Annotated in this window: 60 protein-coding genes, 1 tRNA gene and 10 pseudogenes (1 of these 71 only partly in view); 36 read left to right on the top strand and 35 right to left on the bottom strand. The window is 66.0% G+C overall.

What is annotated here, in order from left to right; all coding sequences use genetic code 11:
- From GNX96_RS05760 to GNX96_RS05755, 3 genes and pseudogenes are all read left to right on the top strand, one after another.
- A protein-coding gene (locus tag GNX96_RS05760) for an MFS transporter (RefSeq protein WP_279579582.1) crosses the window boundary here: on the top strand, positions 1 to 84 show its end. The gene continues 963 nt to the left of window position 1, outside the view; 84 of the gene's 1047 nt are visible here — the last part of the coding sequence; its start codon lies off the left edge, out of view; the stop codon is at positions 82 to 84.
- 164 nt (positions 85 to 248) lie between these two features.
- Positions 249 to 449 (top strand): annotated as a pseudogene (locus GNX96_RS49155) (amidohydrolase family protein); the annotation flags it as partial.
- A 187-nt stretch (positions 450 to 636) separates the two neighbouring features.
- Positions 637 to 1302, top strand: a complete 666-nt coding sequence (locus GNX96_RS05755) for an amidohydrolase family protein (RefSeq protein WP_390623932.1) — start codon at positions 637 to 639, stop codon at positions 1300 to 1302.
- A gap of 22 nt (positions 1303 to 1324) precedes the next feature.
- On the opposite strand, the gene GNX96_RS05750 is transcribed toward GNX96_RS05755, so the two are convergent.
- Entirely contained in the window at positions 1325 to 1852 is a 528-nt protein-coding gene (locus GNX96_RS05750) for a TetR/AcrR family transcriptional regulator (RefSeq protein WP_279579481.1), read from the bottom strand.
- Positions 1853 to 2012: 160 nt separating this feature from the next.
- On the opposite strand from GNX96_RS05750, the gene GNX96_RS49150 reads away from it, so the two are divergent.
- From GNX96_RS49150 to GNX96_RS05740, 3 genes are all read left to right on the top strand, one after another.
- Positions 2013 to 2573: a hypothetical protein gene (locus GNX96_RS49150; protein ID WP_279579480.1), complete on the top strand. Its 561-nt coding sequence runs from the start codon at positions 2013 to 2015 to the stop codon at positions 2571 to 2573.
- The gene (locus tag GNX96_RS49145; RefSeq protein WP_279579479.1) at positions 2527 to 3222 is read left to right on the top strand and encodes an alpha/beta fold hydrolase; all 696 of its coding nucleotides are present in this window, start codon (positions 2527 to 2529) and stop codon (positions 3220 to 3222) included. The genes GNX96_RS49150 and GNX96_RS49145 overlap by 47 nt, the downstream gene beginning before the upstream one ends.
- 299 nt (positions 3223 to 3521) lie before the next feature.
- Positions 3522 to 3830 carry a peptidase inhibitor family I36 protein gene (locus tag GNX96_RS05740; protein WP_163567303.1) on the top strand — a complete coding sequence of 103 codons (309 nt, stop codon included), beginning with the start codon at positions 3522 to 3524 and terminating at the stop codon, positions 3828 to 3830.
- A 6-nt stretch (positions 3831 to 3836) separates the two neighbouring features.
- On the opposite strand, the pseudogene GNX96_RS05735 reads toward GNX96_RS05740, so the two are convergent.
- Positions 3837 to 4216 (bottom strand): annotated as a pseudogene (locus GNX96_RS05735) (DUF5997 family protein).
- 99 nt (positions 4217 to 4315) lie between these two features.
- Between GNX96_RS05735 and GNX96_RS05730 the strand changes: the two are divergent.
- Positions 4316 to 5061 (top strand): annotated as a pseudogene (locus GNX96_RS05730) (LysR family transcriptional regulator substrate-binding protein).
- 128 nt (positions 5062 to 5189) lie between these two features.
- Here GNX96_RS05730 and GNX96_RS49140 read toward each other — a convergent pair.
- The 6 genes and pseudogenes from GNX96_RS49140 to GNX96_RS05700 all read right to left on the bottom strand — a co-directional run.
- Positions 5190 to 5765, bottom strand: a pseudogene (locus GNX96_RS49140) (polysaccharide deacetylase family protein); the annotation flags it as partial.
- Positions 5766 to 5965: 200 nt separating this feature from the next.
- Positions 5966 to 7468, bottom strand: coding sequence for an AMP-binding protein (locus GNX96_RS05720; RefSeq protein ID WP_279579478.1), 1503 nt, complete (start codon positions 7466 to 7468; stop codon positions 5966 to 5968).
- 49 nt (positions 7469 to 7517) lie between these two features.
- Positions 7518 to 8234: a restriction endonuclease gene (locus GNX96_RS05715; RefSeq protein WP_163567301.1), complete on the bottom strand. Its 717-nt coding sequence runs from the start codon at positions 8232 to 8234 to the stop codon at positions 7518 to 7520.
- A gap of 290 nt (positions 8235 to 8524) precedes the next feature.
- The gene (locus GNX96_RS05710; RefSeq protein WP_163567300.1) at positions 8525 to 8980 is read right to left on the bottom strand and encodes a hypothetical protein; all 456 of its coding nucleotides are present in this window, start codon (positions 8978 to 8980) and stop codon (positions 8525 to 8527) included.
- Positions 8981 to 8992: 12 nt separating this feature from the next.
- On the bottom strand, positions 8993 to 9706 hold the full coding sequence (locus tag GNX96_RS05705; protein ID WP_279579477.1) for an FUSC family protein: 714 nt from the start codon (positions 9704 to 9706) through the stop codon (positions 8993 to 8995).
- A complete protein-coding gene (locus GNX96_RS05700; RefSeq protein WP_163567298.1) occupies positions 9594 to 10529 on the bottom strand; it encodes a hypothetical protein in 936 nt (311 codons plus the stop codon). The genes GNX96_RS05705 and GNX96_RS05700 overlap by 113 nt, the downstream gene beginning before the upstream one ends.
- A 26-nt stretch (positions 10530 to 10555) precedes the next feature.
- Here GNX96_RS05700 and GNX96_RS49135 point away from each other — a divergent pair, with 26 nt between their 5' ends.
- Entirely contained in the window at positions 10556 to 10735 is a 180-nt protein-coding gene (locus tag GNX96_RS49135) for a hypothetical protein (protein WP_279579476.1), read from the top strand.
- On the opposite strand, the gene GNX96_RS49130 is transcribed toward GNX96_RS49135, so the two are convergent.
- The 7 genes from GNX96_RS49130 to GNX96_RS67075 form a co-directional block, all read right to left on the bottom strand.
- On the bottom strand, positions 10732 to 11085 hold the full coding sequence (locus tag GNX96_RS49130) for a hypothetical protein (protein ID WP_279579475.1): 354 nt from the start codon (positions 11083 to 11085) through the stop codon (positions 10732 to 10734). The genes GNX96_RS49135 and GNX96_RS49130 overlap by 4 nt on opposite strands.
- 68 nt (positions 11086 to 11153) lie before the next feature.
- Positions 11154 to 11774: a glycoside hydrolase family 2 TIM barrel-domain containing protein gene (locus GNX96_RS49125; RefSeq protein WP_279579474.1), complete on the bottom strand. Its 621-nt coding sequence runs from the start codon at positions 11772 to 11774 to the stop codon at positions 11154 to 11156.
- A 119-nt stretch (positions 11775 to 11893) separates the two neighbouring features.
- Positions 11894 to 12556 carry a sugar-binding domain-containing protein gene (locus GNX96_RS49120; RefSeq protein WP_279579473.1) on the bottom strand — a complete coding sequence of 221 codons (663 nt, stop codon included), beginning with the start codon at positions 12554 to 12556 and terminating at the stop codon, positions 11894 to 11896.
- A gap of 572 nt (positions 12557 to 13128) precedes the next feature.
- Positions 13129 to 14349, bottom strand: coding sequence for a hypothetical protein (locus GNX96_RS05690; RefSeq protein ID WP_163567297.1), 1221 nt, complete (start codon positions 14347 to 14349; stop codon positions 13129 to 13131).
- Positions 14350 to 14609: 260 nt separating this feature from the next.
- The gene (locus GNX96_RS05685) at positions 14610 to 15002 is read right to left on the bottom strand and encodes a hypothetical protein (protein WP_163567296.1); all 393 of its coding nucleotides are present in this window, start codon (positions 15000 to 15002) and stop codon (positions 14610 to 14612) included.
- Positions 14987 to 15655, bottom strand: a complete 669-nt coding sequence (locus tag GNX96_RS05680; protein WP_163567295.1) for a hypothetical protein — start codon at positions 15653 to 15655, stop codon at positions 14987 to 14989. Before GNX96_RS05680 ends, GNX96_RS05685 begins: the two co-directional genes overlap by 16 nt.
- A gap of 44 nt (positions 15656 to 15699) precedes the next feature.
- Positions 15700 to 16611 (bottom strand): dihydrodipicolinate synthase family protein, encoded by a 912-nt coding sequence (locus tag GNX96_RS67075; protein ID WP_452124463.1) that lies wholly within the window; start codon positions 16609 to 16611, stop codon positions 15700 to 15702.
- A 72-nt stretch (positions 16612 to 16683) separates the two neighbouring features.
- Here GNX96_RS67075 and GNX96_RS05670 point away from each other — a divergent pair, with 72 nt between their 5' ends.
- From GNX96_RS05670 to GNX96_RS05625, 11 genes and pseudogenes are all read left to right on the top strand, one after another.
- Positions 16684 to 17565 (top strand): LysR family transcriptional regulator, encoded by an 882-nt coding sequence (locus GNX96_RS05670; RefSeq protein WP_163567294.1) that lies wholly within the window; start codon positions 16684 to 16686, stop codon positions 17563 to 17565.
- A gap of 202 nt (positions 17566 to 17767) precedes the next feature.
- Positions 17768 to 18247, top strand: a complete 480-nt coding sequence (locus tag GNX96_RS05665) for a hypothetical protein (protein WP_163567293.1) — start codon at positions 17768 to 17770, stop codon at positions 18245 to 18247.
- On the top strand, positions 18187 to 18645 hold the full coding sequence (locus GNX96_RS49115) for a hypothetical protein (RefSeq protein WP_279579472.1): 459 nt from the start codon (positions 18187 to 18189) through the stop codon (positions 18643 to 18645). Before GNX96_RS05665 ends, GNX96_RS49115 begins: the two co-directional genes overlap by 61 nt.
- Entirely contained in the window at positions 18603 to 18941 is a 339-nt protein-coding gene (locus tag GNX96_RS05660) for a hypothetical protein (RefSeq protein WP_279579471.1), read from the top strand. Before GNX96_RS49115 ends, GNX96_RS05660 begins: the two co-directional genes overlap by 43 nt.
- A gap of 234 nt (positions 18942 to 19175) precedes the next feature.
- Positions 19176 to 20057, top strand: a complete 882-nt coding sequence (locus GNX96_RS05655; protein ID WP_313885591.1) for a zinc-binding dehydrogenase — start codon at positions 19176 to 19178, stop codon at positions 20055 to 20057.
- 122 nt (positions 20058 to 20179) lie between these two features.
- The gene (locus GNX96_RS05650) at positions 20180 to 20641 is read left to right on the top strand and encodes a MauE/DoxX family redox-associated membrane protein (protein ID WP_279579470.1); all 462 of its coding nucleotides are present in this window, start codon (positions 20180 to 20182) and stop codon (positions 20639 to 20641) included.
- Positions 20642 to 20747: 106 nt separating this feature from the next.
- Positions 20748 to 21506, top strand: a complete 759-nt coding sequence (locus GNX96_RS05645) for a DsbA family protein (RefSeq protein WP_163567290.1) — start codon at positions 20748 to 20750, stop codon at positions 21504 to 21506.
- A gap of 76 nt (positions 21507 to 21582) precedes the next feature.
- Positions 21583 to 22057 (top strand): annotated as a pseudogene (gene bcp / locus GNX96_RS05640) (thioredoxin-dependent thiol peroxidase).
- A gap of 131 nt (positions 22058 to 22188) precedes the next feature.
- Positions 22189 to 22923: a YcnI family copper-binding membrane protein gene (locus tag GNX96_RS05635; protein WP_163567289.1), complete on the top strand. Its 735-nt coding sequence runs from the start codon at positions 22189 to 22191 to the stop codon at positions 22921 to 22923.
- 61 nt (positions 22924 to 22984) lie between these two features.
- Positions 22985 to 23608 (top strand): copper resistance CopC family protein, encoded by a 624-nt coding sequence (locus tag GNX96_RS05630; RefSeq protein ID WP_163567288.1) that lies wholly within the window; start codon positions 22985 to 22987, stop codon positions 23606 to 23608.
- Positions 23609 to 23639: 31 nt separating this feature from the next.
- Positions 23640 to 23712: transfer RNA gene (locus GNX96_RS05625), tRNA-Leu, on the top strand.
- A 48-nt stretch (positions 23713 to 23760) separates the two neighbouring features.
- On the opposite strand, the gene GNX96_RS05620 is transcribed toward GNX96_RS05625, so the two are convergent.
- Positions 23761 to 24102 (bottom strand): hypothetical protein, encoded by a 342-nt coding sequence (locus GNX96_RS05620; RefSeq protein ID WP_279579469.1) that lies wholly within the window; start codon positions 24100 to 24102, stop codon positions 23761 to 23763.
- A 159-nt stretch (positions 24103 to 24261) separates the two neighbouring features.
- Positions 24262 to 25055: pseudogene (locus GNX96_RS62635) on the bottom strand (crotonase/enoyl-CoA hydratase family protein).
- A gap of 56 nt (positions 25056 to 25111) precedes the next feature.
- On the opposite strand from GNX96_RS62635, the gene GNX96_RS05610 reads away from it, so the two are divergent.
- The 3 genes from GNX96_RS05610 (at position 25112) to GNX96_RS05600 (ending at position 27053) form a co-directional block, all read left to right on the top strand.
- Positions 25112 to 25606 (top strand): TetR/AcrR family transcriptional regulator, encoded by a 495-nt coding sequence (locus tag GNX96_RS05610; protein WP_279579468.1) that lies wholly within the window; start codon positions 25112 to 25114, stop codon positions 25604 to 25606.
- A 121-nt stretch (positions 25607 to 25727) separates the two neighbouring features.
- Positions 25728 to 26684, top strand: coding sequence for an aminotransferase class IV (locus GNX96_RS05605; protein ID WP_163567286.1), 957 nt, complete (start codon positions 25728 to 25730; stop codon positions 26682 to 26684).
- A 3-nt stretch (positions 26685 to 26687) separates the two neighbouring features.
- Positions 26688 to 27053 carry a cupin domain-containing protein gene (locus tag GNX96_RS05600; protein ID WP_163567285.1) on the top strand — a complete coding sequence of 122 codons (366 nt, stop codon included), beginning with the start codon at positions 26688 to 26690 and terminating at the stop codon, positions 27051 to 27053.
- A gap of 6 nt (positions 27054 to 27059) precedes the next feature.
- On the opposite strand, the gene GNX96_RS05595 is transcribed toward GNX96_RS05600, so the two are convergent.
- On the bottom strand, positions 27060 to 29048 hold the full coding sequence (locus GNX96_RS05595; RefSeq protein WP_163567284.1) for a hypothetical protein: 1989 nt from the start codon (positions 29046 to 29048) through the stop codon (positions 27060 to 27062).
- A 366-nt stretch (positions 29049 to 29414) separates the two neighbouring features.
- On the opposite strand from GNX96_RS05595, the gene GNX96_RS05590 reads away from it, so the two are divergent.
- The 5 genes and pseudogenes from GNX96_RS05590 (at position 29415) to GNX96_RS05575 (ending at position 32818) form a co-directional block, all read left to right on the top strand.
- Positions 29415 to 30038 carry a TetR/AcrR family transcriptional regulator gene (locus GNX96_RS05590; RefSeq protein WP_163567283.1) on the top strand — a complete coding sequence of 208 codons (624 nt, stop codon included), beginning with the start codon at positions 29415 to 29417 and terminating at the stop codon, positions 30036 to 30038.
- Positions 30039 to 30049: 11 nt separating this feature from the next.
- Positions 30050 to 30730, top strand: coding sequence for a VC0807 family protein (locus tag GNX96_RS05585; RefSeq protein WP_163567282.1), 681 nt, complete (start codon positions 30050 to 30052; stop codon positions 30728 to 30730).
- Positions 30723 to 30848: pseudogene (locus GNX96_RS62630) on the top strand (FAD-dependent monooxygenase); the annotation flags it as partial. The gene GNX96_RS05585 and the pseudogene GNX96_RS62630, both read left to right, overlap by 8 nt.
- A gap of 91 nt (positions 30849 to 30939) precedes the next feature.
- Positions 30940 to 32157, top strand: a complete 1218-nt coding sequence (locus tag GNX96_RS05580) for an FAD-dependent monooxygenase (RefSeq protein ID WP_390623936.1) — start codon at positions 30940 to 30942, stop codon at positions 32155 to 32157.
- A 4-nt stretch (positions 32158 to 32161) separates the two neighbouring features.
- Positions 32162 to 32818, top strand: a complete 657-nt coding sequence (locus GNX96_RS05575) for an endonuclease V (protein ID WP_163567281.1) — start codon at positions 32162 to 32164, stop codon at positions 32816 to 32818.
- On the opposite strand, the gene GNX96_RS05570 is transcribed toward GNX96_RS05575, so the two are convergent.
- From GNX96_RS05570 to GNX96_RS05555, 4 genes are all read right to left on the bottom strand, one after another.
- Positions 32812 to 33993, bottom strand: coding sequence for an NAD(P)/FAD-dependent oxidoreductase (locus tag GNX96_RS05570; RefSeq protein ID WP_163567280.1), 1182 nt, complete (start codon positions 33991 to 33993; stop codon positions 32812 to 32814). The genes GNX96_RS05575 and GNX96_RS05570 overlap by 7 nt on opposite strands.
- Before the next feature lie 343 nt (positions 33994 to 34336).
- Complete coding sequence (locus GNX96_RS05565; protein ID WP_279579466.1) at positions 34337 to 35971, bottom strand: PucR family transcriptional regulator; 1635 nt, start codon at positions 35969 to 35971, stop codon at positions 34337 to 34339.
- 270 nt (positions 35972 to 36241) lie between these two features.
- A complete protein-coding gene (locus tag GNX96_RS05560) occupies positions 36242 to 36745 on the bottom strand; it encodes a LysE family translocator (RefSeq protein ID WP_279579465.1) in 504 nt (167 codons plus the stop codon).
- Positions 36746 to 36755: 10 nt separating this feature from the next.
- Positions 36756 to 37310, bottom strand: coding sequence for a GNAT family N-acetyltransferase (locus GNX96_RS05555; protein WP_279579464.1), 555 nt, complete (start codon positions 37308 to 37310; stop codon positions 36756 to 36758).
- Between the two features lie 9 nt (positions 37311 to 37319).
- On the opposite strand from GNX96_RS05555, the gene GNX96_RS05550 reads away from it, so the two are divergent.
- From GNX96_RS05550 to GNX96_RS05540, 3 genes are read left to right on the top strand one after another with little or no spacing between them, the layout of a single operon-like run.
- Positions 37320 to 38321 (top strand): esterase/lipase family protein, encoded by a 1002-nt coding sequence (locus GNX96_RS05550; RefSeq protein ID WP_279579463.1) that lies wholly within the window; start codon positions 37320 to 37322, stop codon positions 38319 to 38321.
- Positions 38322 to 38363: 42 nt separating this feature from the next.
- On the top strand, positions 38364 to 38576 hold the full coding sequence (locus GNX96_RS05545) for a hypothetical protein (protein WP_163567276.1): 213 nt from the start codon (positions 38364 to 38366) through the stop codon (positions 38574 to 38576).
- Positions 38515 to 39606, top strand: coding sequence for an MFS transporter (locus GNX96_RS05540; RefSeq protein ID WP_163567275.1), 1092 nt, complete (start codon positions 38515 to 38517; stop codon positions 39604 to 39606). Before GNX96_RS05545 ends, GNX96_RS05540 begins: the two co-directional genes overlap by 62 nt.
- Here the strand turns inward: GNX96_RS05540 and GNX96_RS05535 are convergent.
- The 3 genes and pseudogenes from GNX96_RS05535 to GNX96_RS05525 all read right to left on the bottom strand — a co-directional run bounded on the left by GNX96_RS05535 (position 39566) and on the right by GNX96_RS05525 (position 41631).
- Positions 39566 to 40388, bottom strand: a pseudogene (locus GNX96_RS05535) (ABC transporter permease). The gene GNX96_RS05540 and the pseudogene GNX96_RS05535 overlap by 41 nt on opposite strands.
- Positions 40348 to 41095, bottom strand: a pseudogene (locus tag GNX96_RS05530) (ABC transporter ATP-binding protein). The pseudogenes GNX96_RS05535 and GNX96_RS05530 overlap by 41 nt, the downstream one beginning before the upstream one ends.
- A 59-nt stretch (positions 41096 to 41154) precedes the next feature.
- On the bottom strand, positions 41155 to 41631 hold the full coding sequence (locus GNX96_RS05525; RefSeq protein ID WP_279579462.1) for a MarR family winged helix-turn-helix transcriptional regulator: 477 nt from the start codon (positions 41629 to 41631) through the stop codon (positions 41155 to 41157).
- Positions 41632 to 41760: 129 nt separating this feature from the next.
- Between GNX96_RS05525 and dhaK the strand changes: the two are divergent.
- Positions 41761 to 42769: pseudogene (dhaK, locus tag GNX96_RS05520) on the top strand (dihydroxyacetone kinase subunit DhaK).
- 46 nt (positions 42770 to 42815) lie between these two features.
- Here dhaK and GNX96_RS49110 read toward each other — a convergent pair.
- The 5 genes from GNX96_RS49110 to GNX96_RS49090 form a co-directional block, all read right to left on the bottom strand.
- A complete protein-coding gene (locus tag GNX96_RS49110) occupies positions 42816 to 43307 on the bottom strand; it encodes a DHHA1 domain-containing protein (RefSeq protein WP_279579461.1) in 492 nt (163 codons plus the stop codon).
- A 62-nt stretch (positions 43308 to 43369) separates the two neighbouring features.
- Complete coding sequence (locus tag GNX96_RS49105; protein ID WP_279579460.1) at positions 43370 to 43825, bottom strand: hypothetical protein; 456 nt, start codon at positions 43823 to 43825, stop codon at positions 43370 to 43372.
- Positions 43826 to 43928: 103 nt separating this feature from the next.
- Entirely contained in the window at positions 43929 to 44477 is a 549-nt protein-coding gene (locus GNX96_RS49100; protein ID WP_279579459.1) for an alanine--tRNA ligase-related protein, read from the bottom strand.
- Positions 44422 to 45489, bottom strand: coding sequence for an alanine--tRNA ligase-related protein (locus GNX96_RS49095; RefSeq protein ID WP_279579458.1), 1068 nt, complete (start codon positions 45487 to 45489; stop codon positions 44422 to 44424). Before GNX96_RS49095 ends, GNX96_RS49100 begins: the two co-directional genes overlap by 56 nt.
- 341 nt (positions 45490 to 45830) lie before the next feature.
- Positions 45831 to 46097, bottom strand: a complete 267-nt coding sequence (locus GNX96_RS49090) for a hypothetical protein (protein ID WP_279579457.1) — start codon at positions 46095 to 46097, stop codon at positions 45831 to 45833.
- A 13-nt stretch (positions 46098 to 46110) separates the two neighbouring features.
- Between GNX96_RS49090 and GNX96_RS05510 the strand changes: the two genes are divergently transcribed.
- Complete coding sequence (locus GNX96_RS05510) at positions 46111 to 47385, top strand: ankyrin repeat domain-containing protein (RefSeq protein WP_279579456.1); 1275 nt, start codon at positions 46111 to 46113, stop codon at positions 47383 to 47385.
- Here the strand turns inward: GNX96_RS05510 and GNX96_RS05505 are convergent.
- Entirely contained in the window at positions 47307 to 47774 is a 468-nt protein-coding gene (locus GNX96_RS05505; RefSeq protein ID WP_163567273.1) for a DUF3592 domain-containing protein, read from the bottom strand. The two genes, GNX96_RS05510 and GNX96_RS05505, sit on opposite strands and share 79 nt — an antisense overlap.
- 29 nt (positions 47775 to 47803) lie before the next feature.
- Complete coding sequence (locus tag GNX96_RS05500; RefSeq protein ID WP_279579455.1) at positions 47804 to 49588, bottom strand: flavin-containing monooxygenase; 1785 nt, start codon at positions 49586 to 49588, stop codon at positions 47804 to 47806.
- A gap of 82 nt (positions 49589 to 49670) precedes the next feature.
- On the opposite strand from GNX96_RS05500, the gene GNX96_RS05495 reads away from it, so the two are divergent.
- Together GNX96_RS05495 and GNX96_RS05490 are read left to right on the top strand one after the other, a co-directional pair.
- On the top strand, positions 49671 to 50321 hold the full coding sequence (locus GNX96_RS05495) for a TetR/AcrR family transcriptional regulator (protein WP_163567271.1): 651 nt from the start codon (positions 49671 to 49673) through the stop codon (positions 50319 to 50321).
- Positions 50318 to 51265 carry an alpha/beta hydrolase gene (locus tag GNX96_RS05490; protein ID WP_163567270.1) on the top strand — a complete coding sequence of 316 codons (948 nt, stop codon included), beginning with the start codon at positions 50318 to 50320 and terminating at the stop codon, positions 51263 to 51265. The genes GNX96_RS05495 and GNX96_RS05490 overlap by 4 nt, the downstream gene beginning before the upstream one ends.
- A 211-nt stretch (positions 51266 to 51476) precedes the next feature.
- Here the strand turns inward: GNX96_RS05490 and GNX96_RS05485 are convergent, their stop codons facing one another.
- From GNX96_RS05485 to GNX96_RS05475, 3 genes are all read right to left on the bottom strand, one after another.
- Positions 51477 to 51749 carry a hypothetical protein gene (locus tag GNX96_RS05485; RefSeq protein WP_163567269.1) on the bottom strand — a complete coding sequence of 91 codons (273 nt, stop codon included), beginning with the start codon at positions 51747 to 51749 and terminating at the stop codon, positions 51477 to 51479.
- Between the two features lie 1551 nt (positions 51750 to 53300).
- Positions 53301 to 53432: a DUF397 domain-containing protein gene (locus GNX96_RS05480; RefSeq protein ID WP_279579454.1), complete on the bottom strand. Its 132-nt coding sequence runs from the start codon at positions 53430 to 53432 to the stop codon at positions 53301 to 53303.
- A 13-nt stretch (positions 53433 to 53445) separates the two neighbouring features.
- A complete protein-coding gene (locus tag GNX96_RS05475; protein ID WP_279579453.1) occupies positions 53446 to 54297 on the bottom strand; it encodes a helix-turn-helix domain-containing protein in 852 nt (283 codons plus the stop codon).
- 405 nt (positions 54298 to 54702) lie between these two features.
- On the opposite strand from GNX96_RS05475, the gene GNX96_RS05470 reads away from it, so the two are divergent.
- Both GNX96_RS05470 and GNX96_RS49085 read left to right on the top strand, forming a co-directional pair.
- A complete protein-coding gene (locus GNX96_RS05470) occupies positions 54703 to 54963 on the top strand; it encodes a hypothetical protein (protein ID WP_163567267.1) in 261 nt (86 codons plus the stop codon).
- 339 nt (positions 54964 to 55302) lie between these two features.
- Positions 55303 to 55488 (top strand): hypothetical protein, encoded by a 186-nt coding sequence (locus GNX96_RS49085; protein ID WP_279579452.1) that lies wholly within the window; start codon positions 55303 to 55305, stop codon positions 55486 to 55488.
- Positions 55489 to 55809: the final 321 nt, after the last annotated feature.

Below are 55809 nucleotides of genomic sequence, written 5' to 3'. Positions count from 1 at the left end.
CATCGGGGGCAGGCAGGTACGGTGATTTTCGGACTGTCCACCGCCGGTCGCTCACTGGAGGACCTGAGCGCTCGAGCTCAATAAGGGAGACGGTTTTGCTGCTGCGTAATGCTTTGCTTCTGGACGTACGAACCGGTGACCTGACCGAGAGCGACCTGCGCTGCGCCGACGGCCGGATCGCCGAGACCGGCACCGCTTTGGCAGCTCCCGATCACGTACCGGTGCTGGACTTGGCGGGCGCGGTGGTGATGCCCGGCCTGATCGACGCGCATGTCCACGTCACCGCCGCGACCGCCGATCTCGGCTCCCTTTCCACCTGGTCCCCGTCCTATTTGGCGGCGCACAGCGCCCGCATCATGGGCGAGATGCTGGACCGCGGTTTCACCACCGTCCGCGATGTCGCTGGCGCCGATTTCGGTCTGGCCGACGCACAATCAGAAGGACTCATTCGCGGCCCAAGGCTGATTTTCGGCGGCCGTGCGCTCAGCCAGACCGGCGGCCACGGCGACGGCCGCACCCGCGGCGACAACGCGCTTCCCTGCGGCGCCGGCCTCAGCCGGATCGCCGACGGCGTCGACGCGATCCGGGGCGGCCGCCCGCGACGAGCTCCGCAAAGGCGCCCACCACTTGAAAGTCATGGGCTCCGGCGGCGTCGCCTCCCCCACCGATCGGATCGACTCGACCCAATACTCGATGGACGAACTCCATGCGGTCGTCGCCGAAGCCGAGGCCGCCAACCGCTATGTCACCGCGCACGCGTACACGGCCCGCGCGGTCAATCGCGCCCTGGAAGCCGGACTTCGCTGTGTCGAACACGGAAACCTGATGGACGCACGGAGTGTTTCACTCTTTACTGAGAAAGATGCCTTTCTGGTGCCAACCCTGGTCACATACTGGGCACTGAAGGAAGAAGGCATGACCTACGGCCTGCCAGAGTCCAGCTGGCGCAAAGTCGACGAAGTCCTCGACGCCGGCCTCGCCGCCCTGGAACTCGCGTCTCGCGGTGGGGTGAAGATGGCGTACGGGACGGATCTCCTGGGTGGCATGCATCGGCACCAAAACCACGAATTCCGGATCCGCTCGCAGGTGCAGACTCCCATCGACATCATTCGCTCCGCCACCACCATCGGCGCCGACCTCATCGGCATGACCGGCGAAATCGGAACCCTGGAGGTCGGCGCATACGCGGATCTCCTTGTGCTGGACGGGAATCCTCTCAACGACATCGCCACCCTCGCCGATCCCACCCGCATCCGTACGGTCATCCAGGGCGGCACAGTCGTACGCGACAGCGAGCGATAAAACGGCGACCGTACTCACGATGTCAGCAGGTCGTTGCTCCGAGGGCCCGGAGAATCATTTCGGTAACGCGGTCGAGATAATCGTCCTCAACCGGGCCACGGCGCACGATCATCCGCCAGTACATCGGGGCGGCGAACAGGTCGGCGGCTAGTTCCAGGTCGACGTCGGCGGGCAGTTCGCCGCGGTCGATGGCGCGGCGAAGGGTGGCGAACGCGTGCTCGCGGCGCGGGCCGCCAATGGCGTCGACGACCGCGGCGGCTCGTTCGGGATGCCGCTCGCCCTCGGCTATCAGGTCCGCGAGGACGCGGCGGAACTTCGGGTGGGTGATCCAGCCGGTGACCGCTTCCACAGTTGCCCGGACATCGCCACGCAGCGAGCCGGTGTCGGTGATCTCGGCCAGCGGGACACTGAGGTCGGCGAGGACGGCCATCACCATTTTGTCCTTGGACGGCCAGCGCCGATAAAGAGCGCTCTTGCCGACGCCGGCGCGGGCCGCGACACCTTCCATCGACAGCCGACCGACGCCTTTGTCGACCAGCTCGTCGAACACGGCGTCGACGATGGCTGTGGTGACTTCGGGGGCTGCAGGACAGCTGCTCCCGACGGTGTGCGACGCGTCATAACCCCACCCTAGCGTCTGGACGAGACGGTACCGTCCGTCGTACGGTTGGCCGGGACGATACCGTATCGTCCAGATGGAGGGACTCCTCATGAAGCAGCTTCTCTTCCCCCATGACCAGCAGTTCTGGTACGAGACGCTTCGGGTCTTCGGTCACGCGGCGTACGGCGGCGCCGACTTCGGCGAGGTGGTGGCGACTGCCGACCGGATCGTGGCGGGCGACTACGACAGCTGGCACGACGCGTGGCTGGCCACCGCGGAACGGCTCGCCAGCGAGGCGGCGAAGGCACATCCGGTCACCGCGCGGGAGCTGAACCTGCGCGCGTCGACGTACTATCGCTCGGCGGAATTTTTCCTGCACGGCAAGCCAGAAGACCCCCGCATCGCATATGCGTACGAGCGCAGTGTCGAATGTTTCCAGGCGGCACTCAGCGAAAACATCGTGCCGGTGGAGATCCCGTACGAGGGAACCGTGCTGCACGGGTATTTCTACCGCGCTCCCGGAGACGGACCGAAGCCTCTCCTGGTGATGCACAACGGTTTCGATGGTGCGGCCGAGAGAAATGCACTTCTTCGGCGCTCTCGGCGCCGAACGCGGCTACCATGTGCTCACGTTCGACGGGCCGGGGCAGCCGGCCGCCATTCACGGTAGTGGACTGGTTTTCCGTCCCGACTGGGAAAACGTGGTCGGTCCGGTGCTGGACTATGCGATCACGCGACCAGAGGTGGATCCGGCCAGGATCGCGTTGCTGGGACTGAGTCTCGGCGGCGCCTTGGCGCCACGGGCGGCCGCGTACGAACCACGGATCGCCGCGGTAATCGCTGTCGACGGTGTGTACGACGTACGACGCAGCCACCGCCGTCACGTCCGCATTGCCTTTCAGCCGGGAAGAACTGGCCAACAGGGCGAACGCCGCAACCGATCCCGAACTCGACGCCATCTTCGCGGTGGCCCGGAAGCAAAACCCGACCATCCGGTGGGCACTGGACCACGGCCGGTATGTGATGGGCGCCAGCAGCGATCGCGCTTTCGTGGCGAGTTACCTGGACTATCACGTACGCGCAACGGCATCGCCGAGCGGATTACCTGCCCGGTCCTGGTCTGCGACGCGGCCGATGACCTGTTCTTCTCCGGTGATGGGAAAACCAAGCCGGAACCACAGCAGCTGTTCGACCACCTCACCGGCCCAAAGACCATGCTGCGATTCACCGCCGAGGAAGGTGCCGACGCGCACTGCCATGTCGGCGCGCAACGACTGGCCACTGGTCGGATCTATGACTGGCTCGACGCCACTCTCTGACAAACTGCCAGTTTTTCCTATGATAACTGTCATATTCGGAAACCCCGGCGGTTTCGATGACAACCACAAATTTCCGATGTGGGGGGAGAATTGTCGCCAATTGGCTTTAGGGGTTGACCAATACCTATTCGCCACAATATTGATAAGTAGTCCGGGTTCTACTTATCGAGGAGGCCAATAGAAATGCGAAAAGGCATCTACGCATTGCTCGCCGCCAGTATGGCGATGGCGTTGTACGCGCCGGCACTGCCCGCCGCGGCGCGGCACCTCAGCCGACGAGGCCGCAGACAGTGCGGCCGATGGATCCCGACGGCTTGCTCTGGGCCTATTCCGATGCCAACTTCAGCGGCCGGAGCTGCTCGTGGGGCGGCGACTCCGCCGGGTGGTCCAGCTGCGGGTTCAACGATGTCGCCTCATCGGTGCGAAACAACGGCTACACCGGCCAGTACGACGCCGTACGGTTCTTCAAGGACGGGAACTACAGCGGACCCTCGATGTGCCTGAGCCGCGGCGACTCGTGGTCAAACCTCGCGAACCAGCGGTGGAGCGACGGCTCGAATGCCAACGATTCGATCAGCTCGCATTTCTGGACCCACCTGTGCAGCTGACCGGGTTCAGGAGTCGGCCTTCTTTTCCTTGATCCGCAAGGCTTGTTTCTGCACGTCGGCCTGGGTGGCGCGCTCTCGCAGCAGCCACTCAGGCTGGTCCGCCTTTACTGCTTCGATTTGTTCGGTGGTCAGCGTATCGGTGATTCCACCGCGCGCCAGGCCCGCGATCGAGACACCCAGCTTCGACGCGACCACCGGCCGCGGGTGCGGGCCGTCGCGGCGCAGGTCTCGCAGCCACTCCGGCGGATCGGCCTGCAGCGCGTTCAGCTCCTCGCGCGAGACGACCCCCCCTCCTGGAACTCGGCGGGAGTGGCTTGGAGATACACGCCCAGCTTCTTGGCGGCGGTCGCCGGCTTCATGGTCTGGGTAGTCATGCGGGACGTCATACCGTCAAGGCTACCGAGCGCGTATGCGCCCATGACCACGCCCGGTAGCCTGGCGCCGTGACAGCTCCCGCTTTCCGACTCGCGTACGTGCCCGGAGTGATGCCCGGCAAGTGGGTGCGGACGTGGCAGGAGCGGCTGCCCGAGGTGCCGTTGACGCTGGTCACGGTGTCCGCGGCCGAAGCCGCCGACCTGCTTCGCCAGCGGGACGCCGAGGCTGGGCTGGTACGCCTGCCGATCGATCGTACGAGCCTGTCCGTGATCCCGCTCTACACCGAGACGCCGGTCGTGGTGGCCCCGAAGGACCACCTGGTGGCCGCGGCCGAGCAGGTCTCGGCAGCCGACCTGGCCGACGAGACCCTGCTGCATCCGCTCGACGACTTCCTCACCTGGGAGCGCCCGCCGGGCCAGCCGGCGCTGCAGCGCCCAGCCACCACGGCGGACGCGATCGAGCTGGTCGCGGCCGGCGTCGGGCTGCTGGTCGTGCCGCAGTCGCTCGCCCGGCTGCATCACACCGTACGGACCTCATCTACCGCCCGGTGTCGGACGCGCCGGCCTCGGACGTGGGGCTGTCCTGGCTGGAAGACGAAACCACCGACCTGATGGAACAGTTCATCGGCATTGTCCGCGGCCGTACGGTCAACAGCACTCGCGGCCGCCCGCCCACACCTCCGCAGCCCAAAGCAGCCCCGCAAACAAGCCGCCAACAAAGCCAAAGCCCGCCGCCGGTCGTAGAACTACCCAGTGGCGCGGCTGGTGCCGAACATGGGTCCAGCGTGACCGGCTCGAGTTTGCGTTCCTTGATCAGGTCTTCGATTTTGTCGAACATGTGCGTGATCGTCGGGTGATTCGCATGCCCCAGTACGATCCGCCCGCCGGTCATGTATTCGTTCGCGAAATAGAGCAGCTTGTCCGGAGTCAGCAGTTTCGAATCACCGAGAGTGCCGTCCCACAACAGGATCTTGGTGAATCCAATACCCGCGACAATTTGGTCTGTTTCCTTGTTGTGCGTACCAAAAGGCGGCCGGAAATACGGCCGGGAAGTGATCCCGAACTTCTTGTTGATCCATTCTTCGTTGCGTTCGATATCACCGCGAATGGCGGCCTCGGACCGGCCGACGATGCTCTGGTGGGTGAAGGTGTGGTTGCCGATCTGCACCTGGCCCTTTTCGATCAGCGGAGCGAGCTTGTCCGCGTGCGGGTTCCAGATCTTCTGGTACGTGCCGTTCGGGTTGAAGGTCAGCGGGATGCCCGTCCGGGCGGCGCGAAGTCGGCATAGGCGGCGACCGTGGCGGCGTCGTAGCCGTCGTCGACGGTCAGGATGATCCGCTTGGTGTTCTTTGGCGGCTCCCACTCCTTGCCGGCCGTGGAGTTCACCAATTCCGCGACCCCCGGCCGCGGCTTGGGGATCGGCGGCAACGAGTCCGGCGCGGCCGGCGACGGGTTGTCGGTGTGGCTCGGACCGGCCGCGACCGGCGAACCCGACGTCGGGGGACGAGGCCGCCTGCTGGCCGCCGCAGCCGGCGGCCAGCCCCAGCACCCCGAGCGCCATCACCCCGAGGAAGCGGCGGCGGTCCTGGGCCAGATCAGCGGTGATCCTTCTGTCAGCACTCACGGGAATGGCAAACGTACGCGGACGCACCGGAGTTCCGAAAGACACAGGAAACACACAAGATGACCGGATGCCTGTTCTTTACCCGCTATTGACCAAACGTCTTGCGAAGGTCGTTCTTGAGAACCTTTCCAGACGGGTTACGCGGCAGTTTCGGTGACCACGATCGACTTCGGGCATTTGTAATGCGCCAGCCGGCCACGGCAGAATTCGATGATCTCGGCCGCGTCGATTCGCTGTCCGGGCACCGGAACGACCACCGCTCTCACCGCCTCGCCCCATTTCTCGTCGGCAATGCCGATCACCGAAACGTCCGCGACGCTCGGATGTGCGGCCACCGCGTTTTCCACCTCTGACGAGTAAATGTTCTCGCCGCCAGAAATGATCATGTCCTTCAGCCGGTCGTGAATAAAGAGATAACCGTCCTCGTCGAGGTAGCCGATGTCGCCGGTGTGGAACCACCCGTCGCTGTCGATCGCCTCGGCGGTGGCCTGCGCCCGATTCCAATAGCCGGTCATCACCTGCTCGGTACGCAGCTGCACTTCACCAGACACGCCCTGCTCGGCCGGGGCGCTGGTGCCGGGGATCCAGGATCCGCACCTCGACACCCGGATTCGCCTTGCCGGCGGACAGCAGCCGGTGCCGGACCGGGGGTCGCGGTGGTCACCGTCGGCCAGGCTGGTCGCCACTCCGCTGACCTCGGTCAGACCGTAGACCTGCATCAGGCTGACCGTGGTGGGCAGCAGCTGCACACAGCGTTCCAGCAGCGGCAACGGCATCGGCGAGGCGCCGTAGGCGAGCGCTTCCAGCTTGCCCAGCGCGTGGATCGCCGGCTCGCCGGCGGCCAGCAGCATGCCGATCAGCGCTGGTACGAGGAAAGCCTGATTGGCGCCGTTTTCCTCGATGGCCGGCAGCAGATAAGTCGGATGCGCCTCGCGTACGAGCACCGTCGGCACGCCCGCGTAGAGCGCGATCAGCGAGTACGACGACCCGCCGACGTGAAACAGTGGCATCGCGACCAGGCTGACGCGGCCCTCACAGGTCTGGAAGAGCTCGGTGCACGCGCGCGTGTGCGCCAGCAGCGCGCGATGGCTGAGCACCGCGCCCTTCGGGAATCCGGTGGTGCCGGACGTGTAGAGCTGATTGACAGCGTCGTCGGGCTGGACGTCAACGACGCCTTCGTACGCGGGCGCCGAGGCCAGCAGTTCCTCGTACTCGTCCGGCGAACCGCCGACCACGACGACCTTGCGAACGGTGTTTATCCGGTCCGCGATCTGCTTCCACACCTCGACGAACTCGTGGCCGACAAACAGCACGGTCGCACCGGCGTCTTCCAGGACGTACGCGACTTCGTCAGGCGCCAGCCGGAAGTTCACGACAGTGTTCACCGCGCCGACGCGGCTGGCCGCCTGGGTCAGCTCCAGGCAGGCGACGTGGTTCTTGTCGTACGAGGCAACGCGATCACCCGGTCGTACGCCCGCCGCCACCAGCGCCGCGGCCAGTTTTTCGCCGCGCTGCTGGAACTGGCGCCAGGTCCACTTCTGGTCACCGAAAACCAGCGCGAGCGCGTCCGGCTTGCGGTCAGCCCAGTGATCGACCATGGCGTCCAGCCGGCGAATGTCTGCAAGGGCGTCAGCGTCCACGCGAGGACCTCCAGGTCATCGAGACAAGATGACCTGTGTCGTACCACAGCTATGCAGTTTCCGGCGACCGTTTCCGGTCACCCAAAGCGCGGCGGCGGGTAATGTCCGGCTTCTGGGTGGAAATCGACGACCACGGCGAAGTCGTCGGCTGCTTGCGCAGATCGATGACGTCTTCGTCGTACGTGTGCGCATAAGGATCGGCGTCCAGCGCGACGATCCGGCGCTCGTCCCCACCGAAGGCGGTGAGCTCCACGTCGTAAGGCATCACGCCGGTGACGAGCCACTCGCCGAGCGCGGTCCGGTCGACGGTGACCATTTCCAGGTCCTCCGCCAAAATAGCCGCTGACGGCAGCACCTTGCGATTCGTCACCAGAACCGCCACATCAGCGCCATAAACATCCATGGCGTCGTGATCCAGCGCTTTCACATGCTTGGGGCCAATGTTCTCCACCACGTATTGCTCACACCGCAGCAGCACCCGCGGGCCCAGCCGGTCAATCGCACGCACATCCGGCACGTCCCGGTCAACCTCGTCGGCAGTGCGGATTTCCACGTCGGTGAAACCGGCCGGCGCCAGCCTGCGGGCCATCTCGGCGACGAAAATCTGCGGGTCGAGGTCGTCGAATTCGTCCAGCGCGGCATTGAGCAGCCCGCGTTTGCGGCGGGTCGGCGAGGTTTTGAGCATAAAGAGCATCAGCACCACACTGCCCACCGCCAGCACGGCGAAGGACACCTGCCAATGCGCGACCGCCCATCGAACCAGCACGAAAAGGGCGATAACGGCGACAGCTCCTGCCGCCAAGACAACAATGGGGGCGTAACCGCCCCCCAGCCTTTCTTCTGCCCTGCCACGACCGGCCTCCCGGTGCACACCACGTCGACAGTCCGTGAAAATGACAGAACTGCTGCGCTGCAGCCTGACACCAGATGACCCAAATGTACCTTATCTACCCCAAAACGGATAGTCATGGAGTGAGATATGGTTCACGGTCAGTGATCCGTGATGAGTTTTATCTTGCACAGGCGGCAATCGATAGTCCTTGCCGTTAAAGGATCTTACTCGATCCTGATGCCCAACGGCGTTGCCAGACCGGTCACAGTCCGGTCCAGCCGGTCGAGGTGATCGACCAGCACGGTGGTCCGCTCATCCATCGGGGCAGGCTCGGATTCCCCAGCGCGCTCCCGCCGGTGCGCACCGATCAGCTCGGACGGGCTGGCGCCCTTGCGCACCGGCTGATCCGGCTGGCCGTAGTCGGCGCGCAGGCCGTCCGCGATCAGCCGCAGGTTGTCCCGCATGCGTACGTTCGCGAGCGCGAGGCCGTCGTCGCCGGCCAGCGCGGCTGTCTCGGCGTTCGCGGCGATGCTGCGTACGTGGTACGCGGCGGCGTCCAGCAGCGCGAGGGGGTGAAGCGGGCATCGCTGCGCCGGGACCGCAACAGGGTGGCTCGGTGCACGATCGGCTCGGCGATCTTGTGCAGCTCGGACAGCCCCGTGTCGATGTCCCGGGCACACCGTCCACCAGGTTCAGGGCCTCTGCGTCAACGAGCACCCCGGCGAGGTCGGAAAGGAAGTCACGGATGCCCTCCAGGAGCTTCGCGGTGGCCTCCCGGGAGGCCGCGGTGGCCGTCGTAGGCAACACGAGGACGGCCGGCCGCGGCCATCCCCGACACAGCCCCGATCGCCGTCTCTTCGAGGCGCAGCAGCAACAACTCCGGCGTGAAACGTCCCCAACAGGCTGTAGAGCATGCCCAACATGACGGTGATGAAGAAGACCATCAGCCCGTACGAAAGTGTCAGCGCGTAGAAGCCGGCGAAGATGCAGACGAAGGCGAGCACCACGGCCAGTTCCAGATGGCCGCCCAGCAGGCTCGCCACCACGGTGCCGGCGACCACGCCAATCAGCGTGCCGGCCACTCGCCGGAAGCCCTTGACCAGCGTCTGGCCGGCCGAGCCAGTGCCGACGAAGACCATGAACGCGGTGATCACCGCCCAGTACCAGCGCTGTTCGGACAGCAGCTCGCCGGACAGGATCGCCAGCCCGCAGCCGACGGTGGCCTGGATGGCTCGTCGTACGGTCGGCGTCAGCCGGTCGCTCAGCGTACGTTTGGCCGGCGTCGCCGCTGGTTCAGCCGCGGGTCGAGCGGGACTGACCGGCGGCTGCTCGGCCGGCGCTGCCGCGGCGTCGAAGGGCTCGCGGGCCCGCTCGATCGCCTCCACCACCTCGGCGATCGCCCACATGGTGCTGCGCGCCGGGCCGGCCGTACCGACGTCCAGCCAGACCGAAGCGCGCGGCCAGCCGGTCCGGCGCGTTCGGGTCGCCGGAGTCGATCCACACTCGCAGCTCATGCAGCTGCGCGGCCAGCGGCCTCCGGTCCTCGACCGGAATCCGCTGCTTGTAGACCTGACCAACCTCGGCGGCCAGCCGCTCGACGGCCAGCTCGGAGTCCAGGATCCGGCGTTGCAGGCCCGCCAGCTCGCCCTCACCGGTGGCGTCCAGCTCGGCCTCGATGACTAGCGCCGCCTCATGCAGCCGCGCCACCCGGCGCAGCACCCGGCGGGCGTCTCGTACGTCCGGACGCGGTTGCTCCACCAATCGCAGGGCCGCGTCCAGGACTTGTGAGAGTCGTGCGCGGTAGGAGCGGCGGCGAACGTGCTGGATCATCGGCGCGGTGGACGTACGGGTGGCGAGGACCGTCACCACCGCGGTGGTCCCGAGCGCGATCACCAGCGCCAGATAGAGGACCGGCAGCTCCGGTGGTTTTGCCCGGATGAACAGCGCGAAGAAGAACATCATGAAGGCGACCGTGCCGGCCGGCTGCCCGTACACCGGACGGCCGAATGCCAGCAGGGCGGCGAAAATCACCGCCAGGAACGCCAGGTCGGCGACAATCGCGAAGCCGGACAGCAGGGTCGCCACCGTCAGCGAAAAAGCCGCCGGCACGAACAGCGACGCGATGATGCCCAGGCGTTTGAGACGGGTCGCCGCGAACCGCTGGGAAGCCGAGATCATCGCCGCGCTGGCGCCGAGCAGCACCACCTGCGGCGCCGGCCGCAGCAGCACCCAGGATCAGCCCGATCGCGATCGCCGTGCTGGCCGCGACACCGATCGCGTACCGCAACCTGTTCAGGCCCGGATCGGAGGCGAGCAGCCGCCGGCCGGAGGTCGCGCCGAGGAACTCCCGAACCCGCGGCACGGGCCCGTACGCGTTCCCGGCGATGCTCACGCTTCGCCATTCTGCCAGTCAGGCGATCATGTGGTCTGGCTAGGGACGTGGCAGTTCAGTGATCTCCCTCAACCGGTGAGTGTCCACTTTGGGCACTCGTTCGAAGGTCGTCAGGCCGTTGATTTCCTGTTCCACATCGGTCAACTGGGTGTAGCAAAAACCCTGCACTGCGGGCGTACCCACGATCGCCTCGATGAGCTGGCGATAGCTGGCAAGGAACTCCTCCGGCTCTTCGGCGGTCGTGTAACCCCAACCGCCGCCGTCCACCGCGAACGCTATACCGCCGCATTCGGTGAGCAGGATCGGCTGGCCGGAGTACGAGCTGCCGGGTACGAAGGCCGGCATGCTGGCCGACTCGGCGGCCACTGCCTCGGCCGGACTGCGGTAGTTCACCGCGACGACCCTCGCCGGTCCGATAGTCGTGCAAGGTCAACAGATCGGTGTCCGCGTGCTGCCAGCCGTCATTGGACACGACCAGCCGGGAAACGTCCAACGAGCGGGTCAGATGATACATCGCCCGCAGGTGCGCGCGCGCGCTGGCGTTCGTCGGTGTCCAGCTGCGGCACCGCCCAGCTCTCGTTCATCGGCACCCACGCCACGATGCAGGGATGATTGTGGTCCCGACGAACAACTTCCTGCCATTCGGACGTGATTCTGCCGACGTAGTCACGCGAATACGCGTACGCGTTCGCCATTTCGCCCCACACCAGGAAACCCAGCCGGTCCGCCCAGTAGAGCCAGCGCGGATCCTCGACCTTCTGGTGCTTGCGAGCTCCATTGAACCCGAGTTCCTTGGCCAGCTCGATGTCCCGGCGCAGGTCGTCGTCGCTGGGCGCGGTCAGCACTCCGCCCGGGAAATATCCCTGGTCCAGCACCAGACGCTGGAAATAGGGCCGGCCGTTGAGCAGGACTTTGCCGTCCTTGGCCTCGATACTACGCATGCCGAAATAGCTTTCGACCTCATCGGCGAGAATGCCGTCCGGCGAATAAACCCGGATTCTGAGGTCGTACAAGTCAGGCTGTTCCGGGCTCCACACCGCGAAGCCGTTCCACCCGCCGACATTCCCGCCCGGCGCGGCCACGTCGAGCCGGCGGACGGTCAGCGTGTGCTGGGTCCGCGGCCCGTCCGCGCGTCAGCGTCTCCACTCGTACCGGCTCGCCATGCAGCGACAGGTGCAGCTCGACCCGCGCCTCGCTGGTGTCACCGGCCAGCGCGATCTCCAGCGCGGCGGCGCCGGTGTCCAGGTCCGGCGTCAGGTGCAGCTCGGTCAGGTGCAGCGGGGGCCACCGGCTCCAGCCACACGCTCTGCCAGATGCCGGTGGTTGGCGTGTAGAAGATGCCTTCGGACTGGGGCAGCCAATATTGCTTCCCGCGCGGCAGGTCGAGCGCGGTCATCTGGTCCGCGACCCTCACGACCAGTGTCGATGTCGCTCCCTCAGCATCCAGAGCGTCGGTGATGTCCGCGCTGAAAGGCGTGTGCCCGCCCTGGTGGTCGGCGACCTGGATGCCGTTGACCCACACGGTCGCGTGGTAGTCGGCCGCGCCGAAGTGCAGGAAAATCCGGTCGCCAGGGCGCGCGTCCCCCGGCCGAGTCACCGTCCGCGCGTACCAGACCAGGTCATGCTGACCATCCGACGCGATCCCCGACAGCTTCGACTGCGGCGCGTACGGGACGAGAATCCGCTGGTCAAGCTGAGTGCCGGCGAGTTCCTGCGCGGTCAGCGCGAACCACTGCTCGCGGAGCCCCACCCCATCGTCGTCGAAGCCGAAGGCCCACTCGCCGTTCAGGCTGGACCACCGATCGCGGCGCAGCTGGGGCCGCGGATACTCCGGTCGGGGCCGGTGTGAAGGAGGATTACTCACCACTGGGGCACCTTGCCTGCCGTTCTCTGGGTGACTGCTGGCCAGAGGATCATTCCAACGTTGTACATCTCTGACAATCGTAACCCGCCCACTGTCCGGATGCGGCTCCCGCCAAACGTGACCTTTCCGGCCCGCCTGCGGTCTCGCGCCCAAGGTCAAAGGCGAAGGTCAAGGTCTGCCCTGCGGGCGGCGCCTCTAGGAAGAACTGGTTTGGGTTTGGTCGTTGCGTTGGTGGGTGGTTGGGCCGCTGCCCACACTCGCGGGAAAAGCACATCCCCTCGCGATATCCGTTGTTGATCTTGGTTAGTTTGCCTACCCAAACCAGGCATTTCAGGCCGATGTCCGTTTTGGGTAGACCAACTAACCAAGATCAACAACTATCGTCCCGGAGAGTGGGACGAGCGCGCCGCAGGGGCCCCACCAGTCCCCAGCTGTCACAGGTCGGGGGTCGAGTGCGGTACAAAAGCCCGCACTCGACGTCGAGCGGTGCACAAGGTCCCGCACTCGGCGAGCGATACCCGGGAAACGGCTCGGGAAACGCGACAAACAGGGCACAGAACTAAGCAACGTCATCACCAACAGCGCGAGGTGTCCGGTCTCCCCGTCGGCGGGCGCAGCCCTGCACATTTCCTGGCCCGGCGGCGGGGCACCCAGGCCGGGGCACGGCACCCAAGCTCCGCCGCCGGGCCAGGAAATGTGCTGCCCTTGGGCGCCGACGGGGAGAACGGACCACCGCAACCCCCCGTACCCAAGCCCCCACGTTGCAACTCAACCGGCAATACCCGGGATCCACCCTCCCCCGAGGCAACCGCCGCTTTTGACCTTGACCTTCGCCCTTGACCCTGACCGTCGACCTTCGCCCTCGGCTTGCCTTCGCCCTTGACCTTGGAGTTTTGGCCTAGCCGCGGGCCTGCGCCGCCAACACGTCCCGTGTGTGGACTACCGGCGCCGGTGTACTGCCGCATGAAGCTCACCCATCCGTCGGCACATGCCACGCTGGTCGTTGCCGACAGTTCTTCGCCTGGGCTGCGATAAATAACCTCGATGGGGTGGCCCGGCCGCCACCGACGAATCTCCACCGTCGACGGATCCGCGCGGTGGTCGTAATAAACCCAGTCTCCGCACGTACGCAGCGAACCGACCACGCCGACATCCACCCGGAACGGCGAGGCCCGGCCAACAGCGGCCAGCACTGGCGCATGCTCGACATCGGCGTCCGCGTCCGACGCGTCGGACCAGGCCGACCAGTTCCCCACCCCAGCGCCGGCATACTGTCGGCAGGCGGCTAACGCCGGCACGTCCGTCGCGGCGCCACCACTGGGCAGTCGTACGAGCCGCCGACAGCCCGCCGGCTGACGACTTTGCGAAGCGTTCTCCGAATTCTCCGCGAAAGTCACCGAGGAATCCCCGGTGCGCAGAAATCCCGGCAGCCAGCCGACGGGAGCGCAGTACCGTACCGAGGCGGCCACCTGTCGTACGTCCGCCACCGCCACACACCCGCGGCCACCCTGATCAGTGACGTATGCGTAGCGGCCGTCGCCGGCGACCACCTCCGGGTCCACAGTGGACACCGGCGGCTGGTCTGCGACCGAGGTGGCGGTGCCGGTGGAGAGTTGGTAGCGGGTCACCGCGTACCAGGGTTTGGGGCGGTAAGGCGGTTCCGCATCCGCGTCGACCACGATCGCGTAGCCATCAGTCAGAAAAACGTCCTCGACCTGCCATCCGTCCGCGCGATGCGGCACCTGATGGCGTACGACGACCTTGTTCGTCCTGGTGTCCAGGATGGTGGCCACCGCCGGGTTCGCGGGATCCGGCCGAACGTAATAGCGGCCGTCGTAGAGCAGCGGGCCAGCGTCACCTGAGACGACTGGTTCCGAGCGCTGAAAGGGAAAAGTCCACAGCGCCTGCTTGACCGCCGGCGCGGACAGCGCGGCCGCGCCGACGGGGTCGAGGACGGAGTCGAAGACGGGGTGGACGCGGATGGCGGCGCGGCGGTGCAGCCGGCCAGCAGTACCACCAGGGCCGCCGCCACAACAGCTCCGCGCCGACGCACTTAAATCACCAACCGCCCGAAAACTCCCGGCATCGCGTTGTAACTTGCCTGGTTGGCCGCGAAAACCAGGGTGACGGGCAGCTCTTTTGGCCCACCAGTGTGCGCGCCGCCGGAGGTGTAGGTCGCCTCGTCGTAGACCTCGGTGAAAATCACCGTCCGGGCGACCGTGTCATATCCGTTCACCGGCTGGAAGTGGCCGCCGTGGTTTACCCGTACGTACGGGAAAAAAAACGCTTTGTAGAGTTTGACCTGCTGGATCGCCGGATGGTTGTTCGTGTAGATGGCTTCCCGCACATAGGCCAAATAGTCGTTGGCGCTGCTGGCGCCGGTGGAGATATCAGTGTAGGGCGTGCTGTCGCCCCTGCTGGTGTAGTAATTCAGGACCGCCGGCATCTGGGACACGTCGGTGCCGCCGTCCTGGGTGGTGCCCCCAGCCGAAACGCCCAGGTGCTCTGATCGACGGTCGTGCTGTGCCCGTACGCGACAGCGGCGACGCTCGCCGGCCCGCAGTACCAGTTGGTGTCCTGCTCCGGGAGCCCCATCGGCAGCACCAGCCGGGTCGGCATGCTCGAGCTGGTAGCCGCCGACATGACGTGCCGGGTCGTCTTCGCGACCCCGTTGGCCTGCTTGACCGCGGCGGCGATCTCCGCCTTCTCGTCGACGGCCCGCTGGTCGTACGGCCGGGTCGCGACCCGATGAGCGACGCCGAGCAGCGTCGCGACCCCGTCGTCGCTGTCCGGCCCGGTCGACGCTTTCCGCAGCATCGCGTCCACCTGCTCGGGCGTCTGGCGCGGCGACATGAAGCCGATATGCAGGCAGTACTGCTGGTCCGCTCCGACATCTTCACAACGGATGACGGCCTTGAGCAGCTCCAGCGGCGTCGCGCTGGCCAGCTGAGCGTCGGACGGCACACTCGCGTCCACCGAAGCGACGGCCCGCTGCCCGATCACCGCGTCCGAGGCACTGACCGGCACGACGCCACCCACCACCAGCGCGGCCGCGGCCACCACGGACCCGGCCCGTACGTACTGACGAGACGTTCCCATAAGACACTCCCTACCGACATAACAGCCGATAGGGAGCATAAGCCTCAGTAGCTGATTTTCACCACACGTGACTCAGCAGTCACTCTGTTCGTACGCCTGCAGCGCCGCTTTGGTGGCCTCGGCACTGGCCGGCAGCAGTGGCAGGCGTACGCCTGGGCTCGGGATCTGCCCTTTGGCGTGCAGCACCGCCTTGACCACCACCGGGTTCGGCTCGGCGAACATCGCCGCCGACAGCGCCGCCAGCCGATGGCCGAGCAGCCGGGCGCGGGCCACGTCACCGGCCCGCCAGGCGCCGACCAGCGCGGCGAAGCGGTCGGTGGCGACGTGCGCGGAGAGGCCAGAATCCCGCCGGCGGCGCCCAACGCGAGCAGCGGCGACACATACAGGTCGTCGCCGGCGAAGACCGCGAACGACTCAGGCTTGTCGGCCATCAACCGGACGGTGTCCTCGTCGACCGCCCCGACCGCCTGCTTCATCCCGACAATGCCGGGCACCGCCGCGAGCTGCCGGAGCGCCTGCCAGCCGAGCACCTGGCCGGTCCGGTACGGGATGTTGTAGAGCATCAGCGGCACCGGACTTTCGGCCGCCAGCCTGGTGAAATGCGCGACCACACCAGCCTCGCCGGGACGCGTGTAATACGGCACGACGGTCAGCGCGGCGGTCACCTCCGGCCACTTCGCCAACGCCTTTACTGCCTCGACGGACCCGGCAGTGTCGTTAGAGCCGGCGCCGGCGATCAGGAGCGCGCCACGGTCGCGGCAGACCGCGGCGACGGTGTCCATGACGGCGTTCTTCTCCGCCGCGGTCAGGGTCGCCGGTTCCCCGGTCGTACCGAGCGGCACCAGCCCGGCGGCGCCGTCATCCAGCACCCGGTGGGCGAGCTCTTCGAGCGCGTCCAGCGCGACGCTGCCGTCCTTGGCGAACGGGGTGATCAGCGGAATCAAGAGGCCTTCCATGCGCACCAGGCTGCCGCTCCACCGCTCGGTAGGTCCAGTTCACATTTGTGCCGACGACCGTAAGCTGAACTGATGCTCGACGTACGCAAGCTGCGCCTCCTGCGAGAGCTCTCCCACCGCGGCACCATCGCCGCCGTCGCCCAGGCACTCGCGTACACACCGTCCGCGGTGTCCCAGCAGCTCGCCGCCCTGGAGCGGGAGGCCGGCGTGCCGCTTCTGCACCGCACCGGCCGCCGCGTCGCCCTCACGCCAGCGGGCACCCAGCTCGCCGTCCACACCGAAGCCGTCCTCGCCGACCTGGAACGCGCCACCGCCGCCCTCGCCGCCAGCCGGGAAGTCCTGACCGGCCACCTCCGCATCGGCGCCTTCTCCACCGCGATGCGTACGATCCTGCCCGCCGCCCTGGTCACCCTCGGCCGCGATCACCCCGGCCTCGACCTCACCGTCCGCGAACTCGACCCCGCAAACGTCGCCGACGCCCTGCGTACGGACCAGCTCGACCTGGGTTTGATCAGCGCGTACGACTATGTGCCGGTCGAGCCGGACCCAGCACTGGAGACGACTCCTTTGCTGGTGGAAACCATGTATCTGGCCTCCACGCGCTCCACCACCATCGTCGACTGCCGTGCGGCTTCCTGGATCCTGGCCAGCCCGGAAACCCTGTGCCACACTATGACGGTCCGCGCCTGTCAGGCCCACGACTTCACCCCTCGCGCCCGACACCACGCCGACGACTTCGCGACGGTGTTGGCGCTGGTCGCGGCTGGGCAGGGGGTTGCTTTCGTCCCCGAGTTGGGCGCTGCCGACCCGCCCGCCGGGGTGGTGTTGACCGCCCTGGAAAGTCGGCGCCGAACGTTCGTGGCGTACCGCCGTGGGACTGGTGAGCACCCCGCTGTCGTTGCCGGAGTGTCTGCTCTCCGGCAAGTTTGCTCTGGATTGGTGCCCGGCTTTTAGAGAGTCGCGCCAGCCCCGCGGACAACGGGTCCAGCGTCGAGTGCGGGACAAAACCCCACACTCGACGTCGAGTGTGGGGTTTTTGTCCCGCACTCGACGAAAATCCCGCCCGACCGCACCACCCGGCCGTACCCCAAAAATTGATCAACTCTGGGTAGTGGAATGGATGCGCGGCCACGCCGCCGCCGACTACCCTTGAAACATGACAACCCGGGCCGCGCCGTTCAAGACCGCGGCGTCGGAGGGCGTCCAGCCGGCGAGCATTACCGCCTTCGTCGGTGCGATCGTTTTCTCGGTCGTGCTGGTGGTGGTGGTGTTGGGGCTCGGGGCGGCCCAGGTGGGGCTTTACTCCTGGGACAGCGTGGGCGGCGCGAAGCCGTCGCCGAACCAGTTGACGACGATGGCGTGGCTGGTGATGTTGTCCGCGAGTGTCGGTGGGCTGGCGGCGAATCGGCTGGCCAGAAGGGTTTTCCGGCTGTCCGCGCCAGGGCCGATCTGGTTCAGTACGGTCGGGGTAGCGGTGGGGGCGGTGCCGGCGGCGATTTGGCTGGTGGTGCACGCGGCGCAAACGCGTCCGGGATGGCTTCGACGCCGTCGGCCACCGCTGGGCGGATTCTGGCGGTGCTGTCGGCGGCCGTGGTCGGAGTGTTGGTGGTCGCGGTCCGGCCGTATTTGCGGTTGATCGGCGGCAGCCTCGCCGGGAGCACGGCGCTGGCGGTGGCCTTCGCGATCGTGTCGCTGTTCGCCCGCAACGGGAACCCGCGGCTCGGATTGCTGCAGTTCGGGTTGGTCGACTCCGAAAGTGCGCCGAGCTATTTCAGTGCGCTGTTCATCGAAGCGGCGGTCGCCGCGATGGTGCCGGCCGCGATCGTCGCGTGGGTCGGGCGGCGGCGGGGCGGGACCAGCCGTGGGGTGAGGCGGCGCTGGCCGGCGCCGCTGGACCGTTTCTGCTCGGGGTGTCCTACCTGCTCGCCGGCAACGGGACCATTGACGCGGTCGACCAGACCCGGCCGTGGCTCTATGTGCAGGCGGCGGCGGTGCTGGCTTTCTTTCTGGTGGCGGCGCTGGTGGCCCGGCTGACGGCCCGCGACGACCACGTGGCCGTACGAACGCTGCCCAACCGCTACGCGCTCTGGGCGTGCGGTGCCGTTGTGGGCGCCGTGCTCGGCATGATCGCCTCGATCGTATTCTTCAACCTGGGACCGATCCCGTTCAGCTTCGGGCAGGCCGGCCAGCAGGTCAGCGGCAGCCTCCGGACCACGGACAACTCGGTGCTGATCAGCGCCACGGCGACCCTGATCGGGCTCGCGGTGGCGATCGTCGTGGTGATCGAAGCGGTCTGGTGCGTCGTCGCCAGCCGAAGACGGCAAGGGTGAACCGCGAGTGAAGACAGTGCCGACCATGGTCGGATCCGGTCAGTCTGCTCGCGGCACGGTGGTACGGCCGTAAGGACATCCGGGTCGTTGAGGTACCAGTCCCGACCGATCCCCCACCTGGCTGGCTGATCGCCCGAGTGGACGCGTGCGGGCTCTGCGGCACGGACATCGAGGAATACCTGCACGGCCCGCTGCTCACCCCCCGTCGACCAGCCGTTCCCGCTCACCGGTGCGATCGCGCCGCTGACCCTCGGACACGAGCTGGTCGGCACGGTCACCGAGGTGGTCGGCGACGGCGTCAAGCTGCGGCCCGGCACCCGGGTGGCGATCGAGGGCAACCTGTTCTGCGGCGAGTGCGAGTGGTGCAAGGCCGGCCGGCACAACATCTGCCCGTTCTCCGGCCAGCTCGGCCAGCGTACGGACGGCGGCCTCGCGCAGTTTGTGGCCGCGCCCGAATACTGCTGCATCCCGTACGCGGACGAGCTGCCGGTCGAGCAGGCCGCGCTGGCCGAGCCGCTGTCGGTGGCGGTAAGGGCCGTCCGGCGCGGCGGCATCGGCCTCGGCTCCCGCGTCGGAGTGGTCGGCGGCGGCACGATTGGCCTGCTCACCGCCCAGGTGGCCCGGATCGCCGGCGCGGACACCGTGCTGCTGGTTGAGCCGCATCCCGGCCGGCGGGCGCTGGCTTCCTCCTTCGGCGCGGCGGTGGCCGTCACCCCCGATGAGGCCGAGGCCGCGGCGGGACCAGCGACCGGCGGCCACGGCCTGGACGTAGTGCTCGACTGTGCGGGCGCGAGGGCCGCCACCCCGCTGGCGATCCGGCTGACCCGGCGCGGCGGCCGGACCGTGCTGGTCGCGATCTATCCCGGCGACCTCACCTTCGACCCGCTGGACTTCCTCGGCAGCGAGAAGGAGCTGGTGGCCTCGATGTCCCACTCGTACACCAGCGACTACCCGGACGCCGTGCGGCTGTTGGAGACGGGCCGGGTGGACGTACGCCCGCTCATCACCGACCGGGTCGCACTGCCGGACGTGGTCAAGGCCGGCTTCGAGGCGCTGGTCGCGGAGCCGCAGAACCACCTCAAAGTGGTCGTAGACCCTCGGCAGCCGGACGCGTGACGTCCTCGCCGCGTACCCTCTGGCAAGGAGTGGGCCGGACCGAGAACCAATCGGCACCTTCGCGCGTCTAACCGTCTAAGGTGCCCTTTCGGGCCCACGAGCGAGACGATAGGACCAGATTGATGACGCAGGTGAGCGTTCAGCGACCCGCCGGTCGGACGGCTTGGTGGCCAGCGACCCAGCCGTGGCTGTCCACCGTGCTGCGGCTCGCGCTCGCGGTGATCTGGATCCTGGCCGCCTGGCCCAAGGTCACTGACCTGGACAACAACATCCGCAGCGTGCGCGCGTACGAGCTGGGCATCCCGGACACGTTGGTGCAGGTCATCGGCATTGGCCAGCCGTTCCTGGAGCTGGTGCTGGGGCTGCTGTTGATCGTCGGCCTCGGCGTACGGCTGATGTCCGCCGCGTCCGCGCTGCTGTTCGTCATCTCATCGTCGGCATCATCTCGGTCTGGGTCCGGGGCCTGCGGATCGACTGCGGCTGCTTCTCCTCCGGCGGGCAGTTGGCCGCCGGCGTCGACCCGCAGTACGCGATCGAGATCGCCCGGGACCTCGGTTTCGTCGCGATCGCTGTCGTGCTGGTGATCTGGCCGCTGTCGAAACTGTCGGTGGACGGGCTGATCCGCCACCTGAGCACATCCGGTTTGACCGCCGCCGATCTTGCGGACGGCGACGAGGACGAGGAGAACGAGTGAGCAAGAACAGCGGCCGACCCAACCGGGCCCGCCAGGTCGCCGCCCAGCGGCTGGCCGCCCAGCGCCGCAGGCAGCGGATCGTCACCACGTCGATCGTCGGTGTCGTGGTGATCGCGGTGCTCGCGATCGCCGCCATCGTCGGGGTCACGGTGTACAACTCCACGCACAAGCCGACCCTGCCGCTGGCCGCCCCGAAGGGCGGCACGGTCACCGGTGTGTATGTCGGCAAGTCCACCGCCAAGGTGACGGTCGATCTCTACATCGACTTCATGTGCCCGATCTGCCACCAGTTCGAGACGACCACGGGTCCGACGATCCAGAAGATGGTGGACGCCGGCACGGTACGGATCTATTACCACCCGCTGGCGTATTTGGACCGGTTCTCGTCGGGTACGAACTACTCGTCGCGCGCTTCAGCCGCCTCGGCCTGCGCCGCGGATGCTGGCCTGTTCGACCAGTATCGCGGGGTCCTTTACGACAACCAGCCCGAAGAGAACAGCACCGGCTTGACCAACACTCAGCTGATCCAGTTCGGCCAACAGGCCGGTGCGCCAGCCGCGGCGTTCGAGAAGTGCGTGAACGACGGGAAATACGCGGCCTGGACGGCGCACCTGACCGACAGCGCGTCCAAGGGCAAGATCACCGGCACTCCGACCGTCAAGGTCAACGGGACCGTGGTGAACGGCGGCACCGCCGACAGCGTGCCGACCACCCAGCAGGTCACCGACGCGATCAACGCGGCCCTGAAGAAGTAGTCCTCCGCGCGTACCCGGCGTTGGCCAATGTCGGGTACGCGGACGGAGTGTCAGGGTGGGGTCGTACTGTGGCGCCATGACGGATACGAACCGGCTGGCGGCCGGTGCCGCGGCGCCCGACTTCGACCTGACCCACCGACACCGGCGAGCGGCTGCACCTCAAGGACCTGCGCGGCAAGCACGTCATTCTGTATGTCTATCCAGCCGCGCTCACCCCCGGCTGCACCACCCAGGCCTGCGACTTTCGGGACAGCCTGGACGCGCTGCACGTGGCCGGCTACCAGGTCGTCGGGCTTTCCAAGGACAGTCCGGAAAAACTCGCCAAGTTCCGGGACAAGGAGCACCTCACCTTCCCGCTCGCGTCCAACGAGGATCTCGACGTGCTGAAGGCCTATGGGGCGTACGGCGAGCGCAAGCTCTACGGGAAGGTCGTCACCGGCCCGATCCGGTCCACCTTCGTGATCGACCCCGAGGGCAAGATCGAGCACGCCATGTACAACGTGAAGGCAACCGGCCACGTGGCGAAACTTCGCCGCGATCTGGGGATATAACGCACGTCACTGGAACTCCGGGAAAGTCGGCGACGACTTGCACTGCGAGGCCGGCGGCACGAAAGCGTCGGCGCCCGCGGACTTTTCTCGAGGAGTTGGGACCAGTGACGCTCCCCCGTACGACCCCCAGGATGTGGCCCCGTCGGCTGGCCGCGGTCGCGTTGGCCGCCGGCATCGGTGTCGGCAGCGCGCTCGCCTTCGCCGGGCCGGCGTCCGCGCACGTCCACGTGATCCCGGACTCGACGGCCGCCGGCAGCTACCCCAAACTCACCTTCCGGGTGCCCAATGAGGAAGAAAACGCGGACACCAACAAGCTGGTGATCACCGTCCCGACCGACCATCCGCTCCGCTCGGTGTCGATCAAGCCGCACCCCGGCTGGACGGCCGAGACCACCCTGGTGACGCTGCCCAAACCGGTCAACATCGGCGACGCCACCATTACCAAGGCGGTCAGCACGATCACCTGGACGGCGACCGCCGGGCAGGGCATAAAGCCTGGTCAGTTCGATGAGTTCGACGTGTCGGCGGGGCCGCTGCCCAGCGGTACGAAGGAGCTGTCGTTCCCCACCGCGCAGTACTACTCGAACAACACGATCGTGAACTGGAACCAGCCCACCCCGGCCGGTGGGCAGGAGCCCGAACACCCCGCGCCGGCCTTCGCGGTGACCCCGGCGGCGGCGGGTGCCGATGCTGACGGCGACGCACCGGCCGGTCACAATATGGGCGTGTCAGCTTCTGATTCCACCGCCTCCGCGAGCGGCTCCGACGGCCTGGCCCGCGGCCTCGGCACGGCCGGCCTGGTGTTTGGGCTAGCCGGCGTCGGCGTGGCCGCCTGGGCCTTGTTGCGCAAGCCCGCGAACTCGTGAGAGGTCGGCTGGTACGCCGGATCGGCGTTCTCACCGCGGCCGTCACGCTCGGCCTGTCGGGGTGCTGGCCACCGCGGCACCCGCCGCGGCTCACGACGTACTCATCTCGTCGAGCCCCGCCAACGGCGCCTCGGTGGCGGCGCCGACCCGGGTCACCTTCACCTTCAACGACGTGGTGCTGAACAACTTCGCCGCGGTCGTGGTGACCGGCCCGGACGGCAAGCAGTATCAGGACGGCGCGCCGCGGATCATCGACACGTCGGTGTCGGTCAACGTGAAGGCGCTCCCGGTGACCGGCGCCTACACCGCGTCGTACCGGATCGTCTCGGCGGACGGCCACCCGGTTTCCGGGGACATCAAGTTCACCGTGACGACCACCAAACCCGGCCCGGAGGACCCGAACGCGCCCGGCGTACCGGTGACACCGTCGACCTACACGTCCGGCGGCGGCAGCGTCACCCCGTACGTCATCGGCGGTGGCATCGCCATCCTGCTGTTGGCCCTCGGGGCGGTCATCCTCGCGTCCCGCCGCCGTCCAACGCCTCCCGCCGAGCCTCCTGCCGCCGAGCCTTCTCCCGCCGAGCCTGAGGTGGTGGAAGAACCGGCCGGTCGGCACCGCGACGAAGCGGCCGGCAGCGACAACCCGTCCGGTGGATCAGCCGACGCGGGGCGTACGGCAGAATGAACCAGCCGCCGGTTTCTCGAGCCGGCGACTGGGGGCCGTAGCCCAATGGCAGAGGCACACGGTTTAGGTCCGTGACAGTGTGAGTTCGACTCTCATCGGCCCCACGTAGGTCACCGGCGCGCTCCGCGCAGGGTCTGAGGAGCCTGCCCGGCTCATGCGGACGCGGGATTCGGCAGATCAGTCTCCGGGTCGAAGACAAAGACCGTGGCCCGATCGGGTACGCGGTCATCCCATTCACGGACGCTGAAACCAGATTCCGCTGGCTCGATGGCGACGTCGAAGGTGCTGTCATCGGGAAACCGGAGAGTGAACAGCGGACTTATCCAGTAGGCGAGCTGCAGGTTTTCGCGTTCGCTGGCGTCCACGAGCGCGCCGTGCACATCCCAACCGCCACCGTCAAGCGCATCGGCCCTGACCGTTGCGGGAAAGTGGCCGAAGCACGTTGAGCGGTTGACCCACCATTCAAGCTGAGCGGTTCCCTCGTACGTCTCCATGCCGCCGATAGTCGCACGCGTAGGGCTGCAACCGCACTGGCCTTTTGCCGGTCCAGACGCTCGAAGGAAACGGTGAAGCGCTCGGAGACAAGAACTCTAAGCGAACTAGCGGTTTTAGCGCTCATTCGACAGAAGGCTGTAGACCAGTGCACGCTGCGGCTATTGACCCGTGAAAGTCGCCGTTCGTCGCTCAACGAAACTGTTCAACCCCTCAGCGGCATCCTCGCTGGCGAGGATCTCCGGCACCACCTGACGCAGGTGTTCGACCGCCGCTTGCTCCGCACTTTTGCGAGCGATCCGTGCGTTGGCCAAGGTGGCCTGCACCCCCAGCGGTGCCTGCGCAGCGATGATCTGGGCGATCTCGACGGCCCGCTGAAGCTGCTGGCCAGCTGGTACGACCTCCTGCACCAGACCGATGCGGAGAGCTTCGGCAGCCCCGAACTCCTCAGCTGTCAACAGGAATCGCATGGCGTTTCCCCAGCCGAGCTGCGCCGGCGCACGGAAAGTGGCACCACCAAACGGCATTATCCCGCGGCCAATCTCCAACTGTCGGAAGCGCACGTCGTCGGCGGCCACCACAATGTCGGCGGCGAGCGCGAGTTCTATCGACAGGGTAAAGGAAACACCCTGGACAGCGAGCACCACGGGTTTCGGAATAGGCTCACCCCCCACAGCCCGAAAGGGTCGTGCAGACCGGGTCCTTTCAGCGCCTGAGGACCGGACTTCGCCACCGCCGGGCCGACCTCGGCGAGGTCAAGTCCGGCGGAGAAATGCTCGCCGTGGCCATACAGAACGCCGACCCGCATCTGTGGATCCGCGGCGAATCGCTCGTACGCGGCGGAAAGTTCGGCGATCGTCGCGAGGTCGAACGCATTGCGTTGCGTTTTGGCTGGCCGGTTAATGCCAATCAGCAACACCTGACCGTCGCTGTCGACGCTGACTCGATCGCTCATCCACCACGCTCCACTATGTCCCTCGGCGCCAGTCGTTTCGGTGGGACCATAGCGCGGTGACCCAACAGACGCGACCCCCTTCAGTGCGGCAGCGAGAACTGCTGGAACGCGCCTACGAGTACGCGCTGGAAAACGGCCTGAGCGACCTCTCGCTGCGGCCGCTCGCGGCTGCGATCGGATCCAGCCCGCGGGTGCTGCTCTACCTTTTCGAGTCCAAGGAAGGGCTGGTCCGCGCGCTGCTGGACCGCGCCCGTACGGACGAGCTCGAGCTTCTTCGCCGCACCTCGCAGGACGATGGGTTCGCGGCCGTCGTACGCACCACCTGGGCCTGGCTGTCGGCCGAATCACACCGGCCGCTGCTCGCCCTCTGGCTCCAGGCCTACGCCCGATCCCTGACCGAACCAACGGGGCCATGGGCCGATTTCGCACAGCAGCAACTGTCCAGGACTGGCTCGCCGTCCTCGCGGCCGCACAACCTCGCGCCCGCCGCGCCACCGCGGCCGGTCGGGCCGAGCGGACTCTCGCCCTTTCGGTGTTGCGCGGCGCTTTGATGGACCTGTTGGCGACCGGCGACACCGCGCGTACAACCGCTGCCGTGGAGGCCTATCTGAACGCCTAGACCTCTGCTAACCTCACTGAAACGAGTGTTTCAGTGAGGTGCGAGAGGTGGCCATGACCAACGTTCACAACCCTTTTGGCGCACCCTGCCCCCAGGTCGCCGTCGAAGGCGAGATTGTGCCGGCCGACGAGGCGCGGATCAGCGTGCACGCCAACGCTTTGTCGTACGGAACTGGCACTTTTGAGGGCATCCGGGCATTCTGGAACGCCGAGCACGAACAGCTGTATCTATTCGAAGGCGCCGCGCACTACCAGCGTCTGCACCGCTCGGCGCGGATTCTTGGACTGCCGCTGAGATTCAGCGTCGACGAACTGGTCGCGATGACGCACGACTTGCTTCGCGCAAACGACGTTCGCACCGATGCGTACGTACGCCCTCTCCTGTTGCTTTCGGGGGAAGTCCTGCCGGTACGCATGCACGACATCGACTCCCGCTTGTCCATCGCGGTAACCCCAGTTGTCGGTGACTATGCCAACCCGTCGGGCCTCCGTTGCATGGTCAGCACTTGGCGGCGGGCCAGCGACGCCAGCACACCGATTCGCGCCAAGGTGATCGGCAGCTATGTCGGACCGGCGCTGGCCAAGACAGAAGCCGTCCGAGCCGGCTACGACGAAGCGCTAATGCTCACCGGCGACGGGTTCGTCGCCGAAGCGACCACTGCCAACATTATGGTGCGTTTTGGGAAAACTTGGAGCACTCCGATCGGGACTGATGACATTCTGGCGGGCATCACTCGCCAGCAACTCCTGGAGCTCATTCCCGAGATCACCACCGCCAAAGTCGATGAACGGCGCGTTCACCGCTCCGAACTCTACTACGCCGCCGACGAGGTTCTTCTCTGCGGCACAGCGTCCATCGTCAGCTCAGTGGTGGACATTGACGGTCGGCGGATCGGGTCTGGCCGACCTGGTGAGCAAGCCCTGCGGCTTCGACACGATCTACAGGCCATCGCTCGCAGGCAAACCACGCAACATCAGGAATGGACAACCGCGGTCTACGAAAAGGAGTGATCAATGCGGGAGTTGGCCGAGGTCGGGCGACGCGAGATTTGGGACGGCGTGACGGCCCGCATGGTGGAGGGCGAACGGATGACGCTCGCCATCATCGAAATCGCCGCCGGAAAACACGTGCCCGAACACGTGCATGACAACGAACAGATCGGATTCGTGATCGAAGGCACCGTCACTTTCACCGTGGGCGACCAAACTCGAGTTCTCGGACCCGGCGGGAGTTGGCGGATTCTCTCGAATGTGCCGCATCACGCCGAAGTTGGCCCCGAAGGCGCGGTCGTCGCCGAAGCGTACGCCCCCGGCCGCGCCGACTGGGCCAACCTCCCACTCCTTGGTCCGGCCACCCCGATCTGGCCCCACCAGGCATAAAACCCACTACATGCAGGGCGCTGGTGAGCGGCCGGTGGTGGCGGCAGCGGTGATTTGGCCGGGTCCACCAACAGGGGTTCGGGGGCTCAGGCTGCCGTCCCCGTGACGCGTTCGTACGTACGCCTGCCCACCGGAGATTTCGGTGATCTGCAGCTCATCGCCGACCGAAGACGCGGCGACCTGGTCGGCCATGTCGCCGGTCGCGGTGGGCCATTGCCAGCTGCCGTCGACGTGCTGGATGGCGTAATAAACCTGCCCTCCGGCGACCAGCACCACATTCATTTCCCCTGCGACGGCGGTGACCGCCACTGATGTGATGCCGTTTACGGTGTCGAACAGGTTGCGGCTGCTCCATTCTCCATTGCCGTACCGAACGCGATGGTAGATCTGCGCACCGGAAATCTCGATGAGGTTGAGGGTGCCGTGCAGTTCGGTGGCGGCGACGAGGTTGGCGGCGTCGCCCAACCGGTTGGGGCCGTCCCAACTGCCGTCGGGATGCTGCATCGCGTGGAAAATCACTCCGCTGGAAACGAAAACGACCTGCAGCGAGCCCACCACCGCCGCGGTCGCCACCGAGGCGATGGACGCGAGCGCGCCAAACTCGTTCCGGGTGCTCCAACTGCCGTCGACTGCTCGTACGCGGTGATAAACCACGTCATCGGCAATCTCGATCAGGTTCATCGCACCATTGATTTCCGAAATCGCCACCAGACGGGCCGGATCGCCGAGCGGATTAGGGCCGTTCCAGCCGCCGCCCACCTGCTGGATCGCGTGGTAAATCGTCCCACCCGAGACCAGCACGAGTTGCACCTGCGGATCCAACGACGCCCCGGTGGCGTCGAGACGGAAAAGCGCGGCGGCGCCAGGCGCGAGACTAACGGCGATCCTGGCCGCATTCGACTGTGCCACGTACGTGCTGGTGGCCGGGTCGAACCGGGAGATCGCGGTGACCGTCGCGGTGTTGACATTGATGGTGGTCTGCGCTGTGCCGCTGTGCGAGCGATTCGCCACCAGCAGCCACCGGGTGCGCGATTTGCGGTCGGCACTGCGAAATCGTCCGAGGATGACAGGGCTACCGCCGGTGCCGCTGAGAAACACATCGGGACTGAAACCCAGGGCACCAGCCGGAAGCGACGACTCGTTGGCGTGCACCACCTGCTCGGACACCAGCGGTTTGAGGGCCGCGCCGACCGGGGTCAGCCAGCCGGTGTTGAGCGCCTTGGCCGCGTCGTAGATCGGCGTTCGATTCCCGTTGAAGTCGATCAGCGCCGGCCCGAAGGTCTCGCCACCGGAATCCCGCGGTGTCCAGTAACAGAAATACTGAATGCCCTTGCACCCGTACGCGAGGCTGACGTTGACCTGCCAGCCAAGCTCGGCCGCGGACGGACTCCGGTGCCCCTCGAACGGCAGGCTCTGGATGTAGATCCAGGTGGCGAGTCCGGTGCCCAGGCCCGCGGAGCGCATGTCCTGCCAGGCGGCGAAATAGCCGGGATCGTCGGAACCGTCGCTGTTCAACGGATACCGGTCGTACGAGAGCTGCGACGGGTTGACCTGACCGACAAACTGCTGAACGTACCGCCGCCAATCCTCGCCGCCGCCGGGTGGAAGGTTGATGTACGGCAGCAGGGTAGGCACCGCCGCGCGCACCGCCGCCGTGCCGGTGGCGAGGTCGGCGAAGGCGTCTGGCGCCGGCTCGTCGTAGAGCCGGAAGCCCACGAACGACGGGTGCGAGGTGTAGTTCGGGTAGACCTGCACCGCCCGCTCCGGGCCGTTGACCACCAGCGCCTTCAGCCCGACCTGGTCCAAAAAGGACAGGCTGGAGTTGATGTAAGCCGGGTCGTCGTCATCACTGGCGCCAATGAAGGAAAACGTGAACCCAGCGTCCTTCATTTCCTGGAAACGAGCGAGGGTGTTGAACGCCGACTGCATCGACGGCGGCCAGAACGCCCCGATCGGAAAGGCCGGGTCGGAGGTCAGCGGCAGGCCCGAACACATGGTGACCACTGGCTTCGTACTCGCGGCCGCGCTGGTGGCGCTCAGAAAGGGAAGAAAACCGGCGGCCGCCGCGATCTTCAGCAGACTGCGGCGATCGATCGATCGAAAGTCTGCTACTTTCGTTGATATGACTGGCGTTTTCCATTTGTAGCCTCCTCGTCGCCTTCGCCTGCCGGACCATACCCAGCGCTCCCCACCAGTCAATGGGCAATCCGGACACTCGGCGGATGCCGCACGGTTGCCTCGGGAAGGTCGACAGCTTCGACCACAGGCGCTTGGCCAGTACTTCCCGCCTCGGTTCAACTACATAACCGCAGGTAGACCTATACATTTGAGATTCTTGCTCAGCTGTGCTAAGTTTTGCTCATGCAAGCAAACGCGAGGACGAACGAGCAGGGTAAGACCTTCACCGAGGAGGCTCGGCGGGCCCAGATCGTCGCCGCGGCGATCGAGACCATCGCCGAGGTCGGCTACCTGAAGGCGTCGTTCAGCAAGATCGCCAAGACCGCGGGCCTCAGCAGCACCGGCATGATTTCGTACCATTTCGCCGGCAAGGAAGACCTGCTGCGCGCGGTGGTGGCAGATGTCGTACGAACCGCGTCCGAATACATCCAGCCACGAGTACGGGCCGAGTCCAGCTATCCGGCGATGCTCCGGGCCCGCATCGAGTCCAATGTGGAGCTGTTGGTCGAGCGAGCCGCGGATTTGCGCGCACTGGTGGAAATTCTGGCCAATGCCAAGTCACCGGACGGCGAGCCGGTGGCGGACGCCCGATTCTTGACCGCTGGCGTGGAAATCCTCGAGCACCATCTGCGCGCCGGCCAGCAGGCCGGCGAGTTCGGCGCCTTCGACCCACAGGTGATGGCGATCGCGATCCAGGGCTCCATCGACGCTGTGGTCACCCGCCACACCGCCGGGCAGGACCGCCTCGACCTTTCGCACTGCGGCCGCGAGTTGGCCGACCTCTTCCACCGTGCCACCCGACCGTGATCGGAGTTTTCATGAATACGACCGAAACCAACGCCCCTGCCCCGGCGGTCGACCGGGCCGACGGCGTACGCCGGTTGGTACGGGCCAACATCGCGACCCTCGCACTGGACCTCGCGCTGCCGATGGCGCTCTACTACGGGCTGCGCGCCGCTGGGGTGAGTCAGTGGTGGGCGCTGATCGCCGGCATCGTGGCGGCCGTGCCGCGAGCGGTTTATCAGCTTGCCAAGCGGGGAAAAGTCGACCTGATGGCGCTGTTCACCGTCAGCATCCTGGTTTTCAGCCTGGTGATCGGCCTGCTCACCGGCAGCCCGCGAGCGCTGGCCGTACGGGAAGGCTGGGCCGGGGTTTTCGTCGGCCTGCTGGGTGTCTGGATGATCGTCTCGATTTTCGTCGGAAAGCCGGCGTTGCTGGTGCTCGGCCGGACGATCGCGGTCACCAAGACCGGCGAGGCCGGCGCGCGGGTGTGGGAAAGCCGGTGGAACCACGACCAGAAGTTCCGTCGCGGCACCCGGGTCCTGACCGCGGTGTGGGGCTGGGGACTGCTGGTGGACTGCGTCGTCGGCCTCGTCCTGACATACACGCTGCCCATCGACCTGATCCCGGTCGTCGGCACCGGTCAGTTCTACGCGGTGCTCGCGATCCTGGTCGCCTTCCACTTCGGCTACACCAAAAAGGTGGATCTCCGTGCCTGATCTCATCGATGTCCTGGTCGTCGGAGCGGGACCAACCGGACTGCTGCTGGCGAATGAGCTGGGCCTGGCCGGCATCCGCACCGTCGTCATCGACCAGCTGCCCGTACGCACCGGACAATCCAAAGCCCTTAGCCTGCAACCACGATCGGCCGAGATCCTGCATTCACGCGGGGTGGCTGGAATCGATCCGGACGTACGAACACGCCACCGTGCCATCCGGCCATTTCGGCGGGATCCGGTTGGACTACAGCGTTTTCGACACCGCATTTCCCTTCCAGATCGGTGTCGAGCAAGCCGATGTCGAGCGTTTTCTCGAAGAACACCTGGCAACGTACGACATCCCGGTGTTACGCGGCCGGCAGCTGACCGGACTTTCCCAAACCGCAGAGAAAGTCATCGCCATCGTCGACGGTCACCCGGATATCAGCGCGAAATACGTGGTGGGCGCCGACGGCGCGCACAGCGCGGTCCGCAAGCTCACTGGTTTCGGCTTTCCCGGTCGCGACGCCCGGATTCAGCTCGCGGTCGCCGACCTCACGTTTTCCCAGCGGCCAGCGGGAATCTCCGACCAATGGGAGCTGCCCACTACCGGCGGCTATCTGCTCCCGCTGCGCGACGGCGTCCACCGGTTCCTGTTCGGAGGGAGCGGGGCACCACAAACGCCGGTGCCGATCGAGGAAGTCCAGGAGGCCATCACCGCGGCGTACGGACCGGAGGCGGTGGTGGGCGAGGTGCGCTGGGCGTCCCGATTCGGCGACGCGTCCCGGCAGGCCGACCGCTACCGGATCGGGCGGGTTCTGCTGGCCGGTGACGCCGCGCATATCCACCTGCCGGCCGGCGGCCAGGGCATGAACCTCGGATTGCAGGACGCCTTCAACCTTGGCTGGAAACTCGCCGCGACGGTGGCCGGCTGGGCACCTCCCGGGCTGCTCGACACGTACCATCACGAGCGGCACCCGGTCGCCGCGGCAGTGCTCGCGAACACCCGGGCGCAGGGCGTGCTGACGGTGCCGGACCCCGATATCCAGGCCCTGCGGGCAATGGTCACCGATCTGCTCGCCGACCCGGCGGCGAATCGTCGGCTCGCTGGCGAAATCTCCGGGCTCGACATCCAGTATCGGATGCCTGGCGGGGATGCGGAGTTGCTGGGCCGCAGAATGCCGGACCGCACGCTCGCCGACGGCAGCCAGCTGGCCGATCACTGCCGGCTCGGCCGGGCGCTGTTCGTCAGCGACGGCTGGAAAGAACGCTCGTACGACGATGGCCGCATCGACCCCTTGACCGCGGCCGTGGACACGGCATTTCTGGTGCGACCGGATGGCTATGTCTGCTGGGCTGGCGACCGCGCGGAGTCCCTGTCCGCGGCCGAGCGGCACTGGTTCGGCGCACCCCAACACATGCGTTCGACCGTCCACATCGGATCATAAGACCATGGAGCCGGTCAGCATCGCGCAAGCTGAGGAGCTGCAGCAGCGACTGGCCAGCCAGGTCGAGGTGCCGCGAGCGCAGATCCCGATGCCCAGAACGGTCGCCGGTCTGGACATCTCGTACGCCGTCGGCTCCGACCGGATCGCGACCACCGCGGTGCTGCTGAACCTGGAGACCGGTGCGATCCTGGAAGAATCGACCGTGCACGGGGTGGCGACTTTCCCGTACGTGCCAGGGCTGTTGGCCTTCCGCGAAGTGCCCGCCCTGCTGGAAGCCCTTGGACAGCTGCGAAACCAGCCTGACCTGCTGCTGGTCGACGGGCAGGGCATCGCCCACCCGCGGCGCTGCGGATCGGCCTGCCATCTCGGCATTCGCGCTGGACTGCCGGCGATCGGCTGCGCCAAGACCCGTTTCATCGGCGAACACCGCGAACCCGGCCCGCACCGTGGAGATCAGGCCCCGCTGCTGGACAACGGCGAGCTGATCGGGCATGTGCTGCGGACGCAGGACAACGTCAAACCCATGTATGTCTCCCCCGGCCACCGAGTGGGTTTCGAGCAGAGCTGCGACATCGTGCTGGCAGCCTGCTCGAGTTTTCGTTTGCCGGACCCGATCCGACATGCCGACCGGCTGTCCCGCGCCGCGCTCGCGCTCTACTGAGGGATCTCCGAAAGTGCGGCCTGGCGGGCGATCAGCGGTCGCAGCTTCATCAGCTGACCAGCCCGGCCGCAGCCCACCGCACCGGTGATCCGGCCGTCATTCACATACACGGCAAGGAATCGGCGGCCGTCGTCAGTCAACACCCGCACCTCTTCGGACGGGTCGATGTCGCCCAACGCCTGGATTTTCAGGCCGTACTGGTCACTCCAGAAGTAGGGCACCACCGGTGGGCGCGTCGGCTGGTCGCCGCCGACGATATCGCTGGCCACCACCGAGGCCTGCTCGCCGGCATTGGTCCAATGCTCGACCCGGACGTGTTTTCCCAACGCTGGGCGGAACCACGCGGCCACGTCGCCGAGCGCCCACACACCGTCCGCGCTCGTACGACCGCGTTCATCGCACGTAATGCCATTCGCCACCTCGATGGCGGAGCCGGCAAGCCATTCGACCGCCGGCCTGGAGCCGATGCCGCTGACGATCAGATGGGCGGCGATCTCGGTGCCATCGCTCAGTTTCACCCCCGACACCCGGCCGGCGCCGTCGTCGAGGATCTCCGCGACCCCGACCCCACAGCGCAGGTCCACGCCGGCCTCGACATGCAGCCGAGCCACCAGTCGGCCGATGGTCTCGCCGACCGCGCCGGCCAGCGGGGCCGGCAGTGGGTCGACGATGGTCACCGGCACGGACAGCGCCCGCAGGCTCGCGGCCACCTCGCAACCAATGAAACCGGCGCCGACGATCAGCGCCGGGCCGCTGCCCACCGACTCCCGGATTCGCAGGCTGTGGTCCACAGTTCGCAGCACGTGCAGGCCAGCGAGGCCGGCTGCCGCCGGCAGTTGCCGGGGCACCAGGCCAGTGGCGATCACCAGCTCCTCATAGGGCACCGCCGGCCCGTTTTCCAGCGACACGAGCCGTTTCTCGGTGTCGACGCCGATCGCTCGTACGCCGGTCCGCAGCTCGACCTGGTTGTCGGCAAAGAACGCAGTGTCCTGCAACACGACGTCGGCCGCGGTTCGGTCGCCGCGCAGAACTTCCTTCGACAGCGGTGGCCGGTCGTACGGCGGATGCACTTCGGCGCCCAGCATGGTGATCGGACCGCTATGACCAGCGCGACGCAACTGCTCGGCGGTCCTTACGCCGGCGAGTCCCGCGCCCACCAGCACGATCCCCGGCACCCGTAGTCACCGTCGCATCACCGCTCTCGTCACCTGCTGACTTGCGTGCACGTCACGATATCAACGCGGGCAGGCGGCCACCGTGGGCGTCCAGAATGGACGGTTGATTTCTCGCCACCGAAAGAAAGGGAGCCGCCCGCGCCGGTCGCGATATCGCCGAACCTACCGCCATGCCCTTATCCCAGTGAAGAGCACGGCTCAACGCTGAGAAAATCGCTGGCATGGCGGACCCCCTCGGGTCCCCCAGATACCGAACCGACCGGCACCGGCGGCTCCTGGTTGACCGTAGGGCACTGGCCGCGACCACGCAATAGCTTTAGGTAAGAATTCTTATCAGATTACTTCAACCATACGGAAAGAAACCGGGACGTGAAGTTTTTCCATGATAGCAGACCATGCGCCTTACGCATGGCGACCATCCGATCGCGGCCATACTGTTGCACAATCCTAGCGAGTGCACCCGAAAGCCGTCTTCACTTCTGCCGGAGAGAATCAGCGCCATCATCGCGGCATGCAGGGACGTACGAGTTTCGGCCGACCCCAAATCGACATCCAGCAACTCCTCAATGGCGCTCAGCCGCCCATAAAAGGATGGTCGGGACAGATGTGCTTCCTGCGCGGCCTGCGACTTGTTGTCCGGATGCCGAAGAAATGCCCGCAGCACCCCCAACAGATCCTTACCGGTTCGCCGATCGTTTTCCAGCAGCGGAGCCAGCGTCCGCTCGACAAAAGCCTGCAATCGTGGATCGTCCCGCAAAACGTAAAGCAGCCCCGGCAGCTGGATATCCGGCAGCTCGTAGAAAGCCTTGCGCTGCCCCGATCCGCGGGCCGCGTCAGCCACCTGACCGGCCTCGGCGTACGAGCGGCGGAACTCGGCCAGGTCGGCCACCGTCGTACCGACTCCGATCCGGGCGTTCTCGCCACGGTCCCGGTGGCTGCTTTCCTGCAGGTGACCGCAGATCCGGTGCAGCGCCCCTGATCGGTCCGCGGCTCGTACCGGCAGCAGCAGTCCGACCCGCCCCTCGGACATCGCGGCGACAATCCCGGGAATCTCAGCCGCTCGCAACGCACCGGCCACCAGTTCCCCGTCATAGTCGCGCAATGGCCGCTGCTGGCCGGTGGTTTTCCCGGCGGGCAGGTCAACCACACCGCGACCAGCGATCGCCCACGGGTCGGCACACCGAGGGCGGCCGTACGCGCGTGCATGTCCGCCTCGGCGGCGTAGCGGCCGTGAATGATGTCGGTGAGAATGGACCGCTGCGCCTGCTGTTCCAGGGTTTCCCGGTCCCGTTCGATTAACCGGTTCAGGGTGAGCGCGGTGGCGGCCCTTTCCAACACCATCGGATGGTTCAGCGCCGGCGACTCCGGCGCCACCATCACCAGCCGGCCGAACACTTCGCCGCGGGCCGCGACCGCGGTCACCAGCCAGTTTTCCGGGCCACAAACCGCGGTGCGCGCATCCGTACGCGCTGCCCGCGAACGACCTTCCCAGTCGGCCAGCAAATCGTCGACCGGCGTGCCGGCGGCGTCGTACGACAACACCTGGTGAGCCAGGTTTTCGAACACCACCGGGCATCCGGACGCCCGGGACGCCTCCCTGACGATGTCCGCCGGCTCGGCGCCGTCCCACCGCCAGCGCGGTGAACACCTGGTGGGCCTGCTCGGACGAGCGCAACGCGGCGGTTTGTGCCTCAATAATCCGGGAATGCGCCGCCTCGGTGACCCGGACGAAGGCCACCTGCCGGCGCAACGCGATCAACGGCAGCCGGTGCTGTTCGCACGCTCGTACGAGCGCGGGCGGCAACGCGCTGAATCGGCGGCCCAGCTCGACCACCAGAGCAGCCGCGTCCGCGCCGGCGAGCTCTTCCACATATGCGCGAAGTTTGGCCGCCGAGTCGGGCAGCGCAATGCCGGTGGACAGGATGACCTCGCCGCCGGACAGCAGCCCGGCGATGTCCGCCAGCTCGCTCACGTGCACCCAGCGAACCCGGCCGGCCCAGGCTGTCGCGGCCGGCCAACACCTCCGGCCGGCCGGCCCTCAGCACCGGCAGGTCGAGCAGCTCGGCCACGCTCAGCGAAGCTGACATACTGTCAGATTCTACCGGTCAGATTGTCAGTGTGTTTCGGTGGCGAGCTTGGCGCTGAACCCCAGCATCGCGAGGCCGGTCACTGCGTCCAGCGTGCGGCGCACGCACCGGCCGGCGTCGCAGGAAACTCCTGATCTGGTGCAGGAACGCCACCAGCACGGTCAGCCAGATGAGACCGAAAACCGCGTGCGAATATGCGAGCAACAGCGCATTGGGCACCGAAGCCGAGGCGCTGCCCAAAAAAACTGCGGAAGCACCGACAAATAAAGGGTCAGGACCTTTGGATTGGTGATGTTCGAAAGGAAACCCTGCTGAAAGCGCAGCCATTTCGGCGCGCTGACCTGATCCGCCGGCAACTCGGATAGATCATAGCGACCCTTGATCGCCGACCGGATGGTCTGAATGCCGAGATACGCCAAATAGGCCACCCCAGCCCAGCGAATGGTGGTGAAAGCCCATTGGGAATGCACGATCAGGGCGCCGAGACCGAGCGCGGCCGCGGTGCCCTGCAGGACATTGCTGCTGGCGATCCCCAGCGAGGTCAGTAATCCAGCCTTTCGCCCACCGCGCAGCGAATTCGTCACGGTCAGTGCGAAATCCGGGCCGGGTGCGATGGTCACCACTATCGCGAAGGCGAGATACGAAAGATAACTCGTCAGCGTCATAGCCTTAACCCTACACTGACTGTATTTTTGCGGTGGGTGCCCAAAATCGCAGCGTTTCGCCGCGTTGATCTTCCCACACACCTCCATTGGCCTCGATCACTCGGCGTGACGCGACGTTGTCAGCATCGCAGGTGATCAACGCCCGCTCGATCCCCAGGCCGGCGGCGATCGCCAACACCTGCCGGGTCATTTCGGTCGCATAGCCGCGACGGCGGGCCGAGGGACGTACGTCATATCCGACATGGCCGCCCACCTCGGTCAGTTGTGGCGTCAGGTGGTGCCGAAGCGCGACCCGGCCGAGATATTCGTCCCCTCCGACATACCAAAGGGTGGTGCTGTGGACCCACCCTTCGGGCACCGGAATGCTCACGTCGGCCTCGGCCCGCAGGCTGGCCGCAAAATCAGCGAATACCGCCGGATCGGCCCACCTCGGCCCGTACTCCCGAATCTCCCGACCAACCGACGAATGATCGCCCGGTCCGCCCCGACCTTCGGCCTGGAACTCGGCCATCGCGGCGAGGAACGAGGTGTGAACACGTACGCTCGGTGCGATCAACTCGGGCATCGTTTGATTTTGATCCGGATCGACGCCGTACGCATCCCAGTTTTTCGGCGGCCTGACTCGATCCAGATCGCGGCGACTCGCGGTAGTCCGGTGATTACCGTGATCTACTGTCCACCCTCTTCTCACTGTCGTTTTGGGGGGCACTATGCGCATGTCGTCGGTGAAGGTGGTTATGGCGCAGTTGTCGCCGTTGTAGTGGGAGGTTTGCTGGCCAGCGCGGCACCAGCCGCCGCGGCGACCCGATCATCCGGATTTGACGACTGGTCGTGCCGGCCGTCGTCCACCCGCCCCGACCCGGTCGTGCTCATTCACGGCCTCGGCGGCAACGGACCGGGCAACTTCGCCACTATCGGCCCGGCGCTGGCCGCCGCTGGCTATTGCGCGTACACGACGACGTACGGGCAGGCGTCCGCGATTCCGGTAGGCGGCACCATCGCGATCGCCGACTCCGCTGTTCAGCTGACCGCTTTCATCGACCGGGTAAGGCAGAGTACGGGTGCGTCCAAAGTGGACCTGGTCGGCCATTCCGAGGGTGCTTTCCAGTCGCTCTACATTCCCAAGGTGCTCGGCTACAGCGGCAGGATCCACCGGGTGGTCGCACTCGCGCCACCTACCCACGGGACAACGTTCGCCGGGCTGGTGAATATCGCGTATTTGCTGGGCGCCCGCGATCTGGTCGGCCAGGTGCTGACCGGTTTTGGCTGCCCGGCCTGCAATGACCTGATCACTGGCGGCCCGGCGGTGGCCCGGCTGAACGCTGGCCGGATTTCCCAGCCAGGCGTGGACTACACGATCATCGCCAGCCGATCGGACGAGCTGGTCACCCCGACAAGCACCGCCTTCGTCGCGGAATCGGGCGTCCACAACGCGTACGTGCAGAACACCTGCCCGCTGGATCCAGTCGGCCACGTCGGGTTGGCGTTCGACAGCGACGTCACCCAGATGATCAAGAACGCACTCGATCCCACTCATCCGGGCCGAGTGTTCTGTTCGTTCGGACTGCCGCTGTAAAATCCTTAGGAACGCCGCGAGGCCGCGCCTAGACTCTCGCGGGTGACTGAGCAGCGAAGCCTCTGGCGGGATCGTGACTTCACGATCCTGCTCGGCGGTCAACTGGCGTCGTACGTCGGCGATCAGGCACAGGGGCTCGCGATGCCGTTGCTGGTGCTGGCTGTCAACCGGCTCGGTGACCGAGGCCGGAGTGGTGCTCGCACTCCAAACGGTGTCGTTCCTGGTTTTCGGGCTGCTCGCCGGCGCGCTCGCTGATCGCTGGAACCGCAAGATCACGATGATCTGGTGCGAGCTCGGCCGGCTGGTGCTGGCCGCGAGCGTACCGGTCGCGCTCTGGCTCGGCTGGTTGTCTTTCGGCCAGCTGTGTGCGGTGGCCGTCTTTTCCGGGATTCTCAGCACCTTGTTCGAGGTGGCGAACACGGCCGCACTGCCCAATGTGGTCGGCGCCGACCGGCTGACCGCCGCGCTCGGATATTCCCAGTCGGCGGCCAACACCGTACGGATCGCCGGCGCCACCGTTGCCGGCATTCTCTACGGGCTGGGCCGCGCGGTGCCCTTCGTGGTCAACGCCGTCTCGTACGCGGTGTCGGCCGTGTCACTTTCTTTGATGCGCGCCGATTTCCAGCAGAAGCGCACAGAGGTGCGGCCGCGGCTGGGCAGTGTGGATCGCCGCCGGCCTGCGGTGGATCGGCCACCATCGGGTGATCCGCTTCCTGACTGTCATCGTGGGGCTGGACAACATTCGGTACGGCGCCGGATATCTGCTGATCATCGTGCTCGCCCAGCACCTCGGCGGGACGCCTTTCCAGATCGGCCTCATCTTCAGTGCCGCCGGCATCGGCAGCGTACTGGGCGCGCGCTGGCCTGCGCCCGTGCCACCGAAATGTTCCCGGTCGGCCGGATCGCCATCGTCATGCTGTGGCTGGAAGCGCTGATGTTTCCCTTCTATGCCTTGTCTCCCAACGTCTTGTCACTCGGGATCGTGGCCGCGCTGGAATCGGTGGTCGCGCCGATCTACACAGTCGCAATGACGTCGTACCGACTGTCCATCACCCCGGACGAGCTGCGCGGCCGTACGACCAGCGCGGTGCAGACGGTGACCACCGGAGCCCTTTCGCTCGGGACATTGCTGGGCAGCACCTTGATCGGATGGATCGGCGCGGCCACCGCGACCTACTTTTTCGGCGGTTGGCTGGCGGTGTTGGCGATCGTCACCACGGCCAACCGGGCGGTCCGGCAGACGGTCACCGCACCAGCCGGGGAAGCAGCGCCGACGCGATCGTGATCATCGCGGCGGCAGCGAAAACCAGCACGCCGAAGTCAAGACCGAGCTGCGCGGGCGTACCGATCAACAGGCCACGCAACGCGTCCACCTCATAGCCGAGTGGATTCACGTGGTTGACGATCTGCAACCAGGAAGGCATCAAATCGGTCGGATAGAGCGCATTGGATGCGAAAAACAGCGGCATGGTGATTGCCTGGCCAATGCCCATCACCCGGTCGCGGGACAGCACCAGACCAGCGATCGCGATGGACAGGCAACAGAAAAACGCCGATCCCAGCAGCAACGCGACCGCCGTCGCCAGCAACTTCAAGGGATTCGCCGTCATGCCGACCCCGAGGAGCAGTGCGAGCACCATAATGACCAGCGCCTGGACGAGTGCCCCGTACGCCTGCCGCGAAGGACTTTCCGGTAATCACCGCGAACCGTGGCGTCGGCGTGACCAAAAGCTTGGCCAGCACGCCGGCGTCGCGCTCCCAGATGACCTGGATGCCGTAGAAAATCGCGATGAAAAGGGCTGACTGAGCGAGAATCCCGGGCGCCAGGTAGTCCAAATACGGGACGTTCCCGGTCGGGATCACCCGCAGCCGGGTGAAAGTCTCCCCGAAAACCAGCAACCAGAGCGCCGGCTGGACGGCCCGGGTGATCAACTCGGTCCGGTCGTGCATCAGTCTTTGCAGCTCTACCAGGCACATCGTGGTCGTACGCGACCACAGCAGCCCCGGCAGGCTGCGTTGGACCGGCTCAGCCCAGACGGCGGGCCGTACGTCGGGTTGAACGGACACTTCGCATCCCCTCCCCTGCACCTGAGAGATCATCACCAGTGGTGGCGCGGAAAACATCGTCGAGAGTGGCGTCTGGACCGACGCTCGTCCTCAGTTCCAGGCGTGCCGCGGGCGGTGATCCGACCGCGGTGCATGAGGGCGATCTCGTCGCAGTTCTGCTCCGCCTCGTCCATGTAGTGCGTAGTCACCAAAATCGACATGCCAGTGGCGGCCCGTACCTCGGCCAGCCGTTCCCACACGCTGGCCCGGCCAACGGGGTCCAGGCCAATCGTCGGCTCGTCCAGCACCAGCAGTTTTGGTGCGCTGACCAGGGCTTGGGCCAATTCCAACCGGCGGATCATGCCGCCGGAGTACGTCGAAGCCGTACGTTTGGCCGCGTCCGTCAATCCGACCGATTCCAGCGCCTGGTCCACCGCCGCCTTGCGATATGCCCGTGGCACGTCGAAAAGCCGGGCGAACAGGGCCACATTTTCCCGCCCAGTCAACGCACCATCCGCGGATAGCTGCTGCGGCACGTACCCGATCAACCGGCGCACCTGCAGCTTGTGCCGGGCCACGTCCACCCCGAAAACCCGGATCGCGCCGGAAGGCACCGGCAACAACGTGGTAATCATCCGGATTGCGGTGGTCTTGCCGGCGCCATTTGGCCCCAGCAAGCCAAAAACACTGCCCCGCGCGATCGACAGGTCGACCCCGTCGACCGCCATCGTATGACCAAAACTGTAACGCAGGTCCACACATCGCACCGCTGCTGACTCATCCACACTCACTCGACCACCGCCCTCTCAGCCTCCACTTTTTCCAGACTGGCCAACAACGCCCACATCGCCGGCATCGCCTGAGCCAGCGCCCGCCGCTGCCCGTCGGCCAGCTCGTCGATCCCGGTGGCCACGAACTCGTCGCGGGCCTGCCGCCAGAACTCCAGCCGCTGACTGGCCGCCTCGGTGAGCCGCAGCCGGATGGCCCGCCGGTCGTCCGGATCGGTCTCCCTGACCAACATCCCGTGGTCGACCAACTGGTTGACCAGCGTGCTGACCGAGTTTCCGGCCAGGTGCAGCGCTCGGGCCGCCGCCGCGACGCCGATGCCCGGCTCCCCTTGGACGACACGCAACAACTCCAGCTGGGCGCCGCGCAGCGCCGGCCCGGGCGTCTGCGGCCGCAACTGCCGGCGTACGACCCGGCGCAACGCGCGCGTGGTCGCCATCAACTCCTCGGCGATCGCCGCCGACTCAGGATCCGTCACCACCACATGATACCTCTTATTGAGAGCAACTCTCAATAGGAGGTTTGCCGGAGGGGGACGTCCTGCTTGCCAATCCGAGCGGGCACGGCAGGGTAGGGACGGACAGTTCCGGGCACGAGGAGTACGGCGATGAAGAAGCTCATCAACGATCCCGCCGACGTGGTCAAGGAAGCGCTCGCCGGCTTCGCGGCCGCGCATCCTCAGATCCGCGTCGACCACACCCACCGGATCGTCTACCGGGCCGAGCCGGCCCGGCTCGGGAAGGTCGCCGTGGTGTCCGGCGGCGGGTCCGGACACGAGCCGATGCACATCGGGTTCGTCGGCGCCGGCATGCTGGATGCGGCCTGTGCCGGCGAAATCTTCACCTCACCCGTACCAGACCAGATGCTGGTCGCCACCCAACAGGTCGACAACGGCGCCGGCGTCCTGCACATCGTGAAGAACTACACCGGTGACGTGCTGAACTTCGAGATGGCCGGCGAGCTGGCCACCGCGCTTTCCGGCGCGGGCAACGAAATCCAGGTCGAGACCGTTCGTACGGACGACGACGTCGCCGTCCAGGACAGCCTCTACACCGCGGGCCGGCGGGGCGTCGGAGTGACCGTACTGGTGGAAAAGATCGCCGGAGCCGGCGCCGAACAGGGCCGCCCGCTCGCCGAAGTGGCCGCGATCGCCCGCCGGGTCAACGAAAACGGGCGCAGCCTGGGGGTGGCTTTGACCTCCTGCACGGTTCCGACCGCCGGCCGGCCGACTTTCGAGCTGGCGGACGACGAAATGGAGGTCGGCATCGGCATCCACGGCGAGCCGGGCCGCCGCCGCGAGCCGCACGCGACCGCCGCCGAAATCGCCGAACTGCTGGTCGAACCGGTGGTCGCGGACCTGCCACTGCGGCGCGGCGACACCGTGCTCGCCTTCCTGAACGGGATGGGCGGCACCCCACTGATCGAAATTTACCTGATGTACGGGGAAATCTCCCGCATCCTGGCGGCCCGCGGCCTGACCGTGGCCCCGCTCGCTGGTCGGCCCGTACGTGACCTCCCTGGAGATGGCCGGCTGCTCGCTGACCCTGCTCCGGCTGGACGACGAACTGCTCTCCCTCTGGGACGCCCCTGTCACCACCCCCGCCCTGCGCTGGTAAGTCCGCAACGCCCCGCTGCTTGCGGCTGGCGCAAGCAACGGGGCAACTACGAGCGGGTGAGGAGAGCGACCGCGGCCGATTCCGCCTGCGTCAGCGCCGCGTCCACCCGCTCCGCCCACCGGCCGCCGGCGGTGCCGATCGGACCGGTGCCGCCCGCGCCGCCGCCGACGGTCTTTCCCGCCAGTCCCAGCAAAACCCGGGCCGGCTGGCCACGCCCGAGCAGCGTTGCGTTGATCGCCGCCACCAGCTGCGCCTTGTCGCTGGACGCGGTGGCCAGCACGACCGCGCCGGGGGCGACATCGGGCGTACGCCCCAGCACCGCCACCGCGAGCGGCCGCAGTTCCTCAGGCGACACGTCGTCCAGCCGCGCGGTGACCAGCCAGCCGTCGCCGACTTCGCGGCGCTGCCCGCTGAGCGACCCCGCCAACACGTCCAGCTCGCGTTTCCGCAGCCCGCGCAGGGATTCCTGCGCGGCGGCCAGCGCGGCGAGCCGCGCATGCAGGGTCGTCACCGCGTTTTCTGGCCGGCTGCCCAGCAAGGCGGCGACTTCGCCGAGAATTCGCCTTTCGGTATCAGCAAAACGAAGCGCGTCCCGCCCAGTTAGCGCCTCAATCCTGCGCAGCCCCGCGCGCCAACGGACGACTCGCCGTAGATCCGAATGGGACCCGCCTGCGCGCCATGACCAACGTGGGTGCCACCACACAGTTCGCGAGACGCGTCGCCAATGTCGACGATTCGTACGCGATCGCCGTACTTCTCACCGAAAAACGCGGTCGCCCCGGCCGCCTCCGCTTCCGCGCGGGTCGCGTGCCACACTCGTACGTCCGGATCATCGAGCAGATATTCGTTGACCAGCATGCCAATCGTGTCGAGCTGCTCGCTGTCGACCGCCGCGAAATGGGTGAAGTCGAACCGCAGTCGGTCCGGCGCGACCAGCGATCCCTGCTGCCGCGCATGGTCGCCCAGAATCCGCCGCAAGGTCGCGTGCAGCACGTGAGTCGCCGAATGCGAACGAGCCACCGCCGCCCTCCGCGAGCTGTCGACGACGGCCCGCATCGACTGTCCACTGTGGACTTCACCGGAGGTGATCCGGGCAACGTGCAGCCGCAGATCGGCGATCCCATATCGCGTGTCGGTGATGTCAACGACCGTGCCCGCGTCATCGGCAAGGGTGCCGATATCGCCGACCTGGCCACCGGATTCGGCGTAGAAAGAAAGGGCTGCGACGCAACACGATCTCCACCTCCTGCCCCTGGGTCGCGGACTGCACCGGCTCACCGTTTCGCAGCACCGCCAGCACCTCGGTCTCGGCGACCGTCTCGTGATAGCCGACGAACTCGGTCGGGCGATATTTCGCCATCAACTGCCGATATGTCCCCTGTCGGTGCAGCGCCGCCGAAGTTTTCCCCTTCCTGTTGGACTTCGCCCGCTGTCGCTGGTCTTCCAGCAGCGTCGCGTACCGATCGCCGTCGACGGTCAGGCCGGCCGTACGCGCCGCCTCGATGGTGAGGTCGACCGGAAATCCGTACGTGTCATGGAGTTCGAACGCCGTCTCGCCGGACAGCTGGAAGCCGCCGGTCGTACGGGTCCGGGAGATGGCCGCGTCCAACAGCCTGGTGCCCTGCCGCAGTGTCGTACCAAAAGACTGCTCCTCACGGTCGCTGACCCGCTCGATCAGCGACCTCGCCAATGCCAGTTCCGGCCACACCTCGCGCGAGGTTGTCCACCACGCTTGTGGTGATCGTGGGCAACACCAGATCCGTCACGCCAAGCGACTGCGCGTGCCGAATCGCCCGGCGCATCAGGCGGCGCAGGACATAGCCGCTGCCTTCGTTGGAGGGCAGAACTCCGTCCGCGATCAGGAAGGCGATCGTCCGCGCATGGTCGACGACCACTTGGTACGACACTGACGCCTCAGTGCCGTCGTGGCCCGGAAATCGCCGGCCGACCAGGTCTTCGACGACTTCGAAGGTGGGCGCCAACAAATCGGTCTGGGTAATACTTTCCACGTCCTGCAGGATGATCGCGAGCCGGTCCAGGCCCAGTCCGGTGTCGATATTGCGGCGCGGCAACTCCCCCACGACCGCAAACCCGTCCTTGTCGCCGCCCTCGCCGCGAATATTCTGCATGAACACCAGATTCCACAGCTCGAGATAACGCTCGTCGTTCACCGCCGGGCCGCCCGGCTCGCCGTACGCCGGACCACGGTCATAACAGATCTCTGACGACGGCCCGCACGGCCCGGGCACGCCCATCGACCAGTAGTTGTCCGCCCAGCCGAGCCGCTGAATCCGGTCCGCTGGCACGCCGATCCGCCGCCACACCTCGACCGCTTCGTCGTCGTCGAGATAGACGGTGACCCAGAGCCGATCCGGTGGCAGCTGATAGACCTCGGTCAGCACTTCCCACGCATAGCTGATGACTTCCGGTTTGAAATAGTCACCGAACGAGAAATTTCCGAGCATTTCGAAGAAAGTAACATGCCGAGTGGTCCGGCCGACATTCTCGATATCGACCGTACGCACACATTTCTGTACTGTGGTCGCGCGCGGCGACGCTGGCGTGACCTCGCCCAGAAAAACCGGCTTGAACTGGTTCATCCCGGCATTGGTCAGCAACAACGTCGGGTCGTCGGACACCAATGGACTGGACGGTAGCTGGGAATGTCCGCGTGAAATGAAGTAGTCGAGGAATTTCTGGCGGATCTCGGGGGCACGCATGATCGAGGCCTCACTGCGAGGACGCACCGCGAAAGTGGCGCGTTGACAAGGAAAAACGGGCAGCAGAAGACCGAGCCGGAACCGAGGGGTTCAGCCCCGCTCGGTGCGGCTAGCTCGCCGTCCCGCCACCGTCATGTCAACTTCCTCAACTCGCGCCAAACAGATCGGCCCGATGATAGCCCAGTCCCGGCCGCGAAGGCCAACCGGAATTCGCCTTCAGGCAACCACGTCCTTCATCACTCATCGTGAGGTAGGCTGGCTGGTGGCACGCAGGGTGCCGCCGGTCCGCGGGAAGGGCTAAGCCCACCTGAGCTGACTTCAGCGTGGCCTCCAGCCTCCTTTCAGCCTGACGACGCGGACAGCAGGCGTTGCGAAAGGAGGTCGCCATGTCGACCGTCCCACTGCCCGCCGATCCCAGCCTCGCGAACCTGCGCAACCGAGCACGGGCGCTGCAGCGAGCCGTCCGGGCCCAGGATCCGGACGCCGGACGCCCTCGCCCAGGTCGCCGAGCACCATCGCGACCAGCTCTCCGGTGCGGATTTTCCCCTCAGCGCAGCACAGTTGGTGATCGCTCGCTCGTACGGCTTCGCCAGTTGGCCCCGACTCAAGCACCATCTCGACGTGGTCGACACTTTCCGCCGCGACCCCGATGTGGCGTCGGACGCCGACACCGACGATCTTGCTGACCAGTTCTGTCGGCTCGCCTGCCTGATCTATAGCCCGGACGACGGCCCTGAGCGCTGGGCGCGGGCGGCGGCGAACCTGCTGGCTGAGCACCCGCAGATCCGGCGGGCGTCGATGTGGGCGGCCGCGGCGGCGGCCGATCCCGAGGCCGTACGCGACCTGCTGGCGGCGGACCCGTCGTTGGTCCATCGGCAAGGCGGCCCGCACCGTTGGGAGCCGCTGTTCACCCTCGCGTACTCCCGGCTCGGCGGCGGCTCACCGCTGGAAACCGCGCAGTTGCTGCTGGACGCCGGCGCGGACCCAAATGCCGGCTATTTATGGAAGGGCTTACCGATCCCGTTCACCGTGCTCACGGGTGCGTTCGGCGAGGGCGAGCAAGGGCCCGGCAAACAGCCGCGGCACCCACGGTCGCTCGCCCTCGCGCGGCTGCTGCTGGACGCCGGCGCTGACCCGAACGACGGCCAGACGCTCTACAACCGGATGTTCTTTCCGGACAACGACCATCTCGAGCTGCTTTTCCAGTACGGCTTGGGAACCGGCGACGGTGGCCCGTGGAAGGCCCGGATGGGTGACACGGTCCAGTCGCCGGCCGAGATGGTGCGGATGCAACTAAGTTGGGCGATTAAGAGCGGATTCGCTGCTCGCGTACGGCTGCTCATCGACCATGGCGTCGACATCAGAAGGCCGTTCACCGACCTCGGACGTACGTACCGCGATCGCCGTTCGCCCGTACAAACAGCCTCCGCGCAGGGCTATCGGGAAATCGTCGACCTGTTGGTCGCCGCTGGCGCGCCCCGCCCGTCTGCGTCGCCGGCTCAGGAGCTCGTCGCGGCTTTTCTCGCCGCCGACAAACTAGCCGTCACCCGATTGCGCGCCGAGAATCCCGGATTGCTTGAGGACGTACGCCCCGGCCTTATGGTCCGTGCCGCCGCGACCGGCAACACCGAGGCGGTGGCGATAGTCGCCGAAGCCGGCATCGAGGTAAACGAGCTGTTCGAGGAAAGTACGGCCCTGCACGACGCGGCCTGGCGCGGCGACATTCCCATCCTGCGCGCGCTCCTTGCCGTCGGCGCCGACCCAAACGTCCGGGACAGTCGCTTCGACGCCACTCCCTTGGGCTGGGCCGAACACGGTCACCGCCCGGAAGCCGTCGACGTACTCGCTCCGGTCACTGAGCCGTTGGCCGCTACCTGGCCTGCTGAAGGGCAGTAATCGCCCACCAAGTGAATCCGGCCGCGACCAGAAGCCCTATCGCGTAAATGACCAGGCTTTGGGAAAACATGTTGTGGTAGAGCACCCACGGCTCCCACCGGTTTCGCCGGATCGACCACCAGGTCCAGCCGGTCGCCGACCTCACGTTTGTCAGTGGAGTTCGCGACCGGCGCCTCGGTCTGTTTCCCGTCGATGTCGTAGCGGACTATCGGCACCAGCAGATATCCGCCAGAACTTCCGCGACTGCGCGGATCGTCGCCGATAACCTCGCCGGTGACCCGGATGCCGGAGCGGCGAATTCTGAAGAATTCCCAGTCTTTGCGCCCGGCCCGCACCAAACCGTAGAGCATGCAGAGCACGAGGAACAGGCTGACCAGCAGAAACCACATGTCGCCCAATCTACCCGCAGCTGGGCGAGTCAGCGGAATTCCAGGCCCGCGAAGTCTCCGGACTCCCGCCAGGAGTCGATGTATTCGAAATACGCGGTTGGGCCCGCCGGATAGCCGACCCGCAGTCGCGCCTGCGGCCCCTCGTCCACACCTTCGTTGTTGTAGTAGCCCGGCGTACAGTCCGGCGATCCCAGCACTCGTCCCGGACCGGCCAGCAACAGGTCGATCCAGGCCTGCTCAGCGGGCCGGGTGACCTCGATTTCGCCGAAACCGCCGTCAAGAGCATGTTTGACGGCCACCGCGATGGTACGAGCCGAGTCGACGATGTTGTGGGGAATGTTGGAAATCAGGTTCGCGCCCTGGGTTGGCTGCACCATGAAGGCATTCGGGAATCCGTGCATGTGAATCCCGTGCAGCGTACGCATTCCATCGGCCCAGTAGTCGGAAAGTGTGACACCGTCGCGGCCGATGACCTCATAACCGGCACGCCTTGCATAGCTGGTGCCAACCTCGAAACCGGACGCGTAAATGATGCAGTCGACCTCGTACTCACGACCGGCGACGACCACCCCGGTTTCGGTTATTCTCTCGACGCCTTTGCCGTCGGTGTCGATCAGGTGCGTATGCGGGTTGTTGTACGCCTGCAGGTATTCGTCATGGAAGCACGGCCGCTTGCACAGCTGGCGATACCAGGCTTTCAGGTTTTGGGCGGTGTCGGCATCCTCGACCACAGCGTCGACGCGGGCCCGGATTTCGTCCATCTTCTCGAAATCGGAGTCCTCGAAAGCCTTCATGACCGCCGCCGTGGTCCGATCTTGGGGCGCAAGCGTGCGCGCCTTCGCACGTACCCGCCGGGCGAGGTCGGTCCACCCGTCCATCACCAGGTCTTCCTCGGCGTGGCCGCCGGTCTGGTTGGCGGTGAAGTTGTCCAGCCACCGCTGCTGCCAGCCCGCGGTGGCCACCTGCGCGAACCACTCAGGATCCGTCGGATGGTTGTCTCGTACGTCCACAGAGGACGGTGTGCGCTGGAAAAAAACGTACAAGTCCCCGGCTGCCCGCGCCAACCGTGGCACGCACTGCACCGAGGTCGCGCCGGTTCCAATGACGGCCACCCGTTTGCCGGCCAGCCCGTCCATCGGCGCACCGGCCGGATCGCCGCCGGTGTAGTCATAGTCCCAGCGGCTGGTGTGAAAAGAATGGCCGCGGAACGACGACTCGAGACCGGGAATCCCAGGAAGTTTGGGCACATGTAGAGGCCCGGTGCCCATCACCACGAATTGTGCGGTGAAGACATCGTCTCGGTTCGTACGGATAATCCACTGCGATTTTCCTGAATCCCAGCGCAGATCCACGACCTCGGTGTGGAACAGCACATCGTCGTACAGGCCGAACTGCTTGCCGATCCGCTGGCAGTGCTCGAGAATCTCGGGCGCGTGCGCGTATTTCTCGGTGGGCATGTGGCCGGTTTCTTCGAGCAACGGCATGTAAACGAAGGAAGCCGTGTCGCACTGCGCGCCCGGATAGCGGTTCCAATACCAGGTGCCGCCGAAATCGCCACCTTTTTCGATGATCCGTACGTCCGCGATGCCCGCTTCCCGTAGCCGCGCGGCGGCCACCAGGCCAGCGAATCCGCCACCAATGCAGACGACAGTCCGATGATCGGTCTTCGGCTCGCGCTCGGCCCTGGCTGTATACGGATCGTCGAGGTAGTGCGCGAGCTGGCCGGCCACCCGTACGTACTGCTCGTTGCCGTCCGTCCGGAGCCGCTTGTCCCGCTCGGCCAGATATTTCCGCCGCAACGCGTCTTTATCCACCGCAACCTCCCTAGCCACTCAACAGTGCCAGCATGTCACTCATGGGTGACATTTTCAAGGTCGCGATGCTACGATTCGGCGCGTGACCGAGGACATCGCGATCGCGCCATCGCTCGCCGACGAGCAACGCGACCTGGCCCGTTCACGCATTCTCCGAGCCGCCGGCACCGCCCTGGCCACTCGTGGCCTCGCCGCGACCATTGACGACGTGGCCGAAGAGGCCGGGGTCAACCGACGTACCGTCTTTCGGCATTTCAGCACCCGCGACAACCTTTTCGCCGCCGCCATCCAGGCTGGCATCGCCCGCTATGGCCAGCGAATCCCACCCGCGCCGGAATCCAGTGACCTGCGATCATGGCTGCTCGACCTGCTGGTCGTCACGCACCGACTCAACGCCGAGAACGGCCACGTTTTCTGGGAACTCTCCGCCCTGCAGCCCGACAACCTCTCCGACGAACTCGCCGCCGCGGCCACCGACTGCCGTGCCAGCCGCAATCGCTTCGCGACCGCCGTCACCGCCCGCCTTTGGAATGCCCGCCACGGCCACGAAAATCCACCCGAATGGCTGGTCGACGCGATCGCCGTGCAACTATCCGGATTCACCACCCAGGCCCTGTCCGGAGACCTCGGTCGCACCCCCGACGAAGTCGCCCACATCTGCGCCCACACCGTCGAAGCCACCCTGACCGCCGCACTCAACGAGGTGGCCTGGTCGGACGTTTCCTCTCTATGAGAACACGAAGGAAGTTCGCGGTCGCGATATCGGCGGCGCTGCTCCTGTTGGTGGGGCTGCTGGCCGCCGGTACGCCGACGCCGGCCGCGGCTCAGGAGGGATCCGGCTCGGTCGCCGTCGCCACGTACGATTTGGGCGACAAAGCATTCACCGATCCGCAGACCGGCACGGTCAGCGAACTCCGCGCGGTCGTACATTATCCGCGCAGGCTCACCGGCCGGCTTCCGTTGATCGTGATGGCGCACGGATCGTGGTGGGCCTGCGACAGCAAGGATGCCGCCACCTGGCCGTGCCCGGCCGGCTCGCATCCGTTTCCCAGTTATCGCGGCTACGACTATTTGGGAGACGCGCTGGCCAACCACGGTTTCGTGGTGGTGTCGATCAGCGCGGACGGAATTAACCAGACGTCCTTTGATTACGGCGACCGGGCGCGACTTGTCAACGAACACCTGCGCCTGTGGCAGCAGGTGGCCAGCGGCGCCCGCGGCCAACTGTCCGGCCATTTCGTCGACCCGGCCACCGGCCACCGCGTTACACCGGAATTCGCCGGGCATCTCGACCTGACTCGCGTCGGTACGTTGGGGCATTCTCGCGGCGGCAAGGGTGTTATGTGGCAGGCGTCGGACAAGCACCGCGCGGAATGGCCAGCTGGCGTACGCGTACGAGCGGTTCTCGGTCTGGCTCCAGTGAAATTCGACATCCCGGAAGGCGACCACAGCGACACCCTCATTACCGGGCTGCCGTTCACAGTGGTCACCGGGACCTGTGACGGCGCGGTTCACGAGGCAGGGCAAGAATATCTGGACGACCTCGCTGGGCGGAACACCGTGACCGACTATTCAGTGTCGCTAAGGGCGCCAATCACAATTACTACAACGCGACCTGGACACCGCCGTACCAGTTCGGCGAGGACGACAGCACCTGCTGCCCGACCCAGGAATTAGCCCCTAACACCCAGCAGAACGCGCTCACCACTTACGCGATCGCATTCTATCGCTACGAACTTTACGGCGACCGGTCCGGACTGTCCGTACTCACCGGACAACGCCCACTGCCGAACGTCACCGCGACCACTCGAGTGGTGCCACCGGGTCAGCGACCCGGCAGCACGCCGCGGCAGAGAGTCGCAGGACACTAGCCATTCGGTGGCATTGCCTACCTCGTCGGACCGAGCTCAGCGTCCAACCGCGACGGCCAGTCCTCGTGTGCCAACCCGGCCCCCATCAGTACGTCCCGCCAGTCCAGCTCGGCGAGAGCGCATGCATCGCGCAGCCGATGAAGGTCGCCCCGAGCACACAGCACAACGCCGGCCTGAATGCGTTCGGAGTCGCTGATCGCAGCGACCATCCCGATCACCGACGGCGCACTTCCTGGCGCGGGGAAATCCCGCTCGATCCGCCGCTGCAGCCGCTGGGACACACTCGCCATAACCCGAGTATGAGCCGTTCGCCGACTAGGTCCTGTCTAGTTATTGCGGCGCTCCCTTTAAGGGGCCATCCGCTGTGCTATAGATCTCGCCAACGGGACCGGCGGCTCGCTGACTTGGTTTCCGCCGCCGTAGCCGAGGTCGACATCGACGCCGACGACGATGTTTCCGCGACGAAAAGTACACAGAGTTGCTCAGCGGCGGCCGCCGGAAGGCGTACGCGGCGTCCACCCAGCTGTCCAGATCGTGGGCCGACAACGTCCGTGAGCAGGCACGATACTTCCCGACGTCCGACGCTGAACGCCGCCGTACGGCAGCGAATGAGACTAGAAATGAGACTGGTGCTGAGACTGTAGAACCGGCCTCGATCAGGCAGGAGCGAGATTCAGTCGAGCACGAACGACCGAAAAAAAAAGATGATGCCGGTCGCCACCCATCGCGGCGTGGTAGACGGCATCCTGCGCGGCTGCGGAAGGGTCGTCATCGAGCACCCATCGGGCTGCGGAGTAGGCGCATGTGATCCGCCAGTAGTGGTCCGCCGCACCTTTGTTGTCCGAGTCCTCCTCAGCTGCTAGCCGAAGATCGTCCGTCCGGTCGGCAGCGTCCGCTAGCCATGTCCGACCTGTCGCACTGAACTCATTGCGGTTGGCCGCGTCTACCGCCTGGCGCGTGCCCTCTGGCCAGTCAGCGAGCGTTGCAATGTGTCCGAGCGCTTCAAGGGCGATAGCTCGCTGTGCTTGGGGGGGGCTGCCGCAGTGATGGCCTCCGTGAGCTGGGCATCTAGGTGCGCAAGCCGACGGCGCTTTACCGCTTGGGTCGCCATGGTCGCCCTCCCGGTGGTTGTGGTGGCGGTGGTTGTGCTGGCGGTGGTGGTAGTCGTGGCGGTGGTGGCTGTTGTCCACCATAACCCTGTGACGGCGGTTGCCCTCCCTGCCTGCGCGTCGGGGTGTAGATCTGCCGTGCCCTGATCGAGTTGTCACACTCCGGACAGAGTGGATCGGATGCGGCAATCACCTCGACTGTTATTCGCGGATCGGCCTTGATCAGGTCGTCAAGGTAGGCGAGGCGCACTCTTGTCTCCGCATGGATTCCCTCGCCCGGGATGTCTGGAATCTCTTCGTCGCCGGAAAGTCGTTCCCAGACGGAGTCCAGAAACCTGCCATGCCGGTCTGACGAAGCCACGACAGCATGTCGGATTCCGGCATGGTCTCGGTAAACGGCTGCGGCATACACGATCTTCCCGCGTTTGGCCGGAGGAAGCCCATTGCGCAGATGGGAGACGAACCACGCCGCCCAAGGAATCGGCCGCTCGTGGTAGTTGTGTTGCCCACCAAGCGCGTTCGTCGCCCGCTCGTTGACAGCTTCCAGCCGGCGAAGCGATTCTTCCCAGGACTCCCCGCCGTTCCCATGACGGCATACTGCCTCACCTCTGCTGACCGTGACTAGATCTTGAGCACGCGAACGGCCCCGCTTCCGGAAGGAAGCGGGGCCGTTCGTCGTTCTCGGCTACCGGATGCTTGCCACGAAGGTATTCCAGGCTGCCGGCGATACAGTCAGGATTGGTGAGAGTGGTCGCCGAGCTTGCTGTCTCGGATGAGCGTCTGGTCGGTGGTGGCGGCAACCTCGACACAGTTGTTGTTCGAGCCGCTACGGGTGGACTTGCGCCACTGGCGAGTTGTAACCATGGTGAGCCTTCCTCTATGGATCTTCTTTGGGGCGCCGCGCGGTAAGTAGGTCGCGGCTGGCTTCGGGTGTGGCAGCCCGAGCGCGAAGCGCGTTGAACGCCTGCTGTGTGCGCTGGATGGCTGCTGGAGTGTCGAGGAGTACGTCTCCCGGCACGGTGTCGATGTACACGTTCGCTGGCATCAGATCGTCAAACTCCAGGAGCGTGATTGATCCGGGCAATCCTGGATGGATGCCGGCAGCGACGGGAACGACCTGAACCGTGATGTTCGGCCGGTCGCCCAGCATTTGGAGGTGTTCGATCTGCTCGGCCATGATCCGGCTGTCACCGACGAACCGATCAAGCACTGAGTCGTCGATGATGATCGAGACCTGTGGAGCGTCCTCGTCATCGAGGATGCGGAGTTGCCGGCGCATCCGGAAGGCAACCCATTCGTCGACGGCCGCATCAGCCATCACGACAGGCGTTGTTGCAGTAACGACCGCCCGGCAGTAAGCCTCGGTCTGCGCCAATCCAGGCACCACGTTCGTCTCGTACACAGAGATCGATATGGCGTCGCTCTCCAGCGCAACGAGGTCCGCGACTCGGCCCGGCAGGTCGTACGCGCGCCACCATGAATCTTTGGAACGCACGTCCTTCGCAAGCTGTGCGAACCGTTCGATCTCGTCTCTCGGCACGTTGTACAGCTGGAGCATGGCTCGGATGATCGCCGGCCGGCTGATCGTCTTCGCGGTTTCCATCCGGCTGACTGTTGCCTTGGTAACGGCGACTTCCTCCGCGACCTGCTCAAGGGTCAGGCCAGCAGCGTTCCGGTACTCGCGAAGAGCGATACCGAGACGCCGAGCACGTACGTAGGAGCGGGCCACAGGGGTAGCTTGCCCAGTCGATGGCTCGGGTGTCATTTTCTGTAACTTCTCATTCTTGATGGTTGCGAGTATGTGTTTACAGTGGGATGGTAGCGGTGTTGCTGTTACACAGCGAACTGTTGCAAACACTTGGAGGCACTGGCTATGCCGGCCCACATCCACGTCCAGGAGCCACGCAGTGATGCCGAATCCGTCACCGAACCGCCGGACGGTGAGATGCACGAAACGACCCCCCCACCAGGCAGGCGAACCGCTGGGCAGCATTTCTCACGCGGATTGCGTGATCGAGGTGTGCCGCTGTCGTCGCTGCTGGCTGATCGTCGTGAGGGAAGAGAACAGCGAGGAAGAGTGGCACACGCCGAACACGTTCGTCATGTGCCGTTATCGCGCAGCGAGGTCCCTGATATGAGCATCAGTGACGCCCTGGCCTTTGCGCGCAGCAGAGGCGGCGGCCATGACCATGTGCCGGGGAAAACGTACGAGATTCCCGATCGGCTCGTGCTTGGTGAGGGCCTGATGGTTGGGCACCTCGTCAGCAACTGCCAGGTGTGCGCGCAGACCGTTCACGCGCTAACGGTCTACAACGAGGGTGAGCGCGTAAAAACCACAACGTGGATGTCCAACGGGGAATGCGCGTCGGCTGCTTGGAATGCCGGCCGGCTGTAGCCCCACATATGTCGGCCGGAGAGGGTTGAGGTTGCTCCCCTCTCCGGCCGATCCGCCTACTTGCTCTCAAACTCGCCTGGAGGCGGACGTGCCTTCCATAATTCACCCTGACTCGGTGTTGGTGGCCGTAGCGATCAAGCACTGCAGGGATCATCAGCCTTTAATCGCTGACGGTCGGATCTTCTGCCGCGCCTGGAAGTGCGAAGACAACTGGCCTTGTGCCGTTCGTTCCAATGCCGAGGATGTGCTTGCCGCCGCTGGCAGAAATCCTCGACAGTACGACGATGCACCACCCACGAATTCAATGCCTATGGTTCGTCGTACCCGCCTGAGGCAGCGATGACCAGTCTGTCAGACGAGTTACGTCGCGAGTTTGGGCAGCTAGCTGACGACGTATCCAGCCGGCTGGCGCTAAGCCAGCGTAATGGCGACCAACGGGCCGCCGACTTCTTCAATGGCCAGGCCGCCGCCTTCCGACTCACCCTTGACCGCCTCAGGGAACTGGACAATCACGGTCGTCGGTGACGAGCCTCGCCCCGATGCTGGTGATCACCGCACAGAAGTCCGGCCGCCGGGTCAGCCAGGACTGTCACCGGGTATTCGAAGCCAGCTGTGTTGACCGTTCGAACAGAGCACCGCTCGGTGGTGTCACGTCGGCTATCCGCACCAGACGGAACCCAAGTCGCTGGTAGTACGCATGCAAATCGCCACTCGACGACCATGCGTCAAACCGTAGCCAAGCACGATCTGGCAGACACCGCAGTTTTCGGCGAAGCCGACAATTCTCGGCCAGAAACCTTGTCCAGGCGTATCGGACGATCGATCAGCAAGGACGGTGCACAAAAA

Origin of the sequence: Fodinicola feengrottensis, from assembly GCF_010993775.1 — a bacterium.
Lineage (GTDB): Bacteria > Actinomycetota > Actinomycetes > Mycobacteriales > HKI-0501 > Fodinicola > Fodinicola feengrottensis.
Note: the sequence above shows the minus strand (reverse complement) of the source record. Positions and strands in the feature narration are given on the sequence as shown.

Bases quoted from the DNA above. Each gene is read 5' to 3' on its own strand.
- GNX96_RS05755 (WP_390623932.1), top strand. From the start codon at position 637: ATGGGCTCCGGCGGCGTCGCCTCCCCCACCGATCGGATCGACTCGACC.
- GNX96_RS49150 (WP_279579480.1), top strand. From the start codon at position 2,013: ATGAAGCAGCTTCTCTTCCCCCATGACCAGCAGTTCTGGTACGAGACG.
- GNX96_RS05740 (WP_163567303.1), top strand. From the start codon at position 3,522: ATGGATCCCGACGGCTTGCTCTGGGCCTATTCCGATGCCAACTTCAGC.
- GNX96_RS05705 (WP_279579477.1), bottom strand. From the start codon at position 9,706: ATGTGGGCGATCGCCGAGGTGGTGGAGGCGATCGAGCGGGCCCGCGAG.
- GNX96_RS05685 (WP_163567296.1), bottom strand. From the start codon at position 15,002: ATGCCGGCGGTCCTGAATTACTACACCAGCAGGGGCGACAGCACGCCC.
- GNX96_RS05680 (WP_163567295.1), bottom strand. From the start codon at position 15,655: ATGGGAACGTCTCGTCAGTACGTACGGGCCGGGTCCGTGGTGGCCGCG.
- GNX96_RS67075 (WP_452124463.1), bottom strand. From the start codon at position 16,611: ATGGAAGGCCTCTTGATTCCGCTGATCACCCCGTTCGCCAAGGACGGC.
- GNX96_RS05670 (WP_163567294.1), top strand. From the start codon at position 16,684: ATGCTCGACGTACGCAAGCTGCGCCTCCTGCGAGAGCTCTCCCACCGC.
- GNX96_RS05665 (WP_163567293.1), top strand. From the start codon at position 17,768: ATGACAACCCGGGCCGCGCCGTTCAAGACCGCGGCGTCGGAGGGCGTC.
- GNX96_RS05650 (WP_279579470.1), top strand. From the start codon at position 20,180: ATGACGCAGGTGAGCGTTCAGCGACCCGCCGGTCGGACGGCTTGGTGG.
- GNX96_RS05635 (WP_163567289.1), top strand. From the start codon at position 22,189: ATGTGGCCCCGTCGGCTGGCCGCGGTCGCGTTGGCCGCCGGCATCGGT.
- GNX96_RS05620 (WP_279579469.1), bottom strand. From the start codon at position 24,102: ATGGAGACGTACGAGGGAACCGCTCAGCTTGAATGGTGGGTCAACCGC.
- GNX96_RS05605 (WP_163567286.1), top strand. From the start codon at position 25,728: ATGACCAACGTTCACAACCCTTTTGGCGCACCCTGCCCCCAGGTCGCC.
- GNX96_RS05600 (WP_163567285.1), top strand. From the start codon at position 26,688: ATGCGGGAGTTGGCCGAGGTCGGGCGACGCGAGATTTGGGACGGCGTG.
- GNX96_RS05595 (WP_163567284.1), bottom strand. From the start codon at position 29,048: ATGTGTTCGGGCCTGCCGCTGACCTCCGACCCGGCCTTTCCGATCGGG.
- GNX96_RS05590 (WP_163567283.1), top strand. From the start codon at position 29,415: ATGCAAGCAAACGCGAGGACGAACGAGCAGGGTAAGACCTTCACCGAG.
- GNX96_RS05585 (WP_163567282.1), top strand. From the start codon at position 30,050: ATGAATACGACCGAAACCAACGCCCCTGCCCCGGCGGTCGACCGGGCC.
- GNX96_RS05575 (WP_163567281.1), top strand. From the start codon at position 32,162: ATGGAGCCGGTCAGCATCGCGCAAGCTGAGGAGCTGCAGCAGCGACTG.
- GNX96_RS05560 (WP_279579465.1), bottom strand. From the start codon at position 36,745: ATGACGCTGACGAGTTATCTTTCGTATCTCGCCTTCGCGATAGTGGTG.
- GNX96_RS05555 (WP_279579464.1), bottom strand. From the start codon at position 37,310: ATGCCCGAGTTGATCGCACCGAGCGTACGTGTTCACACCTCGTTCCTC.
- GNX96_RS49105 (WP_279579460.1), bottom strand. From the start codon at position 43,825: ATGCGGGCCGTCGTCGACAGCTCGCGGAGGGCGGCGGTGGCTCGTTCG.
- GNX96_RS49095 (WP_279579458.1), bottom strand. From the start codon at position 45,489: ATGCGTGCCCCCGAGATCCGCCAGAAATTCCTCGACTACTTCATTTCA.
- GNX96_RS05505 (WP_163567273.1), bottom strand. From the start codon at position 47,774: ATGTGGTTTCTGCTGGTCAGCCTGTTCCTCGTGCTCTGCATGCTCTAC.
- GNX96_RS05490 (WP_163567270.1), top strand. From the start codon at position 50,318: ATGAGAACACGAAGGAAGTTCGCGGTCGCGATATCGGCGGCGCTGCTC.
- GNX96_RS05485 (WP_163567269.1), bottom strand. From the start codon at position 51,749: ATGGCGAGTGTGTCCCAGCGGCTGCAGCGGCGGATCGAGCGGGATTTC.
- GNX96_RS05480 (WP_279579454.1), bottom strand. From the start codon at position 53,432: ATGGTTACAACTCGCCAGTGGCGCAAGTCCACCCGTAGCGGCTCGAAC.
- GNX96_RS05470 (WP_163567267.1), top strand. From the start codon at position 54,703: ATGAGCATCAGTGACGCCCTGGCCTTTGCGCGCAGCAGAGGCGGCGGC.
- GNX96_RS49085 (WP_279579452.1), top strand. From the start codon at position 55,303: ATGACCAGTCTGTCAGACGAGTTACGTCGCGAGTTTGGGCAGCTAGCT.